At 52.1% G+C, this 47,766-nt stretch carries 46 protein-coding genes; 29 read left to right on the top strand and 17 right to left on the bottom strand.

Translation table 11 applies throughout. The features are described from left to right. Positions 1–277 precede the first annotated feature (277 nt). Positions 278–1,114, bottom strand: a complete 837-nt coding sequence (gene fdhD / locus HV477_RS24695) for a formate dehydrogenase accessory sulfurtransferase FdhD (RefSeq protein ID WP_001059740.1) — start codon at positions 1,112–1,114, stop codon at positions 278–280. Between the two features lie 194 nt (positions 1,115–1,308). Between fdhD and fdnG the strand changes: the two genes are divergently transcribed. Genes fdnG through fdhE form a run of 4 tightly spaced genes read left to right on the top strand, consistent with a single transcriptional unit; the run spans position 1,309 to position 6,832 of the window. Further along, on the top strand, positions 1,309–4,359 hold the full coding sequence (gene fdnG, locus HV477_RS24690; protein WP_077248424.1) for a formate dehydrogenase-N subunit alpha: 3,051 nt from the start codon (positions 1,309–1,311) through the stop codon (positions 4,357–4,359). A gap of 12 nt (positions 4,360–4,371) precedes the next feature. Next, positions 4,372–5,274 carry a formate dehydrogenase subunit beta gene (fdxH, locus tag HV477_RS24685; protein ID WP_079899342.1) on the top strand — a complete coding sequence of 301 codons (903 nt, stop codon included), beginning with the start codon at positions 4,372–4,374 and terminating at the stop codon, positions 5,272–5,274. Then, positions 5,271–5,906 (top strand): formate dehydrogenase cytochrome b556 subunit, encoded by a 636-nt coding sequence (gene fdoI / locus HV477_RS24680; RefSeq protein WP_000829025.1) that lies wholly within the window; start codon positions 5,271–5,273, stop codon positions 5,904–5,906. Before fdxH ends, fdoI begins: the two co-directional genes overlap by 4 nt. Further along, on the top strand, positions 5,903–6,832 hold the full coding sequence (gene fdhE, locus HV477_RS24675; protein WP_000027730.1) for a formate dehydrogenase accessory protein FdhE: 930 nt from the start codon (positions 5,903–5,905) through the stop codon (positions 6,830–6,832). Before fdoI ends, fdhE begins: the two co-directional genes overlap by 4 nt. 37 nt (positions 6,833–6,869) lie before the next feature. On the opposite strand, the gene HV477_RS24670 is transcribed toward fdhE, so the two are convergent. Together HV477_RS24670 and HV477_RS24665 are read right to left on the bottom strand one after the other, a co-directional pair. Further along, a complete protein-coding gene (locus HV477_RS24670) occupies positions 6,870–7,244 on the bottom strand; it encodes a type II toxin-antitoxin system VapC family toxin (protein WP_000238494.1) in 375 nt (124 codons plus the stop codon). After that, positions 7,244–7,486, bottom strand: a complete 243-nt coding sequence (locus tag HV477_RS24665; protein WP_001523745.1) for a CopG family transcriptional regulator — start codon at positions 7,484–7,486, stop codon at positions 7,244–7,246. Before HV477_RS24665 ends, HV477_RS24670 begins: the two co-directional genes overlap by 1 nt. A gap of 204 nt (positions 7,487–7,690) precedes the next feature. On the opposite strand from HV477_RS24665, the gene HV477_RS24660 reads away from it, so the two are divergent. The 3 genes from HV477_RS24660 to HV477_RS24650 all read left to right on the top strand — a co-directional run bounded on the left by HV477_RS24660 (position 7,691) and on the right by HV477_RS24650 (position 9,460). Next, positions 7,691–8,620, top strand: coding sequence for an alpha/beta hydrolase (locus HV477_RS24660; protein WP_001162860.1), 930 nt, complete (start codon positions 7,691–7,693; stop codon positions 8,618–8,620). An 85-nt stretch (positions 8,621–8,705) separates the two neighbouring features. Next, complete coding sequence (locus tag HV477_RS24655; RefSeq protein ID WP_017465947.1) at positions 8,706–9,017, top strand: type II toxin-antitoxin system HigB family toxin; 312 nt, start codon at positions 8,706–8,708, stop codon at positions 9,015–9,017. Then, entirely contained in the window at positions 9,014–9,460 is a 447-nt protein-coding gene (locus tag HV477_RS24650) for a type II toxin-antitoxin system HigA family antitoxin (protein WP_001259009.1), read from the top strand. Before HV477_RS24655 ends, HV477_RS24650 begins: the two co-directional genes overlap by 4 nt. 14 nt (positions 9,461–9,474) lie before the next feature. Here HV477_RS24650 and fabY read toward each other — a convergent pair whose 3' ends face one another. From fabY to HV477_RS24620, 6 genes are all read right to left on the bottom strand, one after another. Continuing rightward, positions 9,475–10,416, bottom strand: a complete 942-nt coding sequence (fabY, locus tag HV477_RS24645) for a fatty acid biosynthesis protein FabY (protein ID WP_001518251.1) — start codon at positions 10,414–10,416, stop codon at positions 9,475–9,477. A gap of 44 nt (positions 10,417–10,460) precedes the next feature. Continuing rightward, positions 10,461–10,898, bottom strand: coding sequence for a D-aminoacyl-tRNA deacylase (gene dtd / locus HV477_RS24640; protein WP_000560974.1), 438 nt, complete (start codon positions 10,896–10,898; stop codon positions 10,461–10,463). After that, positions 10,895–11,767, bottom strand: a complete 873-nt coding sequence (locus HV477_RS24635) for a virulence factor BrkB family protein (protein WP_000921423.1) — start codon at positions 11,765–11,767, stop codon at positions 10,895–10,897. The genes dtd and HV477_RS24635 overlap by 4 nt, the downstream gene beginning before the upstream one ends. After that, positions 11,761–12,360, bottom strand: coding sequence for a glucose-1-phosphatase (gene yihX / locus HV477_RS24630; protein WP_000965695.1), 600 nt, complete (start codon positions 12,358–12,360; stop codon positions 11,761–11,763). The genes HV477_RS24635 and yihX overlap by 7 nt, the downstream gene beginning before the upstream one ends. Before the next feature lie 190 nt (positions 12,361–12,550). Next, positions 12,551–13,354 (bottom strand): DeoR/GlpR family DNA-binding transcription regulator, encoded by an 804-nt coding sequence (locus tag HV477_RS24625; protein ID WP_079899341.1) that lies wholly within the window; start codon positions 13,352–13,354, stop codon positions 12,551–12,553. Positions 13,355–13,387: 33 nt separating this feature from the next. Further along, positions 13,388–14,284: a sugar kinase gene (locus tag HV477_RS24620; RefSeq protein ID WP_001520529.1), complete on the bottom strand. Its 897-nt coding sequence runs from the start codon at positions 14,282–14,284 to the stop codon at positions 13,388–13,390. Positions 14,285–14,448: 164 nt separating this feature from the next. Between HV477_RS24620 and yihU the strand changes: the two genes are divergently transcribed. From yihU to HV477_RS24550, 14 genes are all read left to right on the top strand, one after another. Then, positions 14,449–15,345 (top strand): sulfolactaldehyde 3-reductase, encoded by an 897-nt coding sequence (gene yihU, locus HV477_RS24615; protein ID WP_000268248.1) that lies wholly within the window; start codon positions 14,449–14,451, stop codon positions 15,343–15,345. Positions 15,346–15,367: 22 nt separating this feature from the next. Continuing rightward, complete coding sequence (gene yihT, locus HV477_RS24610; protein WP_001067413.1) at positions 15,368–16,246, top strand: sulfofructosephosphate aldolase; 879 nt, start codon at positions 15,368–15,370, stop codon at positions 16,244–16,246. 15 nt (positions 16,247–16,261) lie between these two features. Then, positions 16,262–17,503 carry a sulfoquinovose isomerase gene (yihS, locus tag HV477_RS24605; protein WP_000870945.1) on the top strand — a complete coding sequence of 414 codons (1,242 nt, stop codon included), beginning with the start codon at positions 16,262–16,264 and terminating at the stop codon, positions 17,501–17,503. A 3-nt stretch (positions 17,504–17,506) separates the two neighbouring features. Then, complete coding sequence (locus tag HV477_RS24600) at positions 17,507–18,364, top strand: aldose-1-epimerase (protein WP_001675468.1); 858 nt, start codon at positions 17,507–17,509, stop codon at positions 18,362–18,364. 43 nt (positions 18,365–18,407) lie between these two features. Continuing rightward, positions 18,408–20,444, top strand: a complete 2,037-nt coding sequence (locus HV477_RS24595; RefSeq protein WP_023210811.1) for an alpha-glucosidase — start codon at positions 18,408–18,410, stop codon at positions 20,442–20,444. A 45-nt stretch (positions 20,445–20,489) separates the two neighbouring features. Continuing rightward, a complete protein-coding gene (locus tag HV477_RS24590) occupies positions 20,490–21,872 on the top strand; it encodes an MFS transporter (RefSeq protein ID WP_000084250.1) in 1,383 nt (460 codons plus the stop codon). Positions 21,873–21,917: 45 nt separating this feature from the next. Continuing rightward, complete coding sequence (locus HV477_RS24585; RefSeq protein ID WP_000064888.1) at positions 21,918–23,339, top strand: MFS transporter; 1,422 nt, start codon at positions 21,918–21,920, stop codon at positions 23,337–23,339. Between the two features lie 67 nt (positions 23,340–23,406). After that, positions 23,407–24,099 carry a porin OmpL gene (ompL, locus tag HV477_RS24580; RefSeq protein WP_000838828.1) on the top strand — a complete coding sequence of 231 codons (693 nt, stop codon included), beginning with the start codon at positions 23,407–23,409 and terminating at the stop codon, positions 24,097–24,099. A 156-nt stretch (positions 24,100–24,255) separates the two neighbouring features. Beyond that, on the top strand, positions 24,256–25,104 hold the full coding sequence (locus tag HV477_RS24575) for an STM4015 family protein (RefSeq protein ID WP_079899340.1): 849 nt from the start codon (positions 24,256–24,258) through the stop codon (positions 25,102–25,104). A 12-nt stretch (positions 25,105–25,116) separates the two neighbouring features. Further along, entirely contained in the window at positions 25,117–26,142 is a 1,026-nt protein-coding gene (locus HV477_RS24570) for an STM4014 family protein (protein ID WP_077909665.1), read from the top strand. Next, positions 26,135–27,010: an STM4013/SEN3800 family hydrolase gene (locus HV477_RS24565; protein ID WP_001728059.1), complete on the top strand. Its 876-nt coding sequence runs from the start codon at positions 26,135–26,137 to the stop codon at positions 27,008–27,010. Before HV477_RS24570 ends, HV477_RS24565 begins: the two co-directional genes overlap by 8 nt. A gap of 1 nt (position 27,011) precedes the next feature. Further along, positions 27,012–28,253: an STM4012 family radical SAM protein gene (locus tag HV477_RS24560; protein WP_001749214.1), complete on the top strand. Its 1,242-nt coding sequence runs from the start codon at positions 27,012–27,014 to the stop codon at positions 28,251–28,253. Continuing rightward, positions 28,250–29,128, top strand: a complete 879-nt coding sequence (locus tag HV477_RS24555) for an STM4011 family radical SAM protein (RefSeq protein WP_001527000.1) — start codon at positions 28,250–28,252, stop codon at positions 29,126–29,128. Before HV477_RS24560 ends, HV477_RS24555 begins: the two co-directional genes overlap by 4 nt. Further along, a complete protein-coding gene (locus tag HV477_RS24550) occupies positions 29,113–29,847 on the top strand; it encodes a Cof-type HAD-IIB family hydrolase (RefSeq protein WP_001270596.1) in 735 nt (244 codons plus the stop codon). The genes HV477_RS24555 and HV477_RS24550 overlap by 16 nt, the downstream gene beginning before the upstream one ends. A 54-nt stretch (positions 29,848–29,901) precedes the next feature. Here HV477_RS24550 and typA read toward each other — a convergent pair whose 3' ends face one another. Beyond that, positions 29,902–31,725 (bottom strand): ribosome-dependent GTPase TypA, encoded by a 1,824-nt coding sequence (gene typA, locus HV477_RS24545; protein ID WP_000572064.1) that lies wholly within the window; start codon positions 31,723–31,725, stop codon positions 29,902–29,904. A gap of 375 nt (positions 31,726–32,100) precedes the next feature. On the opposite strand from typA, the gene glnA reads away from it, so the two are divergent. The 4 genes from glnA to HV477_RS24525 all read left to right on the top strand — a co-directional run bounded on the left by glnA (position 32,101) and on the right by HV477_RS24525 (position 36,475). Next, complete coding sequence (gene glnA / locus HV477_RS24540; protein WP_001271699.1) at positions 32,101–33,510, top strand: glutamate--ammonia ligase; 1,410 nt, start codon at positions 32,101–32,103, stop codon at positions 33,508–33,510. 274 nt (positions 33,511–33,784) lie between these two features. Beyond that, complete coding sequence (glnL, locus tag HV477_RS24535; RefSeq protein WP_000146194.1) at positions 33,785–34,834, top strand: nitrogen regulation protein NR(II); 1,050 nt, start codon at positions 33,785–33,787, stop codon at positions 34,832–34,834. 8 nt (positions 34,835–34,842) lie between these two features. After that, complete coding sequence (gene glnG, locus HV477_RS24530) at positions 34,843–36,252, top strand: nitrogen regulation protein NR(I) (protein WP_001188782.1); 1,410 nt, start codon at positions 34,843–34,845, stop codon at positions 36,250–36,252. Between the two features lie 112 nt (positions 36,253–36,364). Further along, positions 36,365–36,475 (top strand): YshB family small membrane protein, encoded by a 111-nt coding sequence (locus HV477_RS24525; RefSeq protein WP_001578131.1) that lies wholly within the window; start codon positions 36,365–36,367, stop codon positions 36,473–36,475. 89 nt (positions 36,476–36,564) lie between these two features. On the opposite strand, the gene hemN is transcribed toward HV477_RS24525, so the two are convergent. From hemN to HV477_RS24510, 3 genes are all read right to left on the bottom strand, one after another. Then, entirely contained in the window at positions 36,565–37,938 is a 1,374-nt protein-coding gene (hemN, locus tag HV477_RS24520) for an oxygen-independent coproporphyrinogen III oxidase (protein WP_000003520.1), read from the bottom strand. Positions 37,939–38,126: 188 nt separating this feature from the next. Next, complete coding sequence (yihI, locus tag HV477_RS24515; RefSeq protein WP_000743292.1) at positions 38,127–38,642, bottom strand: Der GTPase-activating protein YihI; 516 nt, start codon at positions 38,640–38,642, stop codon at positions 38,127–38,129. A gap of 118 nt (positions 38,643–38,760) precedes the next feature. Beyond that, positions 38,761–38,985, bottom strand: a complete 225-nt coding sequence (locus tag HV477_RS24510; protein ID WP_001541209.1) for a hypothetical protein — start codon at positions 38,983–38,985, stop codon at positions 38,761–38,763. Between the two features lie 239 nt (positions 38,986–39,224). On the opposite strand from HV477_RS24510, the gene yihA reads away from it, so the two are divergent. Next, complete coding sequence (yihA, locus tag HV477_RS24505) at positions 39,225–39,857, top strand: ribosome biogenesis GTP-binding protein YihA/YsxC (protein WP_000183331.1); 633 nt, start codon at positions 39,225–39,227, stop codon at positions 39,855–39,857. A 334-nt stretch (positions 39,858–40,191) separates the two neighbouring features. Here the strand turns inward: yihA and polA are convergent, their stop codons facing one another. After that, on the bottom strand, positions 40,192–42,978 hold the full coding sequence (gene polA / locus HV477_RS24500) for a DNA polymerase I (protein ID WP_000249960.1): 2,787 nt from the start codon (positions 42,976–42,978) through the stop codon (positions 40,192–40,194). 387 nt (positions 42,979–43,365) lie between these two features. Here polA and HV477_RS24495 point away from each other — a divergent pair, with 387 nt between their 5' ends. Beyond that, positions 43,366–44,274, top strand: coding sequence for an acyltransferase (locus tag HV477_RS24495; protein WP_000196894.1), 909 nt, complete (start codon positions 43,366–43,368; stop codon positions 44,272–44,274). Positions 44,275–44,286: 12 nt separating this feature from the next. Here the strand turns inward: HV477_RS24495 and dsbA are convergent, their stop codons facing one another. The 3 genes from dsbA to HV477_RS24480 form a co-directional block, all read right to left on the bottom strand. Then, complete coding sequence (dsbA, locus tag HV477_RS24490; RefSeq protein WP_000725360.1) at positions 44,287–44,910, bottom strand: thiol:disulfide interchange protein DsbA; 624 nt, start codon at positions 44,908–44,910, stop codon at positions 44,287–44,289. Positions 44,911–44,926: 16 nt separating this feature from the next. After that, positions 44,927–45,913: a serine/threonine protein kinase gene (locus HV477_RS24485; RefSeq protein WP_000999264.1), complete on the bottom strand. Its 987-nt coding sequence runs from the start codon at positions 45,911–45,913 to the stop codon at positions 44,927–44,929. A 76-nt stretch (positions 45,914–45,989) separates the two neighbouring features. Continuing rightward, entirely contained in the window at positions 45,990–46,259 is a 270-nt protein-coding gene (locus HV477_RS24480) for a YihD family protein (RefSeq protein ID WP_000649858.1), read from the bottom strand. Between the two features lie 69 nt (positions 46,260–46,328). Between HV477_RS24480 and mobA the strand changes: the two genes are divergently transcribed. Next, positions 46,329–46,913, top strand: a complete 585-nt coding sequence (mobA, locus tag HV477_RS24475; RefSeq protein ID WP_079899339.1) for a molybdenum cofactor guanylyltransferase MobA — start codon at positions 46,329–46,331, stop codon at positions 46,911–46,913. After that, positions 46,910–47,425: a molybdopterin-guanine dinucleotide biosynthesis protein MobB gene (gene mobB / locus HV477_RS24470; protein ID WP_072103234.1), complete on the top strand. Its 516-nt coding sequence runs from the start codon at positions 46,910–46,912 to the stop codon at positions 47,423–47,425. The genes mobA and mobB overlap by 4 nt, the downstream gene beginning before the upstream one ends. The last annotated feature ends 341 nt before the right edge of the window (positions 47,426–47,766 follow it).

The following is a 47,766-nucleotide window of genomic DNA, read 5'->3' as shown; positions in this document are numbered from 1 at the left end:
CAATTTATAACCATGAACGGCCACACCTGGCCCTGAAATACAAAACGCCCGATGATGTTCATCAGGCGTTTTACAGACAAAAAACTGTCAACCTATATCAGGACTAGTCAAAGTATTACCGGGTAGCAAGCGCCTCGTGAATGGCTGGAATAAGCTGCGGTCCAGCATAAAAACGATTAAAACCTGTATGGCCTCGCCACTATACGTGATTCCGTTATCAAGAGAGGCTGTAAAATTGAGAAAATATATATTTTACGCAAATGTAGAGGGTACTATTTTAGTCTGCGATTAACCGCTGCGGATGGGTATAAATCGTCGCCCGACCCGGCTTACAGAACCCCACCAGCGTCAGATTGCAGCGTTCAGCCACCTCGACCGCCAGCGTCGTTGCGGCAGAGACGGCAAACAGAATTTCAACGCCGCACATCGCGGACTTCTGCACCATTTCGTAACTCGCGCGACTGGAAACCAGCGCCGCGCCTTGCCGCCATTCCTCACCTTCCGTAGCGCGGCGGCCGAGCAGTTTATCCAGCGCAACGTGGCGTCCGACATCTTCATGGCCCCCCGCCAGTTCACCCGACGGCATGACCCATGCCGCAGCGTGCGTACAACCCGTCAGCTTACCCGTCGGTTGAAAATCATTCAGATGTTTTAACGCGCGATCAAGGTTACCGAGATTAAACGTTTGGCTAAACGGCAGCGGTTGCACCGGCTTACCGATGTCATTGAGCTGTTCCACGCCACATACGCCGCAACCGGTACGTCCGGCCAGCGCGCGACGACGCGCTTTCAGCCCCATAAATCGACGGCTGGAAAGATCAATCTGCACTTCAAGTCCGTTACAGGACGGCACAACGTCCATACCATAGATTTCACGCGGGCTGTCAATGATCCCTTCCGACAGAGAAAACCCTATTGCGAAATGCGTCAGATCTTTCGGAGAGGCCATCATAACGACATGCGAAATACCGTTATACACCAGTGCCACTGGCACTTCCTCGGCAACATCATCAAGTTGGGGGGACTGCAAATCCTCGCGTTTCCAGAGAGTCAACTGGCGTGAGGTTGTGAAATCAGTCACATTTAGGACTTCTTCAGACAGTATATTGTTCACTTTCTTTTAACCATATAAGAACACACACACCAACATTATGGTATTCTGTTACAACTCCTCCCGGATGGAGGAAAATTTATCCAATTCTGAACCTTTGCGGGCCCGTCCGCAAAGAAAAATAACAACCACTCCCTGAGCGTTTCGGATAGAGAAATGTGAAAGAGAAGTGACAATGTCGAAACAAGGAGCAAACCATGCAGGTCAGCAGAAGGCAGTTCTTTAAGATCTGCGCTGGCGGTATGGCAGGCACCACGGCGGCGGCACTGGGCTTCGCGCCCGGCGTAGCGCTAGCGGAAACACGGCAATATAAACTGCTGCGCACCCGCGAAACCCGTAACACCTGCACCTACTGTTCCGTTGGCTGCGGGCTGTTGATGTACAGCCTCGGCGACGGTGCGAAAAACGCCAAAGCATCTATTTTCCATATCGAAGGGGACCCGGATCATCCGGTAAGCCGTGGCGCGCTGTGCCCGAAAGGGGCCGGTCTGGTGGACTTTATCCACTCTGAAAGCCGCCTGAAATTCCCGCAATACCGCGCGCCGGGTTCAGATAAGTGGCAACAGATCAGTTGGGAAGAAGCGTTTGACCGCATCGCTAAACTGATGAAGGAAGATCGCGACGCCAACTATCAGGCGCAGAACGCCGAAGGCGTTACCGTTAACCGCTGGCTCACCACCGGGATGCTGTGCGCTTCCGCATCCAGTAACGAGACGGGTTATTTAACGCAAAAATTCTCCCGCGCGCTGGGTATGCTCGCGGTCGACAACCAGGCGCGTGTCTGACACGGACCAACGGTAGCAAGTCTTGCTCCAACATTTGGTCGCGGTGCGATGACCAACCACTGGGTCGACATCAAGAACGCCAACCTCGTCGTGGTGATGGGCGGTAACGCCGCAGAAGCTCACCCGGTCGGGTTCCGCTGGGCGATGGAAGCCAAAATTCACAACGGCGCGAAGCTGATTGTGATCGATCCGCGCTTCACGCGTACCGCGTCGGTGGCCGATTTCTATGCGCCAATACGCTCTGGTACTGACATTGCCTTCTTGTCAGGCGTGATGCTGTATCTGCTGACCAACGAAAAATACAACCGTGAATACACCGAGGCCTATACCAATGCCAGCCTGATCGTGCGTGAAGATTTTGGCTTCGATGATGGTCTGTTCACCGGCTATGACGCAGACAAGCGGCAGTACGATAAAACCAGTTGGCACTATGAGCTGGACGAAAACGGTTTTGCCAAACGCGATACGACACTGCAACACCCGCGCTGTGTCTGGAATCTGTTGAAACAGCATGTCTCGCGCTATACGCCGGACGTGGTAGAAAATATCTGCGGTACGCCGAAAGCGGACTTCCTGAAAGTGTGCGAGTACATTGCAGAAACCAGCGCAAAAGATAAAACCGCGTCGTTCCTGTACGCGCTGGGCTGGACGCAGCATTCCATCGGCGCGCAGAACATCCGTACTATGGCAATGATCCAGCTTCTGCTCGGTAACATGGGGATGGCCGGCGGCGGCGTTAACGCCCTGCGCGGTCACTCCAATATTCAGGGACTGACCGACTTAGGACTGCTGTCGCAAAGTCTGCCGGGCTACCTGACGCTGCCGAGCGAAAAACAGACCGACCTGCAAACCTATCTGGCTGCCAATACGCCGAAGCCATTGTTGAAGGATCAGGTCAACTACTGGGGCAACTATCCGAAATTCTTCGTCTCGATGATGAAGGCCTTCTTTGGTGATAAAGCGACAGCGGAAAATAGCTGGGGCTTTGACTGGCTACCGAAGTGGGACAAAGGGTACGATGTACTGCAGTACTTCGAGATGATGAAACAGGGCAAGGTCAACGGCTATATCTGCCAGGGCTTTAACCCGGTGGCCTCATTCCCGAACAAAAACAAAGTGGTCGCGTCGCTTTCCAAACTGAAGTACCTGGTGACTATCGATCCGCTCAACACCGAAACGTCCACCTTCTGGCAAAACCACGGTGAGTCGAACGACGTTGATCCCGCAAAAATCCAGACCGAAGTGTTCCGTCTGCCTTCCACCTGTTTTGCCGAGGAAAATGGTTCCATCGTTAACTCCGGTCGCTGGTTACAGTGGCACTGGAAGGGCGCGGACGCCCCGGGAATTGCCATGACCGACGGCGAAATCCTCGCCGGTATCTTCTTACGCCTGCGTAAGATGTACTCTGAACAGGGCGGCGCCAACCCGGAACAGGTGCTGAATATGACCTGGAACTACACCAAACCATACGAACCCGCCTCTGAAGAAGTGGCGATGGAAAGTAACGGTAAAGCGCTGGCCGATCTTATCGACCCGGCAACCGGCGCGGTGGTGGTGAAGAAAGGTCAACAGCTCAGTTCGTTCGCGCAACTGCGCGATGACGGTACGACGTCCAGCGGCTGCTGGATTTTCGCCGGTAGCTGGACGCCGGAAGGCAACATGATGGCGCGTCGTGATAACGCCGACCCGTCTGGTCTCGGCAACACGCTGGGCTGGGCATGGGCATGGCCGCTTAACCGCCGCATCCTCTATAACCGCGCCTCCGCCGATCCGCAGGGTAATCCCTGGGACCCGAAACGTCAGCTACTGAAATGGGAAGGCGGAAAATGGGCCGGATGGGATATTCCGGACTACAGCGCCGCCGCGCCCGGCAGCGACGTCGGACCGTTTATCATGCAGCCGGAAGGGATGGGCCGCCTGTTTGCTATCGATAAGATGGCGGAAGGGCCGTTCCCGGAACACTACGAACCGTTTGAAACGCCGCTGGGCACTAACCCGCTGCACCCGAACGTTATCTCTAACCCTGCCGCCCGTATCTTTAAAGACGATGCCGACGCGCTGGGTAAAGCGGATAAGTTCCCGTATGTCGGAACCACTTACCGTCTGACCGAGCACTTCCACTACTGGACCAAGCACGCGTTGCTTAACGCTATCGCCCAGCCGGAACAGTTTGTGGAAATTGGCGAGAAGCTGGCGAATAAGCTCGGTATCGCGCATGGCGATACCGTGAAGGTCTCCTCGAACCGCGGCTATATCAAAGCCAAAGCAGTGGTGACCAAGCGTATTCGCACGCTGAAAGCGGACGGCAAGGATATCGATACCATCGGTATTCCTATTCACTGGGGCTACGAAGGTGTAGCGAAAAAAGGCTTTATCGCCAATACGTTAACGCCTTTCGTCGGTGATGCGAACACGCAAACGCCGGAGTTTAAATCCTTCCTTGTGAACGTGGAAAAGGTGTAACGGAGACGACCTATGGCTTATCAATCGCAAGACATCATTCGTCGTTCCGCCACTAACGGTTTCACCCCCTCGCCCCAGGCGCGGGACCACCAGGAAGAGGTGGCGAAACTCATCGACGTCACCACCTGTATCGGCTGTAAAGCGTGTCAGGTGGCGTGCTCCGAGTGGAACGACATCCGTGATGAAGTGGGCAATAACGTCGGGGTGTATGACAACCCGGCTGATTTGACCGCGAAATCCTGGACGGTGATGCGCTTCTCGGAAGTGGAACAGAACGACAAACTGGAGTGGCTGATCCGTAAGGATGGCTGTATGCACTGCGCCGATCCAGGCTGCCTGAAGGCCTGTCCGGCGGAAGGGGCGATCATTCAGTACGCTAACGGTATTGTCGACTTCCAGTCCGAGCAGTGTATCGGCTGCGGCTACTGTATCGCTGGCTGCCCGTTCAACGTGCCGCGCCTCAACCCGGAAGACAACCGCGTCTATAAATGTACGCTGTGCGTTGACCGTGTGGTGGTCGGCCAGGAACCGGCCTGCGTGAAGACCTGTCCAACCGGCGCCATTCATTTTGGCTCGAAAGAGGATATGAAAACGCTGGCGGGCGAGCGGGTGGCGGAACTCAAAACCCGTGGTTATGACAACGCGGGTCTGTACGATCCGGCGGGCGTAGGCGGTACGCATGTCATGTACGTGCTGCATCATGCCGACAAGCCGAATCTGTATCACGGTCTGCCGGAGAACCCGGAAATCAGCGAAACCGTTAAGTTCTGGAAAGGCGTCTGGAAACCGCTCGCCGCGTTCGGTTTTGCCGCGACCTTTGCCGCCAGCGTCTTCCACTATGTCGGCGTCGGCCCGAACCGCGCGGAAGAGGAAGATGACAACCTGCATGAAGAGAAAGACGAGGTGCGCAAATGAAACGACGTGACACCATCGTGCGCTATACGGCGCCGGAACGCATCAACCACTGGATCGTCGCCTTCTGCTTCGTGCTGGCGGCGGTGAGCGGGCTGGGCTTTTTATTCCCATCCTTCAACTGGTTGATGCATATCCTGGGTACCCCACAACTGGCGCGAATTCTGCACCCGTTTGTGGGCGTGGTTATGTTTGCCTCGTTCATCATCATGTTTTTCCGTTATTGGCACCACAATCTAATCAATCGGGATGATATCTTTTGGGCGAAGAATATTCGTAAGATCGTCGTCAACGAGGAAGTGGGTGACACCGGGCGTTATAACTTCGGTCAGAAATGCGTATTCTGGGCGGCGATTATCTTCCTGGTGCTGCTGCTGGTAAGCGGGGTAATTATCTGGCGTCCGTACTTTGCGCCTGCTTTCTCAATCCCGGTGATCCGATTCGCGTTAATGTTGCATTCTTTTGCCGCAGTAGCGTTAATTGTGGTTATCATGGTGCATATCTACGCCGCCCTTTGGGTGAAAGGCACCATTACCGCGATGGTGGAAGGCTGGGTAACCCGGTCGTGGGCGAAGAAACATCACCCACGCTGGTACCGAGAAGTCCGCAAGACAACGGAAAAAGAAACTGAATGAGTATTCGCATAATCCCGCAAGATGAGCTGGGGTCGAGCGAGAAACGTACGGCGGATATGATTCCGCCGTTATTGTTCCCTCGACTCAAAAACGTCTACAACCGCCGCGCCGAACGTCTGCGCGAGCTGGCTGAAAATAACCCGCTGGGCGATTACCTGCGCTTTGCCGCGCTTATCGCGCACGCGCAGGAAGTGGTGCTGTACGACCATCCGCTGGAGATGGATCTGACCGCACGCATTAAAGAAGCGAACGACCAGGGCAAGCCGCCGCTGGATATCCACGTGCTGCCGCGTGATAAGCACTGGCAAAAACTGCTGCATTCGTTAATTGCCGAGCTAAAACCCGAGATGAGCGGCCCCGCGCTGGCGGTGATTGAGAACCTGGAGAAAGCCTCAGAGCAGGAGCTGGAGCAGATGGCCAGCGCGCTGTTTGCCTCGGATTTTGCCTCCGTCAGCAGCGATAAAGCCCCCTTTATCTGGGCCGCGCTCTCCCTTTACTGGGCGCAAATGGCCAGCTTGATTCCAGGCAAAGCCCGCGCGGAATACGGTGAAGCGCGCCAGTATTGCCCGGTGTGCGGTTCGATGCCGGTCTCCAGCATGGTGCAGATCGGCACCACGCAGGGGCTGCGTTATCTGCACTGTAACCTGTGCGAAACCGAATGGCACGTCGTGCGCGTAAAATGCAGTAACTGCGAACAGAGCCGCGACTTACACTACTGGTCGCTGGAAAATGAGCAGGCTGCGGTGAAAGCCGAAAGCTGCGGCGATTGCGGGACTTACCTGAAGATTCTCTATCAGGAAAAAGACCCGAAAGTGGAAGCAGTGGCCGACGACCTCGCCTCGCTGGTGCTGGACGCGCGCATGGAACAGGAAGGGTTCGCCCGCAGTTCCATCAACCCGTTCCTGTTCCCGGGGGAAGGGGAATAGGTTTTTTACTCAGACCGGGCGAAGTTTGCCGTCCGGTCTACAAGTGATACGGCGTGATCACTCCCGGAATATCGGCAAAGTCTTTTGTATTACGCGTCACAAGCTCACAACGATGGACTTGTGCAGTGGCCAGAATGATCGCATCCGGGAGTTTCATGCCATACTCCTGCCTGACAATGACGCTTCGCTCCGCGATTTCCTGTGTTACGCCAATAATATTGAACGCACTTAATGCAATGCGCGTGCGGTTTTCCTGATGATATTTCTTAGCACCCACCATCACTTCCATCCATGTGATAAGGCTAATCGCATTTTGTGGCGGATACGCTTCCAGCGCATGTTTCGCTTCAATTCGACCGCTAAACAGGTCGATGAGGATATTGGTATCAAAAAGCGCAGACCCTTTGACCATTACCATTCCTCACGAAGTTTACGTTGGTATTCAACGCCATCTTCCTCACAGCCTTGCCAGAGCCCCAATGCTTTCGAAATTGTGGTCTCAGCCCGATCCTGTCTTTCCAGATACTGCTCAACGGCCTCCCGCAAGAGTTCTGCACGAGGTAGGTTGCGTTGCACCTTGAGATCGTCAAGCCGTTTAATCACATCGTCTGATAAATCGAGTAAAATTCTGCCCATATCCATCCCAGCCATCATACTCACATATACCTCCAGTATATCATTCGCGCTTATTTTTCAAACAACATACACCTGAGACTGACGAGAAAATAGTTATTACGCGAACGATTTTTATTTTTGCGAGCCGCTTTCCAGAATCGTACGCAGCCCAATTTTCCCATTTTCATTCGTACCAAATCGAGTTATAAAACTGTATATCCATACAGATAAAGGCAATGAAAAATGGCACTGGAAAGCGGGATTGCGCAGTTAGTGGAGGAATTTATCGCGGCGGGACGCCCCTCTTCTCGCGAACAGAATATTGATGACCGGAGGGCGGGCTACATCGCCAGCACGACGCTGGCAGGAGAAACAGAAACCCGCGTCCAGGTTGAAGATATTGAACTCGATGCCATGACGTTTCGCGTGGTTTCGCCGCTCAATGCCACAGGGAAATTACCCTGCATCATTTATTATCATGGTGGCTGCTTTGTCAGCGGCGGTTTTGCCACTCACGATAACCAGTTAAGGCAGTTAGCTTTTTACAGCCGTTGTCGCGTGATTGCGGCACAGTACCGACTTGCACCAGAGCACACCTTCCCGGCCGCACATAACGATGCCGAAACCGGAGCCAATACTATCTGGAAATATGCCCAGAAACTGGGGATAGATCGCGAGAACATTACGCTTGCCGGTGACAGCGCGGGTGGGCATCTGGCGCTGGTCACCGCGCTACGCCTGAAAGCCGCCCGTCAATGGCAACCTGCACAGCTGATTCTGATCTACCCCATGCTGGACGCAACCGCCAGGTTTGCGAGCTACACCTGTAATGGGCTGGATTACATTATCACGCGTGACACGCTGCTTTCAGGCTACGAGATGTATATGCCGCGAACCGATCCACTGCATCCTGAAGCCAGTCCGCTCTGGCGTGAGGACTTCGCCGGACTGCCATCCACGCACATCATTACTGCCGAATTCGACCCACTGCGCGATGAGGGCGAGGCCCTGTATCAACGGTTCCAGGAACAGGGTGTGGAATGTACTTGCCAGCGCTATCTCGGTGTCATCCATGGCTTTTTCCAGCTCGGAGGCGTGAGCCAGGCGGCACGAAGCGCCATGCGAGATGTGGCCTGGCGTGTTGTAAGCCCATCAACAGGCAAAATGACCTAAAATTCAATTTTGTTTTCAACTTGAAAACTGGATAACGTTGCGCTAAATTATTTTCAGGTTGAAAACTTTGTAATGGAACGACATTGTGCATGTTATCAGCCGAAAACCGTTCAATGAAGCGATGCTCATGTATCCAAACCATGAGCTTGCTCTCACTGAGTTGCTGAATGTTCTGGAGAAAAAAACATTCACTCAGCCTGAAGAGATGAAGCGGTATATTCCTTCACTGGATAATTTTAAGTACAGAGATAAATGGTGGGTGATTGATGTTTCTGGTAACAGCCTGAGACTCATTTCCTACATAGATTTCAGGTTACATAAGATATTTGTGAAACATATCGTTTCCCATGCCGAATATGACAAACTGACCGCATATGATCGGGGTAATAAAGAATGAGAACTCATCGTCAGATGGATGCAACCAGCGCAAAAAAGATCGTTGATACCTTCAGCGATGCGGTAAAAAGCGTCCCACTGATGGGGGAAGACCGAAATGACAATGAGTATCGCAGGGCACTAGCGCTAGTGGAGTTTCTGGTCGACCACGACGATCTTGAAAACCCACTATTTGAATTGCTCTGTGCCCGAATCAGTGAATACGAAAAACATGCGCCGGAATTCAAAGCACTCAACCAACACCTGGAGAAAACGCCCCCTGGCGTTTCAGTATTGCGAACGCTCATGGATCAATACGGTCTCAAAGCAGCAGATCTTGCCAACGAACTTGGTTCTAAATCGAACGTCAGCAACATCTTAAATGGCCGCAGAGCACTAACGGTTAATCATATTAAAGCGCTTACACAACGCTTCAAACTACCAGCAGATGCCTTCATCGAGTAGTTGGAGATGTCCAGCTACTCCTCCTCATTCCCGCCCTCTTCATACGGGCCGAACGGTTTCGCAGGTAGTACGATATAAATGCCTTCGAAAATTGCCCCAGCGGTCTCGCCGCCCAACAGTTCAACCTGCAACTGGACACGCGCTTTTTTACCCCGCGCCAGCCTGTCCAAATCACCGCTTAGCGACCCCAAATCAGCCACGGCGTTTGGCTTTCCGCTAATGGGTTTACTGTAGCGAATATGGGCGTCAGCAAGAATAATCGTCCCGCCCAGGTGGCGTTCACGGAGCATCAGCCAGATAAGTCCCCATCCGGTCAACGTCGCCAGGGAGAACAGGCTGCCGGCAAACACCGTGTGATGCGGATTTTGATTACCGGTTTCCGGCATCGTGGTGATAAATTTTTGCCCGGTGTACTGCTGAATGCGCACCCCCATCTTTTCACTCAATGGAATGTGCTCATACCAGGCCTGCTGAAGCTGCCCGCACCAGTCGCCGCGATGCAGGATATCATCCAGCGATGCTACCGGTTTAATCATCAGAAAATGGCGGATTGGCGTGGTTGTGGGCGTAGTAATCTCCCCCTGATTGACAAACCCGAGTTTGGCAAAGAACTCAACCGCATCTTCGCGCGCGCTGCAGGTGACGCGCTTAACGCCTTCCTGGCGGGCGACAGACTCCAGGGTCATCGCCATTAATGTCCCCAGCCCTTTATCCTGTACCGAGGGATGTACAGCCATAAAACGGATAGACGCCTCGTTATCTGCATTGATATACAGGCGGCCCACTGCAACTAAATTTCCTTCTTCGTCCACCACCATTTGATGGTGCGCCAACGCATCCCAGCCATCCCGCTCCGACCCTTTCGGCTGGTGCAGCGGTTTACGCAGCATCTCCCAGCGAAACTGGTAGTAACGTTCTAATTCTTCTTCTGTTTGCGGAACTCGAAGGTGATACATAGCCGTACTCTCTCTTGTTATCCGCGGCCACGCCGGAAGCTGACTCATACCTGGAGCCAGAATGTCACGGGGCCGTCATTAACCAGCTCAACCTGCATATCGGCAGCGAAGCGTCCGGTTTGCGTGTTTATCGCCTGCTGGCGGCAGCGCTCGACAAAATATTCATAAAGCGCCTGCGCGCGATCCGGCGCAGCCCCGCCGGAAAAGCTTGGTCGCATACCACGCTCGGTATCTGCCGCCAGCGTAAACTGCGACACCACCAGCACGCTGCCGCCAGCCTGTTGTACATTCAGATTCATCTTGCCGTCAGCATCGCTGAAGATACGGTATCCCAGCACGCGCTCGCACAGACGATTCGCTTTTTGTTCGTCATCTTCTTTTTCGACACCCAATAACACCAAAAGTCCTGGGCCGATTTTACCCGTCACCTCGTCCTCCACGGTGACGCTGGCACGGGTTACGCGTTGAATTAATGCAATCATGGTTGGTCAGCTTCTTCTTGTTCTGCGGCTTGTTTGAGTTTTCGGTATTCCCCGAGAGTGACAGTTATTTCTGCGCCAAGCAAGACTATACACCAGGTCCAGTATACCCAGACAAACAGGATAGGGATCACTGCCAGTACGCCATAAATGAGCTGATATGACGGGAACATGGTGATATAAAGCGCGAAACCTTTCTTTCCGGCCTCGAACAGCAACGCTGCGACAAACGCGCCGACAAGGGCGTCACGGTTCGGTACGCGAGTTGTTGGGACAATACTGTAAAGTAACCAGAATGAGATCCACGAGAGCAGCAGCGGAAGGATGCGCAATACATTGTCGATGACCGTATTCAGATCGCTGGCCCAGCGTAAAGAAAGCAGGTAGGAGCTGATCGCCAGGCTGGCGCCAGCGAGAAGCGGGCCGAGCGTGAGGATCATCCAGTACACCGCAAAAGAGTACACTTTTGGCCGTGTGCGTTTGCTGCGCCAGATAGTGTTTAAGGCGCTATCAATGGCGTACATCAACAGCAATGCCGTCACAATCAGTCCACAGGCGCCCACCGCCGTCATTTTGTTGGAGTTAGCGACAAACTGCTCAATATAGCGCTGAATCACGTCTCCGGTGGCTGGCATAAAGTTAGCAAAAATAAAATGGCGTAACTGAATGCTGACATCAGAAAACATCGGAAAAGCAGCGAAAAGGGCAAAAACGACGGCAATAAGCGGTACTAAGGAGAGTAATGAGACATAAGCGAGATTTCCCGCCAGAGTCGTCATATTATCCTCATCGATACGCTGCCATAATAGCTTGAGCCAGGCCCGAACAGGGCGCGTATGGCGTCCAGCTTTTTGGTGAACGGTTTTTAGCATAACAGCTTCGCGAAATAGTCAGGGATGGTGGCTTTATCCTTCACCAGAATGCTGGTGATCCCCAACTGGTTGGCCCCTTCTATATTATCGGCATTGTCGTCGAAAAAGACCGCATCGGCAGCGGAAAAACCTTCTTTCTGCAGGACGTGCTGATAAATACGCGCTTCCGGCTTACGCATTCCCAAATCCTGCGATAAATAGATATGGTCGGCGGCAGCGCGCACCTCCGGGTATTCCTCCGGCCAGAAGTGGGTATGCAGTCGGTTAGTATTGGATAGCACCACCACGCGATGCCCCTGCTCGCGCAGTTTATGCATGATAGCAATCACTTCGGGCCGTAATCCGACAAATACCGCCTGCCAGCCGTGCGCAAATTGTTCATAACTGAGCGATAACGCCATTTCATGACAGAAAGCTTCAGCAAACGCTTCGTCCGTTATCTCACCGCGTTCATGTTGGTGAAAAGTCTCGCCCATCGTAAATTTTTGCTTCAGCGAAGCCAGCGGTACTCGACTCAGATCGCTCCACACACCTAATACGCGGTTAAAGTCGATGTCGACAATCACATTACCTAAATCAAAGATGTAGAGCATGTCATTCTCCTTGCTAACCGGGGATGAATAACTGTAGCGGGAAAGGAGAAGTTTGACTATGTATCCCTTTATAAATCAATTAACAAAAAGACAATAGAAACGCAGACGATGTTCAATATCGCCTGCATCACAGCGCCGTTTTATTGGCTGGATAAAGCGCTGACGCGACCATCCGGCGCAAGGGCGCTTGTCACGCTGAAACGGCGTCGTCCAGCGAAGGACTCACCTGAACCACTTCGATTTGCTGGGATTGAAGTAAATTCTGTAATGCCGGACCGGGATACTCGTCCGTAAACAGAGCGGTAATCTGTGACACATTGCCGATCTCAACCGCCGCAGAAGCATGGTATTTCGTATGATCGGCGGCCAGCAGAATATGTCGCGAGTGGGCCATCATGGTTTTCACTACGCTGGCTTCGTTGACATCAAACTCCAGTAACGCGCCATCGCTCTCTATCGCGCCTACGCTGGTGACGAGATAGTCAGCCCGGAACCCCGCCACAAACGCCGCCGCGGATGGCCCGATAATGCCGCTATTATGCGGGCGCAGCGTGCCGCCAGGCACCATCACTTCAAAACGAGGGTTATTATAAAGAATGTGCGCGACGCGCAGGCTATTGGTGATAATGCGCAGATGATTATGGTTGAGCAGCGCGCGCGCCACCTGCTCAACCGTCGTTCCAATCGTGATAAATATCGTGGAGCCATCCGGAATATAGTCAGCCACGGCTTCCGCAATGGCTTTTTTCTCTTTCGTCCAGGAGACCTCTCGCTGCTCAAAGGCGGTATTGACCACACTGGACGCTCTGCCAGCGCCGCCGTGATGACGCGTAATCAGCCCCTGCTCGCTTAATTTACGAATATCGCGGCGAACCGTCTGGGTAGAGACCTCCAACAAACTGGCTAACTCATCGATATTCATATAGCCGCGCTCATCAATTAGCATTAACAGCCGATCGTGTCGCGGATTACCGGTCAGTTCGGTAAGACTCATGAGCATTCCTCTAAAAGCTTCCTACTGCTCATATTATACAAAAAGTGACAAGAAAGATCGGGTTTGCTCACAATCAGGGATACCCGCCCGGCCACCCGGGCGCGTACACTTCAGCGCGGCAACGCCGCTGGCGAATCTGACAGCCTCTTCGATGGCGTATCCGCTTGCCAGGCCAAATGCCAGTGCGCCATGAAAAACATCGCCCGCGCCAGTAGTATCCACCACCTCCACGGTAAAACCCGGTTGGTGGCGTACCGCCGCTTTTTCCAACCAGTTGCAGCCTTCGCTGCCTCGCGTGACATAGACATGTCCATTTGTGAGCATTTGTGCTTTTTTTAGCGCATCAATGGCTTCGCTCATCCCCGTCAGGCGTGCCAGCCCTGGCTCGGAGAAGGCGGCGTGGTCGCTTAACGCCACCAGCTCGCTAATATCCTGCGGCGTAATATCGCCATCAAGAACAGTCATGACGCCAGCCTGACGCGCCAGCGTAAACGCCTGTTTTGCGCCGTCATGCCAGCGCACATCCGCCAACACCACATCCCACTGCGAAAAATCGATGTCGTTAAGCCAGTCGGCGTCAGGTAATAAATCCGGGCTGGGATAATTAACGATAATCCGCTCTCCTTTGGCATCCACCATAATCGCTGACTGCGAGGACATGGCCTGCGTGTAGCGGCGGGTATAGCGGGTATTTACCCCCAGGGATTCCAGTTCCGCCAGCAGGCTGTTTCCGGTGTCGTCATCGCCCACACGGCCAATAAAGTCCACCTGCGCGCCCAATTTCGCCGCAGCCACGGCAGCGGTCGCCGCAGGCCCGCCGCCCACTTCCGTATAGCGCTTCGCCACATATTTACCCCCTTCTGTCGGTAATCCTTCCACGTAATAGATGCGATCCATCACGGTAATACCTACACAAGCAATACGAACCATGGTCATTCCTCAAGCATTTTCGATGTGATCATTTTAATTTCACGAAATGTTTAAAAAGTGACGGCTGTCAATTTTTTGACTATAAATTACAAATACGATCACAAACAGACAGAAAAAGGCTCATTAATGACAAAAAATGACACCACCGTGTTCAGGAGAACGATATGGCAGTTATAGCATTTATCGGGTTGGGACAGATGGGCTCCCCTATGGCGAGCAATCTGCTAAAGCAGGGCCATCAACTCAGCGTCTTCGATGTTAATCCCGACGCCGTACAGCGTCTGGTAGACAAAGGCGCGCAACCTGCAAGCAGCCCGGCTCAGGCAACCATCGGCGCTGAATTTGTTATCACCATGCTCCCGAACGGCGATCTGGTTCGTTCCGTTTTGTTTGGCGAGCAAGGCGTTTGTGAAACTCTTTCCCGTGAAGCGCTGGTCATTGATATGTCCACTATTCATCCGTTGCAAACCGATAAGCTGATTGCCGACATGCAGAGCAAAGGGTTCAGCATGATGGATGTGCCGGTAGGCCGGACATCCGACAACGCGATTACCGGCACATTGTTGCTGCTGGCAGGCGGTACGGCGGAGCAAGTAGAGCGCGCGACCCCTGTTCTGATGGCGATGGGTAATGAGCTGGTCAACACCGGCGGCCCGGGAATGGGTATTCGCGTAAAACTGATCAACAACTACATGAGTATTGCGCTAAATGCGCTCTCCGCCGAAGCCGCCGTGCTGTGTGAAGCGCTGGGGCTTTCCTTCGACGTGGCTTTAAAAGTGATGAGCGGCACTGCCGCAGGCAAAGGGCATTTCACCACCACCTGGCCGAATAAAGTGATGAAAGGGGATCTGTCTCCCGCCTTCATGATCGATCTGGCGCACAAAGATCTTGGCATCGCGTTGGATGTCGCCAATCAACTGCACGTCCCGATGCCGCTCGGCGCCGCCTCCCGTGAAGTTTATAACCTGGCGCGGGCCGCAGGCCGCGGTCGGGAAGACTGGAGCGCCATCCTGGAACAGGTGCGCATCAGCGCCGGGCTGACCGCCAACGTAAAAAAGTAACGACTGTATAAAGGAAAATTGAATGAACAACTACACCATCAAAGACATTACGCGAGCGTCCGGCGGGTTTGCCATGCTGGCTGTCGATCAGCGCGAGGCGATGCGTTTAATGTTTGCTGCTGCTGGTGCGAAAACACCCGTTGCCGATAGCGTGCTGACGGATTTCAAAGTGAATGCGGCGAAAATTCTTTCCCCGTATGCCTCTGCCGTTCTGCTGGATCAGCAGTTCTGTTATCGCCAGGCCGTAGAACAAAACGCGGTCGCTAAAAGCTGCGCCATGATCGTCGCGGCGGATGATTTCATCCCGGGCAACGGTATTCCCGTTGATAACGTGGTCATTGATAAAAAAATTAATGCGCAGGCGGTAAAACGGGATGGCGCGAAAGCCTTAAAACTGTTGGTGCTGTGGCGCAGCGACGAAGACGCGCAGCAGCGTCTGGATATGGTCAAAGAATTCAATGAATTATGTCACTCCAATGGTTTGCTGAGCATTATCGAACCGGTTGTACGTCCGCCGCGCTGCGGCGACAAGTTCGATCGCGAGCAGGCGATTATCGATGCGGCCAAAGAGCTGGGCGACAGCGGCGCCGATCTTTACAAAGTTGAAATGCCGCTCTACGGCAAAGGCGCGCGTTCCGATCTTCTTACCGCCTCACAACGCCTGAATGGGCATATCAATATGCCGTGGGTCATCCTCTCTTCCGGTGTGGACGAAAAACTGTTCCCTCGCGCAGTCAGGGTCGCCATGGAAGCTGGCGCATCCGGGTTCCTGGCGGGACGCGCGGTCTGGTCATCAGTGATTGGTCTACCGGATACCGAGCTGATGCTACGTGATGTTTCCGCGCCTAAATTGCAACGTCTGGGCGAGATCGTCGATGAAATGATGGCGAAACGTCGTTAATACGAGGATGAAAGAATGAAATGGTTTAACACGTTGAGCCACAACCGCTGGCTGGAGCAGGAAACCGACCGCATCTTTAATTTCGGTAAAAACGCCGTGGTGCCGACAGGCTTCGGCTGGCTGGGAAATAAAGGGCAAATTAAAGAAGAGATGGGCACCCATCTTTGGATCACGGCGCGTATGTTGCACGTTTATTCCGTGGCGGCGTCGATGGGCCGACCGGGCGCTTATGATCTGGTCGATCATGGCATCAAAGCCATGAACGGCGCGCTGCGCGATAAAAAATACGGCGGCTGGTATGCCTGCGTTAACGATCAGGGCGTGGTGGATGCCTCTAAACAGGGTTATCAACACTTCTTCGCCTTGCTGGGCGCGGCCAGCGCCGTCACGACCGGGCATCCTGAAGCCAGGAAATTGCTGGATTACACCATAGAAGTGATTGAGAAATACTTCTGGAGTGAAGAAGAGCAGATGTGCCTGGAGTCCTGGGACGAAGCCTTCAGCCAGACGGAAGATTACCGTGGCGGTAACGCCAATATGCACGCCGTCGAAGCGTTCCTGATTGTTTATGACGTTACCCATGACAAAAAATGGCTGGATCGCGCGCTGCGTATCGCGTCGGTAATTATTCATGATGTGGCGCGCAACGGTGATTACCGCGTCAATGAGCACTTCGATTCACAGTGGAACCCTATCCGCGACTACAACAAAGATAATCCTGCCCACCGTTTCCGCGCCTACGGCGGTACGCCAGGTCACTGGATTGAGTGGGGCCGTCTGATGCTCCATCTCCATGCTGCGCTGGAGGCCCGCTTCGAAACGCCACCCGCCTGGCTGCTGGAAGACGCGAAAGGTCTGTTCCATGCCACTATCCGCGACGCCTGGGCGCCAGATGGCGCAGACGGTTTTGTCTACTCAGTCGACTGGGACGGTAAACCTATCGTACGTGAACGCGTGCGCTGGCCGATTGTGGAAGCGATGGGTACGGCCTACGCCCTCCACACCCTGACGGGCGATAGCCAGTATGAAGAGTGGTATCAGAAATGGTGGGACTACTGCATTAAGTACCTGATGGACTATGAAAATGGTTCCTGGTGGCAAGAGCTGGACGCCGATAACAAAGTGACCACCAAAGTGTGGGACGGCAAGCAAGATATTTACCATCTGCTGCACTGTCTGGTCATTCCTCGTCTGCCACTGGCGCCGGGCCTGGCTCCAGCGGTCGCGGCGGGTCTCCTGGATATCAACGCGAAATAGGTCATGAGGATGGCAGCCATGCACAGCGGTGGAAAAACTATTCAGCTTAATGCGGGCCATTACCAGGCGAAAATCGTCACGGTTGGCGCAGGTCTGGCGGAACTGACCCATCATGGACGCCATGTGGTCATCCCGCATAAACCGGAAGAAATACCCATGGCGCATCTGGGGAAGGTATTGATTCCCTGGCCAAATCGCGTGACAAATGGCTGCTACTCCTATAACGGCAAAGTTTTCCAGCTTGCCGTTAACGACCCGGTTTCGCAGACCGCCATTCACGGTCTGTTAGCCTGGCGAGACTGGCAGATTAATTATCAGTCGGCGACGGAAGCGTCGCTAACGATTTTTCTGCCGCCCTCTTACGGCTATCCCTTTGCGTTGATATCGGAAGTGATTTATCGGTTAGATGCCGCCAGTGGGCTGCACGTATTGATTCGTACGCAAAACATTGGCGATGAATCAGCCCCTTATGGCGCGGGCGCACATCCTTATTTGACTTGTAACCTGCAAAGCATCGATAGCTGTGTATTAACACTGCCGGCAAGCGAAGAATTGCCCGCAGGCAGAGATTTTTCCGCATCATGCCTGCTCGGCGAAACGCGCCTTGATCATGCGGTTAAGACCGCGACTACCCCGGCTGAGTGGGAGGTCAGACTTACCAGCCCAACGCAGAACATGTCCACATTTTTACGCAGCACCCAGCCCTGGCTACAGATCTATACCGGCGAAAAACTCAGCCGAAAAGGTCTCGCGGTAGAGCCTATGAGCTGCCCGCCCGATGCATTTAATTCCGGGATCGCGCTGATTCATCTTGCCCCAAAAGCGATCCATCAACTGCATTTTTCCATCGGCTGTGACTAGCCCAAATGGATTACCGAATTACCCTACATTCACGGAGATTACAATGAATTCTCTACCACAACGGTCAACCGATTTTGAACTGACAACATCACAGGATGGTTTTGCGCTTAGCTGGCAGCAGCGCCTGATTTTACGTCACAGCGCCGAAAATCCCTGTCTGTGGATTGGCGCGGGCGTTGCCGACATTGATATGTTCCGCGGCAACTTCAGCATCAAAGACAAACTTAACGAGAAGATTGCATTAACGGAGGCCACGGTCAGCGAGCTACCCGACGGCTGGCTGGTACAATTCAGCCGTGGCGCAACAATTAGCGCCACCCTTCGCATCTCCGCCGATGAGGCGGGACGCCTGAAGCTGGATCTGCAAAACGACGACCTGCACCATAACCGTATCTGGTTACGCCTTGCGGCTAATCCAGACGACCATATCTACGGCTGCGGCGAACAGTTCTCTTATTTCGATTTGCGCGGCAAGCCGTTCCCGCTGTGGACCAGCGAACAGGGCGTTGGCCGTAATAAAACCAGCTATGTCACCTGGCAGGCAGACTGTAAAGAGAACGCCGGCGGCGACTATTACTGGACCTTCTTCCCGCAACCGACCTTTGTCAGCACGCAGAAGTATTACTGCCACGTCGATAATAGCTGCTATATGAATTTCGACTTCAGCGCGCCGGAGTATCACGAGCTGGCGCTGTGGGAAGATAAAACTACGCTGCGTTTTGAGTGTGCCGACACCTACATCGCCCTGCTGGAAAAGCTGACTGCGCTGTTAGGCCGCCAGCCGGAGCTGCCGGACTGGGTTTATGACGGCGTCACGCTAGGCATTCAGGGCGGTACGGAAGTTTGCCAGCAAAAACTGGATACCATGCGCAACGCAGGCGTAAAAGTGAACGGTATTTGGGCGCAGGACTGGTCCGGTATCCGCATGACCTCCTTTGGCAAGCGCGTGATGTGGAACTGGAAGTGGAATAGCGACAACTATCCACAGCTGGATAGCCGTATCAAACAGTGGAAAGAAGAAGGCGTCCAGTTCCTCTCTTATATCAACCCATACGTCGCCAGTGATAAAGACCTCTGCGCTGAGGCGGCGAAACACGGCTATCTGGCGAAAGACGCCACGGGCGGCGACTATCTGGTCGAGTTTGGCGAATTCTATGGCGGCGTGGTCGATCTGACCAATCCTGAAGCTTACGACTGGTTCAAAGACGTCATCAAAAAGAACATGATCGCGCTCGGCTGCAGCGGCTGGATGGCGGATTTCGGCGAATATCTGCCGACCGACACGTATCTGCACAACGGCGTCAGCGCCGAGATCATGCATAACGCCTGGCCCGCACTGTGGGCGAAGTGTAACTACGAAGCGCTACAGGAGACCGGCAAGCTCGGCGAGATCCTGTTCTTTATGCGTGCGGGTTACACCGGCAGTCAGAAATATTCCACCATGATGTGGGCAGGTGACCAGAACGTTGACTGGAGCCTTGATGATGGTCTGGCCTCTGTCGTGCCTGCGGCATTGTCGCTGGCAATGACCGGCCATGGTCTGCATCACAGCGATATCGGCGGCTACACCACCCTGTTTGACATGAAACGCAGCAAAGAGTTGCTGCTGCGCTGGTGCGATTTCAGCGCCTTTACGCCGATGATGCGCACCCATGAAGGCAACCGCCCCGGCGATAACTGGCAGTTCGACGGCGACGCGGAAACTATTGCCCACTTTGCCCGCATGACCACCGTCTTTACCACGCTGAAACCGTATCTCAAGCAGGCGGTGGCGCAAAACGCGGCTACCGGTCTGCCGGTCATGCGTCCGCTATTCCTGCACTACGAGAACGATGCCACAACCTACACCCTGAAATATCAATATCTGCTCGGTCAGGATCTGCTGGTCGCGCCGGTTCACGAGCAGGGGCGTTGCGACTGGACGCTGTACCTGCCGGAAGATCACTGGGTGAATATCTGGACCGGCGAAGCTCACCACGGCGGTGAAATTACCGTGAATGCGCCGATTGGCAAGCCGCCGGTCTTCTATCGCGCGAAGAGCGAGTGGGCTTCACTTTTTGCTTCTTTACGGAATATCTAATACGGCTCGCCCGCAGGGAAAACTGCGGGCAGATGGAGAAGAATAATGAGTCAAACATCATCGAATCCGGCAACCCTACGCTTGCCGTTTAAAGAAAAACTTGCCTATGGATTGGGGGATTTAGGTTCTAATATCCTGTTAGATATCGGAACCCTCTATTTACTCAAATTTTATACCGATGTGCTGGGTTTACCAGGGACTTACGGCGGGATCATTTTCCTGATCGCCAAATTTTTTACCGCATTTACCGATATGGGTACCGGCATTATGCTCGACTCGCGGCGTAAAATTGGTCCGAAGGGCAAATTCCGCCCGTTCGTGCTTTACGCGGCATTTCCGGTAACGCTACTGGCGATTGCTAACTTTGTCGGCACACCGTTTGAGGTGACGGGAAAAACCGTCGTCGCAACGATGCTGTTTATGCTGTACGGGCTGGTTTTCAGCATGATGAACTGCTCGTATGGCGCGATGGTACCCGCGATTACCAAGAACCCGGATGAACGCGCCTCGCTTGCCGCCTGGCGTCAGGGTGGCGCCACTCTCGGCCTGCTGCTGTGTACCGTTGGCTTTGTGCCGGTCATGAACCTGATCGAAGGCAATGCCCAACTCAGCTATATTTTCGCCGCCACGCTATTTTCATTGTTTGGCCTGCTATTTATGTGGCTGTGCTACGCCGGCGTTAAAGAGCGCTACGTCGAAGTGAAACCTGTCGATAACGCGCAAAAGCCCGGATTATTGCAGTCGTTCCGCGCCATCGCCGGTAACCGTCCGCTGTTTATTCTGTGTATCGCCAACCTTTGTACTCTCGGCGCCTTCAACGTCAAACTGGCGATTCAGGTTTATTACACACAGTACGTTCTTAACGACCCGATCCTCCTCTCCTGGATGGGCTTCTTTAGCATGGGCTGTATTTTTATCGGCGTCTTTTTGATGCCCGGCGCAGTCAGGCGTTTTGGCAAGAAGAAAGTCTATATCGGCGGGCTGTTAATATGGGTGGCAGGCGATCTGCTCAACTACTTCTTTGGCGGCGGCTCGGTCAGTTTTGTCGCCTTCTCCTGCCTGGCGTTCTTCGGTTCCGCCTTCGTCAACAGCCTGAACTGGGCGCTGGTTTCCGACACGGTGGAGTACGGTGAATGGCGCACCGGCGTCCGCTCGGAAGGGACGGTTTACACCGGCTTCACGTTCTTCCGTAAGGTCTCCCAGGCGCTGGCAGGGTTCTTCCCCGGCTGGATGCTGACACAAATCGGTTATATCCCGAATGTGGTGCAATCGGCAGGCACCGTCGAAGGCCTACGCCAGTTGATCTTTATTTATCCTTGCGTGCTGGCGGTCATCACCATTATTGCGATGGGCTGTTTCTACAACCTCAACGAGAAGATGTACGTGCGAATTGTGGAAGAGATTGAGGCCCGGAAACATACGGTTTAACAACAATAAAATATAACGCCCTGCGGGGCGTTTTGAGAGGCGATTATGTCTAATCATGATCCGCTAACGCTAAAGTTGAGCCTGCGGGAAAAATGCGCCTATGGCGTGGGCGATTTCGGCTCAAATCTGATGCTGTGTATCGGTACGCTGTATCTACTGAAGTTTTATACCGATGAACTCGGGATGCCTGCATATTACGGTGGAATTATCTTTCTGGTGGCGAAATTCTTCACTGCTTTTACCGATATGCTCACCGGCGTATTGCTGGATTCACGCCGTAATATTGGCGCAAAAGGAAAGTTTCGGCCTTTTATTCTGTATGCGTCATTTCCGGTGGCTCTGGTTGCTACTGCGCAATTCTTTGCCACTCACTTTACTTTACCCGTTAAAACAGCCTTCGCGACGGTGCTGTTTATGTTGTTCGGTCTGTTCTACAGCCTGATGAACTGCTCATACGGCGCGATGGTACCCGCTATTACCAAAAATCCGCATGAGCGCGCCCAGCTCGCCGCATGGCGACAAGGCGGCGCTACCATTGGCCTTCTTCTTTGTACCGTAGGTTTTATGCCCATTCAGGCGCTGTTTACCCGTTCCCCTTCGCTGGGTTATCTGATTGCAGCAGTCATCTTTTCGGTCTGCGGGCTGTTCAGCATGTGGTGGTGCTTTAGCGGGGTGAAAGAACGGTATATCGAAACCGTACCTGACACGCATAAACCCAGCATATTGAAGTCCTTCTGCGCGATTTTTCGTAATCCGCCGCTGCTGGTGCTCTGCGTTGCCAATTTGTGCACGCTGGCCGCCTTTAATATCAAGCTGGCCATTCAGGTTTATTACACTCAGTACGTGCTGAACGATATTCATTTGTTGTCATGGATGGGTTTTTTCAGCATGGGCTGTATCCTGATTGGTGTTTTATTAGTACCTGCTGCGGTAAAACGCTTCGGGAAAAAACAGGTTTATCTTGGTGGTCTGATATTGTGGGCCGTTGGCGATATCCTGAATTTTATCTGGGGTGGAACGTCATTCCTGTTTGTTATTTTCTCTTGTATCGCCTTCTTCGGTACCGCTTTCGTCAACAGCCTGAACTGGGCGCTGGTTCCGGATACGGTTGACTATGGTGAATGGAAAACGGGTATTCGCGCTGAAGGCTCGGTGTATACGGGTTATACCTTTTCCCGAAAAATTTCCGCTGCGCTTGCTGGCTTTTTGCCAGGTATTATGCTGACGCAAATCGGTTATATCCCCAACATAGCTCAAAGTGACACCACGTTGCTTGGTTTGCGTCAGCTCATTTTTTTATGGCCTTGCGGTCTTGCCATTATCGCAGCACTAACGATGGGCTTTTTTTATAAGCTCAATGAACAACGTTTCGCTTTTATTATCGAGGAAATTGCCCAACGAAAGAAAACAGGTAATCAAATTGTCGCGACTAATAATAAACAAAGTATTTCTACTGTAAATAATTAAACGACGCTTGCCGCTTTATCCATCCCGATGGATGGCGGCTTCCCTATATTTGAAAAATGGATTTATTATGAAATCTCTGAATACTCTAGTGATATTAACTTCTGTAATATCCACCTCTGTTTTTGCTGGCGCTTATGTAGAAAACCGTGAGGCCTATAACCTGGCGTCTGACCAAATGGAGTTTATGCTGCGCGTCGGCTATAACTCCGATATGGGGGCCGGAATTATGTTGACCAATACCTATACGCTACAGCGTGATGATGAATTAAAGCACGGTTATAATGAGATTGAGGGCTGGTATCCGTTATTTAAACCTACAGATAAATTAACCATCCAGCCTGGCGGGTTAATAAACGACAAAAGCATTGGTTCCGGCGGCGCCGTCTATCTGGATGTTAACTATAAATTTACCCCGTGGTTTAATCTTACGGTACGTAACCGATATAATCACAATAATTATAGTTCAACCGATTTGAATGGCGAACTGGATAATAATGACAGCTATGAAATCGGTAACTATTGGAATTTTATCATTACCGATAAATTTTCTTATACCTTTGAACCACACTATTTTTATAACGTTAATGATTTTAATAGTAGTAATGGTACGAAGCATCATTGGGAAATCACTAATACCTTCCGTTATCGTATCAATGAACACTGGTTGCCCTATTTTGAATTACGCTGGTTAGATCGTAACGTGGGCCCCTACCATAGAGAGCAAAACCAGATTCGTATCGGGGCGAAGTATTTCTTCTGATATTATCGCCTCTATTTTCCGAATCTGCATCACAGCGGGTAGTTGTTCTGCCCGCTCATTCATCCTGAATCAGACTCCCGATATCCCGCCTCTAAGCGCCATGATAATATTCGCAAAGCGTTTTACCATATTCATGCTTATAGAGAAGGGAAACAAATGAATAAGCGATTTAATATTGATTGGGACAATGAATTAACCCAGGAACAGCTCATTAATTTGATTTTAACCGATGAAGATCTGCCAAAGCTTCGCTCACTGACCATTGGTAACTGGGGTGATTGTTGGGAAGACGAAACCTGCCAGCCTATTATTGATATGATTGTGGAGAACGCCCCCCGTTTTTCTCACCTGGAATCACTGTTTATCGGTGATATGGAGAGCGAAGACTGCGAGATCTCCTGGATTAAACAAGGTGACTATTCCAGGCTCTATGCGGCGTTACCCAATCTGAAGGAACTGATTATTAAAGGCGCGTCGGATCTGCGACTGGGCGCTATACATCATGAGAAACTGGAGCACCTGGAAATCATTTCCGGCGGCATCCCTTCTAACGTACTTGCCGAACTACAAAATGCGCAGCTCCCTGCATTAAAAATGCTGAAGCTCTTCCTGGGCGTAGAGGAATATGGTTTTGACGGTTCGCTGGATGACGTGATGGCGCTGGCATCGAAAGATCTTTTCCCTCAGCTCACCCATCTGGGGTTGATGAACAGCGAAGAGCAGGATGATATCGCCCGCCGGGTGCTGGAAAGTAATATCCTGCCGCAGCTTAACGTGCTGGAACTCTCATGCGGTACCTTAACGGACAACGGCGCAGAGGCGCTGCTGGAGCATAAAGACCGAATTGCGCATCTGGAAACACTCGATCTCCACCACCACTATTTGACGCCGGAGATGCAGGAAAAGCTAAAAGCCGCGCTGCCGATACCGCTGAATCTTTCAGAAGCGCTGGAGCCTGATGATTACGATGGCGATATTTATATGAATGCGATGTACACCGAGTGATTGTGTAGGGGAATGTGCACATTCCCCTACACACCGATAAAGGGATTTATTGTGATTACGCTCATTGGCCCCCGTCAGAGCAAGCGCACGCATTATTTTATGCAGGCTGCCGCCGTACTTGGGGAACCCGTCACGGCGCTGACTCATCCGCACGCGCTGGACGCTTCGCTGACCTCTGGCATCGTTAAAATCGACCCGCCAGTACACAGTGAAACTGACATCCGCAAAATAAACGCGATCGGTCTGGACTATATCCATTTTTTGCAGAACATGGCGGCGCGTCCTGGCGTCACCTGGCTTAACCATCCGGCGGGCCTCATTCACCTGCTGGATAAAAAACGCTGCAAGCGGCGCTTACTGGAACACGGCATCCCCACGCCGCCGTTGGTAGCGGAAGACGTAAAAAGCTTTGCACAGCTCACCGCCATCATGCAGGAAAAAAAGGTCGCCAGCGTGTTCATCAAGCCCTCGCTGGGTTCTGGCGCGGCGGGCGTTATCGCTTTGCGCCGCCACCCTGATGGCATAAAGCAGGTGCTTTACAGCGCGATTGCCATATCAGGACAACAGCTATTTAACAGCAAAAAAATCCAACAGTATCGTCAGAAAGAAGATATCCAGCTCATTATTGATGGCGTTCTTCAGCAGGAAAACCTCGTCGAACAGTGGCTGCCCAAAGCCAGCGTAAAGCATAAAACCTATGATTTACGCATCGTCTGCCTGGATGGCGAAATTATCTGGCGAGTGGTCAGAACCTCCTCGCAGCCCATTACTAACTTACATCTGCAAAACCAGGCTTACTGCTTCGAAAGTCTGGAGTTATCTGCCGCAAAAGCGACTGAGATCGATACGCTCTGTCAAAATGCCATGCGGCTTTTTCCTGGCATTCGCTTAGCGGGTATTGATGTTTTACTTACTACCAGCCTGACGCCGTATATTATTGAAATTAATGGCCAGGGTGATTTGATTTATCAGGATGCGCAGCAGAATAATCTAATTTATCAGGCGCAAATCCGGGCCATGAGGAAGCAAAATGTATAATTCAATGGATGAAGTCCCCGTCTCGCTACACGCGTCGATTGACACAGGCGATGGCGAATTCGATATGAATACGCTAATTAGTAATAACGCTCATATTCTTTTTATTGTGCTGGACTCGTTACGCTACGATATTGCGCTTCAGGAACAAACCGCCGGAAATACGCCCAACCTTAATCATTATGGACAATGGACGAAATGCGAGGCGGCCGGTAATTTTACCTGGCCTTCGCATCACGCCATGTTTTCAGGTTTTATGCCAAAACCTATTGATGATACCGTTAATCAGACCATGCTGTTTTTCCCAAAAGATATCGGACTTGGTCGTAAAGGGCCGAAAAATGCATTTGCCTTTGATGACGCAACATGGATAAAAAGTCTGGAAAATAAAGGCTACCAGACCATCTGTATTGGCGGCGTCTCTTTCTTTAATAACCGCTCCGGCATGGGAAAAGTGTTCCCGTCGATGTTTAAAGAGAGTTACTGGCATCCACGCTTTGCCTGTACGGTTAAAGAGAGTATGGATAACCAGATCCATTATATCCAGAAAATCATGGCCGAACGTGCTGGCAGCCAACCGGTCATGATGTATATCAATATCGACACGATTCATTACCCTAACCATTTTTACGTTGAGGGCGCGGCCCCTGGCGATACCGTTGAGACCCATGCCGCCGCGCTACGCTATATCGACGCCCGCATCGACGGATTACTGAACATTTTCCGCCAAACCGGCGGCGAAACGTTCGTTATTATCTGTTCCGATCACGGTACCTGCTATGGCGAAGACGGGAAATATTTCCATAGTTTTAATCATCCGATCGTTAATACCGTTCCCTATATGCATTTCTTGCTGAGCTGTAATCATTAATATGAATAACAATGATATTTATCGTCAGTATATGTACAGTTATCCGCATAAGACGGCTTATCGGGAGCTGGAGAACGTCAGCTTTAGCGAAGTAAAACCGCGGATTTACGAGCACGACACACATCTGTATGTTCATATGCCGTTTTGTCAAAGTCGCTGCGGGTTCTGTAATTTATTTACCTGCACTGGCGCAGAGAATACGTTCATTGATAGCTATATCGACGCGATTATTACCCAGGGCCAACAAATGGCGCTGGCGCCCGTCCACTGGGCAAGCTTTACCGTAGGCGGCGGCACACCTCTGCTATTAAACATTGCGCAATTAGAGAAGTTATTTTTTTCCGTCTTTGATGTGCTCAATGTTGACTGGAATATTTATAAAACAATTGAAACTTCCCCTACGGATACCACGGCAGAAAAAGTAGCGCTATTAAACGCCTTTTCCGTTAATCGCGTCAGTATTGGCGTACAAAGTTTTCATGATAGCGAGTTACATACGCTGCATCGCCGCCACAATGCCGCCAGCGCGCACCAGGCGCTGGAATGGCTAAAGGCGGGTCATTTTCCATCACTCAATATTGATATTATTTACGGCATTCCCGGCCAGACTCACGCAAGCCTGACGGAATCGTTACATCAGGCGCTCGTTTATCAACCGGAAGAGCTGTTTCTTTATCCGCTTTATAATATGCCTCGCCAGGAAAATATGCATGGCTACTACGTTTTAGCCCGCGATCTTTTACGCAACGCGGGCTACACCCAAACGTCCATGCGCCGTTTCGTCCTTAATCCAGCGCCATCCGCCGCGGCGGAAAGCTGCGGATTTGAAAACTCACTGGCGCTCGGCGCGGGCGGCAGAAGTTATCTTGGCAATCTGCATTACTGTTCACCGTGGTCGTCGAACCTGCAAACATCACGAAAAATCATTCAGGCGTTTATCGACAGCCCGGATAAAACCGTCATTAATCACGGTTATCTGCTCCCCCCTGATGAAATGAAACGCCGCTTTATCATTAAAAATCTATTTTTCTGGCAGGGACTTTCTCTTAGCGATTATCAGCAATATTTTGCCAGCGATGCGCTAAGGGATTTCCCCAACCTGGAACGCTTTATACAGCAGGGCTACTGTTACCAGAATGGCAGTCGCCTCCGGCTAACGGAGACCGGTATGGCATTATCCGATTGCCTTGCTCCTGTGTTCGTTTCGCCTGAGGTGATGCTACGGGAGAATCGGCAGAGATGAGCGCCCCCGCCCTGCGCGATATTCACACGCTGTTTTATCGCGGCTATCTTAAATCGTGTAATTATCATTGCGGCTATTGCCCGTTCCATAAACACGCCCGCAACGATAAAAAACGCGACGAAGCCGCGCTATGGCGCATGGTTGACCATTTGCCTCTTTTAGGTACGCCGTTGAATGTGATGATTACGCCTTATGGCGAGGCGCTACGCTTGCGTTATTACATGGCGGCGTTGGCAGAAATTAGCCGCTATCCTCATGTTCAGGCGGTCGGCATACAAACTAACGCCTCTTTTTCGTTAATGTCATTGCTGGAATCATTTCGTGCTGGCGGCGGAGATATCTCAAAGCTTCGGTTATGGTGTTCTTTTCATCCCTCACAAATTACCGCTGAGCGCTTTCTCCAGCAGTGTTTAGCGCTCTCTGCCGCCGGAATAACCTGGTGCGCGGGGGCTGTCGCCAGTATGAAAGATATCGACCAGTTTCGTTGGCTACGCCAGCAGTTGCCTGACCAGAATTATTTTTGGTTTAACGCCAACGAGTGTGCCAATACCCGGCATACCGTTGAGGAAACCATCGCCTTCGGCGAACTCGATCCGCTGTATGTGATTGAAACACAGCAGTGGCCAGCGCAGCTGGATATCTGTACCGCAGGAAGAAAAAGTATTTTTATGAATGCAGAAGGCGATCTTTTTGCTTGTCATATCAGCAAAATTAAAATGGGTAATTTATATCAGCAACGGCTTAATTCTCCCGCCTGCCAGGCAAAACAATGCCACTGTTTTCTCGCTTATCAGCACCGTCTCGATATTCCATTGCTGAATCACCTGGATGCCTCACGCTGTTTTAGGATCGGACGCTCATGCGATATCGTTTAATCGCTTTTGATCTTGATGGAACGCTGCTAAACCGTAATAAACAAATTCTGCCAGAGTCGCTAACCGCTATCCGTCAGATGCAGGACATGGGCTGCCGAATAATGCTTGTCACCGGTCGCTCTCATCGTGAAGCCTATGCGTATTATCAAACGCTGGCGCTCACCGAACCGATGATCTGTTGTAACGGAAGTTATATTTATCAACCGGCTCAACAGCAGATCCTTCATCCACTGCCGCTGACGCACTTACAAACGGAAAAAATACTGGCGCGGGTATATCCGCTTAAACCGACAATTCGTGCTGATGATAAAATAATCTTTCAGGCTGATGAGCTAAGCAGTAGGGAGAATATTTGGCAAATCAGCGTCGTTCATCGGCACATAAAACAACTACAAAATATTGCTGAGTTTATACAGCATGAATTACAGCTAAGCTGTACCTGGTCCTGGCATCATCAACTGGATATTCTCCAGAAGGGGGGCAGCAAAGGGCAAAGCCTCGCCAGATATGCACAGCAACAGCATATCGCAATGCGCGAAGTGATGGCGTTTGGCGATAATGATAACGATGCGGAAATGCTACGTTTAGCCGGATTGGGCGTCGCGATGGGGAATGCCAGCGCTCGGGCAAAGGTGTATGCGGATAGCGTCATTGGTCGGCATAATACGCCAGCGATTGCTGATTTTTTGGTAACCTTATCCCTTTCTCAACGTGAATAAAAAAACCCCGCCGAGCTTTCATTTCGGCAGGGTTTTTATCCGTAAGAGCGTTAATTACTCTTCTTTCTGACCACGGTTCGCACGGCGGCGATCGTTTTCCGTCAGGTGACGTTTACGGATACGGATAGAGGTTGGGGTGACTTCTACCAGTTCGTCGTCATCAATGAACTCCAGCGCTTGCTCAAGGCTCATTTTAATTGGCGGAACCAGAATCACCGCTTCATCCGTACCGGACGCACGCATGTTGGTCAGTTTCTTACCGGTCAGGCAGTTTACCGTCAGGTCGTTGGAGCGACTGTGAATACCAATAATCTGGCCTTCATAAACTTCCGCGCCGTGACCCAGGAACAGCTTACCGCGATCCTGCAAACCGAACAGCGCAAACGCCACCGCTTTACCCTGACCGTTGGAGATCAGTACGCCGTTCTGACGCTGGCCCACTTCACCCGGACGAATATCGTCGTAATGGCTGAAGGTGGAGTACAGCAGACCCGTGCCGGAAGTCATGGTCATGAATTCTGAACGGAAACCAATCAGCCCACGGCTTGGGATCACGTAGTCGAGACGTACGCGGCCTTTACCGTCCGGATTCATGTTTTTCAGGTCGCCTTTACGCTCGCCCAGCGCCTGCATGACAGACCCCTGGTGCTGCTCTTCGACGTCCAGCGTCACGTTTTCGTACGGCTCTTGTTTACGACCGTCGATTTCACGGAAGATAACTTTCGGACGGGAAACCGCCAGTTCGAAACCTTCACGACGCATATTTTCAATCAGCACGGACAGGTGCAGTTCGCCACGACCGGATACACGGAACGCATCCGCATCTTCGGTTTCTTCAACGCGCAGCGCCACGTTATGCACCAGCTCTTTGTTCAGACGGTCAAGAATCTGACGAGAAGTCACAAACTTACCTTCTTTACCGCAGAACGGCGAGGTGTTAACGCAGAAGAACATAGACACGGTCGGCTCATCAACGGACAGCGCCGGCAGCGCTTCAACGTTCTGCGGGTCGCAGATGGTGTCGGAAATGTTCAGCTCGCCCAGACCGGTGATCGCAATGATATCGCCCGCTTCGGCGATATCGCTGTCGATACGCTCCAGACCCAGATGCGTCAGCACTTTACCTACTTTCGCGTTACGGGTTTTCCCTTCACTATCGATGATAGTGACCTGCTGGTTCGGCTTCACTTTGCCGCGTTTGATACGGCCGATGCCGATAACGCCAACATAGTTGTTGTAGTCCAGCTGGGAGATCTGCATCTGCAACGGACCATCGAGGTCAACGTCCGGCGCCGGAACATGATCAACAATCGCCTGATATAGCGGGGTCATGTCTTCCGCCATATCTTCGTGGTCCAGACCCGCGATACCGTTCAGCGCCGAAGCGTAGATGATCGGGAAGTCCAGCTGTTCGTCGGTCGCGTCGAGGTTAACAAACAGGTCGAATACCTGGTCAACAACCCAGTCAGGGCGCGCGCCAGGACGGTCAACCTTGTTGATAACCACAATAGGTTTCAGGCCATGAGCAAAGGCTTTTTTGGTCACGAAGCGCGTTTGCGGCATCGGGCCGTCAAATGCGTCAACCACCAGCAGCACAGAGTCAACCATGGACATGACGCGCTCTACTTCACCACCGAAGTCAGCGTGCCCGGGAGTATCAACGATGTTGATACGGTAATCATTCCATTTAATAGCGGTGTTTTTAGCGAGGATAGTAATACCACGCTCTTTCTCCAAATCGTTGGAGTCCATCACTCGCTCTTGAGTTTCGGCACGCGCGTCGAACGTACCGGATTGCTGGAGCAGCTTATCAACCAGGGTAGTTTTACCATGGTCAACGTGCGCGATGATGGCGATGTTACGCAAATTTTCGATCACAACTTTGCCTCAGGCATTAGAAATAGCGCGTTATTGTACACGGATTAATCGCACTACAAAACAGGATCACAAACATCCTCCGCAAACAAGTATTGCAGAGTCTCTTTGTGATCGCTTTCACGGAGCGTTAAAAGGGTGGCTTGCGTTCTATTGCACCAATGCGGTGCTTAATGTTCACATTAAAGCACTATTTTGGTGCAACATAGTCACCGTGGTGCAGCCCTTTTGCACGATGGTGCGCATGATAACGCCTTTTGGGGGCAATGTGAAAGTTGGCACAGATTTCGCTTTATATTTTTACGGCGACACGGCCAGCAGAATTGAAGATCTCGTTACCACGACGACCGACCATGACCAATCCGGGAGAGTACAAGTATGTCCGCTGAACACGTTTTGACGATGCTGAACGAGCACGAAGTGAAGTTTGTCGATCTGCGCTTCACCGATACCAAAGGCAAAGAACAGCACGTCACGATTCCTGCTCATCAGGTAAATGCCGAATTCTTTGAAGAAGGCAAAATGTTTGACGGCTCCTCTATCGGCGGCTGGAAAGGCATTAACGAATCCGACATGGTGCTGATGCCAGACGCATCCACCGCAGTGATTGACCCGTTCTTCGCGGACTCTACCCTGATTATCCGTTGCGACATCCTGGAGCCTGGCACTCTGCAAGGTTATGACCGTGACCCACGTTCCATCGCAAAACGTGCGGAAGACTACCTGCGCGCGACCGGTATCGCCGATACCGTCCTGTTTGGGCCGGAACCTGAATTCTTCCTGTTCGACGACATCCGCTTCGGCGCATCTATCTCCGGCTCACATGTGGCGATTGACGATATTGAAGGCGCCTGGAACTCCTCTACCAAATATGAAGGCGGCAACAAAGGCCATCGTCCGGGCGTGAAAGGCGGTTATTTCCCGGTTCCGCCAGTTGACTCCGCGCAGGATATCCGTTCTGAAATGTGTCTGGTCATGGAGCAGATGGGCCTGGTCGTTGAAGCGCACCACCACGAAGTAGCGACCGCAGGTCAGAACGAAGTGGCGACCCGCTTTAACACCATGACCAAAAAAGCCGACGAAATTCAGATTTACAAATATGTCGTGCATAACGTGGCTCACCGCTTCGGTAAGACCGCGACCTTTATGCCAAAACCGATGTTTGGCGATAACGGTTCCGGTATGCACTGCCACATGTCGCTGGCGAAGAACGGCACCAACCTGTTCTCTGGCGACAAATATGCCGGTCTGTCTGAGCAGGCGCTGTACTACATCGGCGGCGTCATCAAACACGCCAAAGCCATCAACGCCCTGGCGAACCCGACCACCAACTCCTACAAGCGTCTGGTCCCGGGTTACGAAGCGCCGGTGATGCTGGCCTACTCCGCCCGTAACCGTTCCGCCTCCATCCGTATTCCGGTGGTGGCGTCTCCGAAAGCGCGCCGTATCGAAGTTCGCTTCCCGGACCCGGCGGCTAACCCGTATCTGTGCTTTGCCGCCCTGCTGATGGCCGGTCTGGACGGGATTAAGAATAAGATTCACCCGGGCGAAGCCATGGACAAAAACCTGTATGACCTGCCGCCGGAAGAAGCGAAAGAGATCCCACAGGTAGCGGGTTCTCTGGAAGAAGCGCTGAACGCGCTGGACCTGGACCGCGAGTTCCTGAAAGCAGGCGGCGTGTTCACGGATGAAGCGATCGATGCGTATATTGCGCTGCGTCGCGAAGAAGATGACCGCGTGCGTATGACCCCGCACCCGGTAGAGTTTGAGCTGTACTACAGCGTTTAATCGTATATTAAAAATCCGACGAATTTCGCGTTGCTGCAAGGCGGCAACTGAGCACATCCCCAGGAGCATAGATAGCGATGTGACTGGGGTAAGCGAAGGCAGCCAACGCAGCAGCAGCGTGAAAGGCGTCAGGAGTTTTTGAGTTGCCGTGGAAACTTTCAGCCCATCCCAGGATGGGCTTTTTTCTCCACCAACAATCTGATCTCACGCGCTTTTTAGTAGTAAAAAGCTATAATGCACTAAAATGGTGCAACCTTTTCCAGGAGACTGCTGAATGGCAAGCGGCATACAGCCCGATGCTGGGCAGATCCTCAATTCGTTAATCAACAGCGTGCTGGTGGTCGACGACGCGCTGGCAATCCATTACGCCAATCCTGCCGCGCAGCAGTTGCTCGCGCAAAGCTCACGCAAACTGTTCGGGACGCCGTTACCTGAACTGTTGAGCTATTTTTCGTTAAACATTGACCTGATGCGCGAAAGTTTAGCGGCAGGGCAAGGCTTTACCGATAACGAAGTGACGCTGGTGATTGATAGTCGCTCGCACATTCTCTCTTTGACCGCCCAACGTCTGCCCGACGATTTTATACTGCTCGAAATGGCGCCGATGGATAACCAGCGTCGTCTGAGTCAGGAGCAGTTGCAGCACGCGCAGCAAATCGCCGCCCGCGATCTGGTGCGCGGTCTGGCGCACGAAATCAAAAATCCGCTCGGCGGCCTGCGCGGCGCGGCGCAGCTACTCAGCAAGGCGCTGCCCGACCCGGCGCTAACGGAATATACCAAAGTCATCATTGAACAGGCCGACAGGCTACGCAACCTTGTCGATCGTTTACTGGGGCCGCAGCACCCGGGAATGCACATTACCGAGAGCATACATAAAGTCGCGGAGCGCGTGGTGGCGCTGGTGTCGATGGAACTGCCGGATAATGTCCGGCTTATCCGCGATTACGACCCCAGTCTGCCAGAACTGCCGCATGACCCGGAACAAATTGAGCAAGTACTGCTGAATATTGTCCGCAATGCCTTGCAGGCGCTGGGGCCGGAAGGCGGCGAAATTACGCTGCGTACCCGTACCGCCTTCCAGTTAACGCTGCATGGCGAACGCTATCGCCTGGCGGCGCGTATAGACGTTGAAGACAATGGGCCGGGCATTCCTCCCCATTTACAGGATACGCTGTTCTACCCGATGGTCAGTGGTCGCGAAGGCGGCACCGGGCTTGGGTTATCTATCGCCCGCAATCTTATCGATCAACACGCCGGCAAAATTGAATTTACCAGTTGGCCGGGGCATACCGAGTTTTCGGTTTACCTGCCGATTCGGAAATAGAGGTGTTTATGCAACGAGGAATAGTCTGGGTCGTCGATGATGATAGTTCCATCCGTTGGGTGCTTGAACGTGCTCTCGCCGGGGCAGGGTTGACCTGTACCACCTTTGAGAATGGTAATGAAGTACTGGCTGCGCTGGCCAGTAAAACGCCGGACGTCTTGCTGTCGGATATCCGAATGCCGGGAATGGACGGGCTGGCGCTATTAAAGCAGATTAAACAGCGTCACCCGATGCTTCCGGTCATCATTATGACCGCGCATTCCGATTTAGATGCCGCCGTGAGCGCCTATCAGCAGGGGGCGTTTGATTATCTGCCTAAACCGTTTGATATTGATGAAGCCGTCGCTCTGGTCGAGCGCGCGATTAGCCACTATCAGGAGCAGCAGCAGCCGCGTAATATCGAGGTTAACGGCCCGACAACAGACATGATAGGCGAAGCGCCCGCCATGCAGGATGTGTTTCGCATTATTGGTCGGCTGTCGCGTTCTTCGATTAGCGTGCTGATTAACGGCGAATCAGGGACCGGTAAAGAACTGGTCGCCCATGCGCTTCACCGCCATAGCCCACGCGCCAAAGCGCCGTTTATCGCGCTCAATATGGCGGCCATCCCGAAAGATTTGATTGAATCCGAACTGTTTGGCCATGAGAAAGGCGCTTTTACCGGGGCGAATACCATCCGGCAGGGCCGTTTCGAGCAGGCTGACGGCGGCACGCTGTTTCTGGACGAAATTGGCGATATGCCGCTGGATGTCCAGACTCGTCTGTTACGCGTGCTGGCTGACGGACAGTTCTACCGTGTGGGCGGGTACGCGCCGGTAAAAGTGGATGTGCGCATTATCGCCGCCACCCACCAGAACCTCGAACGACGCGTTCAGGAAGGGAAATTCCGCGAAGACCTGTTCCACCGCCTGAACGTGATTCGTATCCATCTTCCGCCGTTGCGTGAACGCCGTGAGGATATTCCGCGCCTGGCGCGCCATTTTTTGCAGGTCGCCGCCCGTGAATTAGGCGTGGAAGCCAAATTATTACATCCAGAAACCGAAACGGCGTTAACACGCCTGGCATGGCCTGGTAACGTGCGTCAGTTAGAAAATACCTGCCGCTGGCTCACCGTCATGGCCGCCGGACAGGAGGTATTGATCCAGGATTTACCAGGCGAACTGTTTGAAGCCTCGGCGCCGGATAGCCCGTCCCACCTGCCGCCGGATAGCTGGGCGACATTACTGGCGCAATGGGCGGACCGCGCCTTGCGATCCGGTCATCAAAACCTGCTTTCTGAAGCGCAGCCAGAACTGGAGAGAACGCTACTGACCACGGCGTTACGCCATACGCAGGGTCATAAACAGGAAGCCGCCAGGCTGCTCGGTTGGGGGCGAAACACCCTAACGCGGAAGTTGAAAGAGCTGGGAATGGAGTAAACATTACCCGCGAGTGTAAAGATTAATAATTGAGCGCAAAACGCTGCTATTTTGCGCTTTACTGTTCCGATGAGTTCAGTATGATCATGCCCGGCAAACGGGGGGATTCATTATGTTAGAATCTATTATTAATCTGGTATCGAGTGGAGCGGTCGACAGCCACACGCCACAAACTGCGCTAGCCGCCGTGTTGTGTGCCGCGCTGGTAGGACTGTTCAGCTGACAATGTGCCGGATGGCGCTAATGCTTATCCGGCCTACAGGTTGTCGCAACGTGTAGGCCTGGTAAGCGCAGCGCCACCGGGCAACCCGGCTAAATGACGCGTGAGAACTGCTGCATCCGCGCTTTCTGGCGCAGATACGCGTCAAAGCACATGCAGATATTGCGGATCAGCAAACGACCTTTCGCCGTCACCTGAATTCCCTTCTCGCTAATATCCACCAGCCCATCTTTCGCCAGCGGCGACAGTAACTGCAAATCTTCGGCAAAATACTCAGCGAAATGCAAACCCCACTGCTGTTCGACAGCGTTAAAATCCAGGCGGAAGTTACAAATCAGCGCCTTGATAACATCGCGACGAATGCAATCATCACGGGTCAGCGTAATACCACGCCATAGCGCATTGCCCCGCTCATCCACTTGCTGGTAATAACGCTTCAGCTCTTTCTGGTTCTGCATGTAGCCATCGCCAATCATGCTGATAGCAGAAACCCCCATCCCCAGCAGATCGGTATCGCCCTGGGTCGTATAGCCCTGAAAATTACGGTGCAACACGCCTTCGCGCTGCGCGACGGCCAGTTCGTCGTCCGGACGGGCAAAATGGTCCATCCCGATAAACTGATAACCGGCCTGAGTAAGCGATACGATGGTCTCCTGCAAAATATCCAGTTTCTGCTGCGCGCTGGGTAAATCGGCATCTTTAATTTTACGCTGGGCGGCAAAAAGCGTTGGCAGATGCGCATAGTTAAAGACGCTCAAACGATCGGGGTTCAGCTCCGTCACACGCTTCAACGTGAAAGCGAAGCTTTCCGGCGTCTGTTTCGGTAGACCGTAGATCAAATCGATATTGGTCGAGGTAAAGCCAATATCGCGAGCGTGATTAAGCAGCGCAAAGATGAATTCTTCATCCTGCTCGCGGTTAACCAGGCGCTGCACCTCTTTATTAAAGTCCTGCACGCCCATACTCAGGCGGTTAAAACCTTCCGCACGTAAATGATCGAGCACATCCAGCTCAATTTCACGGGGATCGACTTCGATCGAGATTTCCGCGTCGGTATTAAAGTGGAAATTTTCACGCAACAGCGTCATTAAGCGGCTGATTTGCGCTTTATTCAGGTAAGTAGGCGTACCGCCGCCCCAGTGAAGCTGGCTGACATGACGGTCTGCAAACAGCGGCGCGCGATGGCGAATTTCCTGCTCAAGCGCGTCAAGATACTGGTCAGCTTTATGCTGTTGGCGGGTGACAATCTTGTTGCAGCCGCAGAAATAACACAACTTGTGACAAAACGGGATATGCACATACAGCGAGAGCGGACGTTCAGGATAACGCGCCACAGCCTGCAAGAATGCGGCGTCCTCGAAGTCTTCAGAAAACTCCAGCGCGGTTGGGTACGAGGTATATCGTGGCCCGGAATAGTTATATTTCTGGATCAGGGCCAGATCCCAGTCTATTTGCTGTTCAGACATGCTCACTCCTTCCGATGGCGTCTCTGGCGGGTACGGCGTACCGGCTTCACGCCATGACGGGCGGCAAGCCGGCTGCGCAGCCATTTCTGACGCCGCGACAATCGCTGTAGTTTAACGAATAACCACACCAGATAACATATAACCGGAAGGGTTATAAGCAGGACGGGCAAGCCCACGGTGTAAACCCGTTAGTTGCCGCCTCTTAGCAGGCGCATCATATCTTCCTGCTTCTCGTCCTCTTCGTCGTCTTCTTCGTCGTCATCGTAAGACAGACCAAGCTTCTGCATCAGTTCATCAATACGATCCAGTTTGGCATCTACCCAGGCTTGATCTTCCGCACTCAGGGTTTCGCCCGCTTCCAGACGTTCTAACAGCGCATCCAGGCGCTCATCCGTTTCCAGTAAATCCAACTCCGCCTGCGGTGAAAGCATAGGTTTCTCACTTTTCGGTTTATGCTGTTGGGTCACTTTTTCAGTCACGCCCAATGGAACAGGTGTTTTACTGCCAATACGTGGATCTTTTTGTTGATTCTGATTGCCGCCGCCCGAAGCGGAATTGCCGCCCGCCGCGCGACTTCCCGGCGCATGACCGCGATGTTTTTTCAGGCGTTTACGGTCGCGCGCCTCCTGGTTTAACTCTTCACGCGTTTTACGACGCTGTTTGCCAAAGGCTTTACTGCGCGGTGCAGAGGTTGGTTTTTTCATGATGTCAGATCTTTAAGCCGTTTTATTCAGTATAGAATTGAGGCGGAATCTAGCAGAAAGCAAGCAAAGAAAAAAGGCGACAGAGTAATCTGCCGCCTTTTTTCTTGACTCACGACCCTTAACGGGTTCCACCATCCCTGTTGGCTATCAACACGCCCTGTTTTTCCCTTAGCCTGGAACATTCCATGTTGTTTCCATTTCCTTTTACTAACGTCTCCGGACGTTTGTCTTCCTGACAATCCTGTGTCTTCGCCTCCTGGCGCTCCTGACCCTCATCCTGAGTCGTTGATCCTGTTAGCGTCCTCGCTATGTGCATTACTTTACTCTTTTGGGGTAAACTCACAAGATACCGACACGGCAAATCCCTTTTTTTCAGACAATTACCTTTCTATAAATTCATGATTTAACTATATTAACTGGCTTTTAGCGTGACAACGACTCTGTCATGTCGCATAAGTGCAATGGACAATGTCTCACAAAGCGTATGGCTTTTGCTTACAGCACCGACGCGCCGAAAAATCCGTCTTTTGCTGGCGTTCAGGTATAATCGCCACAATGCTTTGACTGACGGAGACGACCGCTTTGACTAACCTGAATTATCAACAGACGCATTTTGTGATGAGTGCGCCTGATATTCGCCATTTACCTTCCGATTGCGGAATTGAAGTGGCTTTTGCTGGCCGTTCCAATGCAGGCAAATCCAGCGCCCTGAACACGTTGACCAACCAAAAAAGCCTGGCGCGCACCTCTAAAACGCCGGGCCGTACCCAATTGATTAACCTGTTTGAAGTCGTAGAGGGCAAACGGTTGGTCGACCTGCCGGGCTATGGGTATGCGGAAGTCCCGGAAGAGATGAAACGCAAGTGGCAACGCGCGCTGGGGGAATATCTGGAGAAACGTCAAAGCCTACAGGGCTTAGTCGTTTTAATGGATATCCGCCATCCGTTGAAAGACCTCGACCAACAGATGATCCAGTGGGCTGTAGAGAGCAATATCCAGGTTCTGGTTCTGCTGACCAAAGCGGACAAACTGGCCAGCGGCGCGCGCAAGGCGCAGTTGAATATGGTACGTGAAGCCGTGCTGGCTTTTAATGGCGATGTGCAGGTAGAAGCGTTTTCCTCGCTGAAAAAGCAGGGCGTGGATAAGTTACGTCAGAAGCTGGATAGCTGGTTTAGTGAACTGGCACCGGTCGAAGAGATTCAGGACGGGGAATAATCACCCGCTATGCCGGATGGCGCCGCTGCGCGTCTTATCCGGCCTACGGTGTGAGCGAAACTTTTCTTGCGCACAATAAAAAACGCCCCAGTCATAAACTGACTGGGGCGGCTAAAATATTCAGCCAAATCCGATTACGTGAAGTAAAAGGTCTGAAAGATAGAACATCTTACCTCTGTACCCTACGTGAATAACTTTACTCTTTTTTGAGCAACACAGAAAGACCTTTTCGTAATTTTTTTTCATTCTTTACATAGGGAATTCTAATACCCATCACAAAACCCCCGTGCTTATGTTGCTTAATTACGAAAAAAGCGCGTTATTCCTTAAATGCTTAGTGCGCTTGATCCCAATTTTCCCCGCTACCGACTTCTACCAGCAACGGCACATCAATACGCGTGCAGTTTTCCATCAACTGATGGATACGTTTTGCTACCGCATCTAAGTCGTCTTTATGCACCTCGAACACTAATTCATCGTGTACCTGCATAATCATCCGCACGCGTGGCTGCTCGGCCTGTAGCCAGGCATCGACGGCAATCATGGCGCGCTTGATGATATCGGCAGCCGTTCCTTGCATGGGAGCATTGATCGCCGCGCGTTCCGCCCCCGCGCGCCGCGCCGCGTTGCTGGATTTAATATCCGGCAGGTAAAGGCGGCGTCCCTCCAGCGTTTCCACATAGCCTTGTTCTTTTGCCTGAGCGCGGGTGCGCTCCATATATTCCAGCACGCCAGGGTAGCGTTCGAAGTAGAGATCCATATACTTCTGCGCCTCTTTACGCGGAATATTAAGCTGGCGAGAAAGACCGAAGGCGCTCATCCCGTAAATCAGGCCAAAGTTAATGGCTTTCGCACTTCGGCGCTGTTCCCCGGTCACGCTATCCAGCGGCAAGCCAAAGACTTCCGCCGCCGTTGCGCGGTGAATATCCTTCCCTTCGGCGAATGCCGTGAGCAGTCCTTTATCACGGGAAAGATGCGCCATAATACGCAGCTCAATCTGTGAATAGTCCGCAGACACGATGAGATAATCCTCAGGCGCAATAAATGCCTGACGAATGCGGCGGCCTTCTTCATTGCGCACCGGAATATTTTGCAGGTTCGGATCGGTGGACGATAAACGTCCCGTCGCCGTTACCGCCTGATGATAGGACGTATGGACGCGCCCGGTTTTCGGGTTAATCATCAGCGGCAGCTTATCGGTATAGGTGGATTTTAGCTTCGCCAGACCACGATACTCCAGAATCACTTTCGGCAGCGGATAGTCCAGCGCCAGCTCTTCCAGCACCTCTTCCGACGTTGACGGCGCGCCGCCAGGCGTTTTCTTCAACGGCTTAATACCCTGCTTTTCAAACAGGATAGTCTGCAACTGCTTCGTCGAGGACAGGTTGAACGCCTCGCCCGCAATGTCATGCGCTTTCTTTTCCAGTTCCGCCAGACGTAGTGTGATTTCTTCCGAATGTTTGTGCAGGACGGCAGGATCGATTTTTACGCCATTGCGCTCAACGCGTGACAGTACCGGCACCAGCGGCATTTCGATGTTTTCGAAAACATTCAGCGGGCCTTTGTGCTGCTGGAGCTCTGGCCACATTTTGAGATGCAACTGTAACGTGACATCCGCATCTTCTGCCGCATAGCGCCCCGCTTCCTCCAGTGCGATCTGGTTAAAGGTGAGCTGGTTTTTACCTTTACCGGCAATGTCTTCAAAGGTGATAGTTTTGTGCTTCAGCCAACGATCGGACAAGCTGTCCATATCATGGCGTCCGGCGACGCTGTTCAGAATGTAAGACTCAAGCATGGTATCGAAGGCGATACCGCGCAGCTCAATACCGTAATTTTGCAAGACGCCGCGATCGTACTTGAGGTTTTGCCCCACTTTGCGCACTTTTTCATCTTCCAGCAGCGGCTTCAGCAGTTCCAGAGCACGCTGGCGGGAGATTTGATCCGGAGCGTCCAGATAATCATGTGCGACAGGTACATACGCGGCAACGCCAGGTTCGATGGCAAACGAGAGGCCCACCAGGTTGGCGGCGATATTATCCAGACTGTCGGTCTCCGTGTCGAAAGCAAAAACTGGCGCTTTTTTCAGCTTTTCAATCCAGCTTTCCAGCGTAACGTCGTCCAGAATAGTGACATAATTTTCATAAGAGAGCGCCGCTGCCGGTTCGCTGGGCGATTCATCAATAACGACCGTTTCCTGCGGTTTGGCCGCCGGTTTCGCGCCCTTTGCCTGTAGCCACTTGCCTGACTCGACGTCCGCCGTCCAGCGCTTGAACTCATATTTTTTAAACAGGCCCAGCAGTTCATCCGCAATCGGCTGCTGCACTTCAAGCTGTTCGCAGGTCAGCTCCAGCTCAACATCCGTTTTAATGGTGGCGAGTTTATAAGACAGGTACGCTACGTCTTTATTCTGCGCTAATTTAGCGGCCATCGTTTTGGCGCCGCGGAAAGTGAGACCGGCAATTTTTTCCGGCTCGGCGTACAGCGTATCCAGGCCGCCCAATCCCTGAAGCAAGGCTTGCGCCGTCTTCTCACCCACGCCTGGTACGCCCGGAATATTATCCGAGGAGTCCCCCATCAGCGCCAGAAAGTCGATAATCAGCTCAGGCGGCACACCGTACTTATTAACGACTTCATCCGGGCCGAGGATGGTGTTAGTCATGGTGTTGATCAGCGTAATATTCGGCGTCACCAACTGTGCCATATCTTTATCGCCGGTGCTGATTAATACCGGACGCCCCACCTTCTCCGCTTCCCGCGCCAGTGTACCGATAACGTCATCCGCTTCTACGCCAGAGACCGCCAGCAGAGGTAACCCCATGGCTTTAACCATGGCATGTAACGGCTCTATTTGCGCACGAAGATCATCCGGCATCGGAGGACGATGCGATTTGTAATGTTCAAAGAGCTCATCACGGAAGGTTTTTCCTTTGGCGTCAAACACCACCGCAGCATGCGTCGGCTGATACTGCATGATCAGGCTGCGCAACATGTTGAGGACACCATACATTGCGCCCGTAGGTTCTCCCGCGCTGTTGGTTAACGGCGGAAACGCATGATAGGCGCGATAGAGATAGGATGAGCCATCTACGAGAATAAGTGGGTTTTCTGGGATCTGAACCATAATGTCCGTGCCTGTTTAACAGATTATGGTTAAAGGATGCCACATACAGGAGGAAAACTTGAGTTTTTCGCCGCATTTGCGGAAAAGTTTTGTCGATCTTCAGGATCGCTCGCAAAATAACCTGTGGATAACTTTGTGTGTAAATTCTTACCATTACTTTAAAATCAGCGCGATAGCCTTCTCGTCTTAATAATTACCCATTATTTTCAATGAGTTGTTAACATCACGTTTTTCTGATTATCTGATTCATGCCGTTATCATAATGTGGATAGTTGTTACGAGTGTTTCTATTTCACTCAGCGCCATCATTAGCATCGTTTTCTGATAGAATCAGCCCCTTGCGCCCTTTTCGCGCACCGTTTATGGCTAACTTTTGAATAATTTATTATGACGAGAATACTCGCGGCTATCACGCTCCCATTAAGTATCGTATTGACCATCCTGGTCACTATTGTTTGCTCAGTACCGATCATCGTTGCCGGTATGGTAAAGCTCCTTTTGCCTGTTCCCTGTATCTGGCGCAAGGTCTCCATTTTCTGCAATTTCATGATGTATTGCTGGTGTGCTGGTCTTGCAGCGCTGTTACGCCTTAATCCGCACTTGCAATGGGATGTAGAAGGGTTAGAAGGGCTGAGCAAGAAAAATTGGTATTTACTGATTTGTAATCATCGCAGCTGGGCCGATATCGTTGTGCTTTGCGTTCTGTTCCGCAAGCATATCCCAATGAATAAGTACTTTCTTAAACAGCAATTGGCCTGGGTACCGTTCATTGGCTTGGCGTGCTGGGCATTAGATATGCCGTTTATGAAGCGCTACTCCCGTAGCTACCTGCTCCGCCACCCCGATAGACGCGGCAAAGATGTTGAAACAACTCGTCGCTCTTGCGAAAAGTTTCGTCGGTATCCCACCACTATCGTTAACTTTGTTGAAGGCTCGCGATTTACGCATGAGAAACGTCAGCAAACGCATTCACCTTATCAACATCTGTTGCCGCCAAAAGCAGCCGGTATTGCAATGGCGATTAACGTTTTAGGCTCACAGTTCGATAAGCTGCTTAATATTACGTTGTGTTACCCAAACAACGATCGCCACCCTTTCTACGATATGCTAAGCGGTAGGCTGACGCGTATTGTTGTTCGGGTGCAACTGGAACCCATAAATGAAGAACTGCACGGCGATTACGTGAACGACAAAACATTCAAACGCCGTTTTCAACGTTGGCTTAATACGCTGTGGGATAAGAAAGATATACAGATAGAAGAGATTAAAACATCTTATAAAAACGCCGGTCAGTGACCGGCGTTCTTTTTATTTTTTATCAACCAAATATTTCACGGTATCAGCATACTGCTGAACAAAAACATCCATGCTGCTGGTATCCATGCCTTGTGGGTTAATCTGGTATTTGCCATTGACGAACATCGCCGGAACGCCCTGCAGTTGCAGGTCAGCCGCGGCTTTCTCCTGTTGCGCAACCAGTGATTTCACCACGAAGCTGTTCCATGCCGCATCGTAATCTTCGCCTTTGACGCCCGCATCAACGAACACTTTACGGATATCCGCGGCAGATTGTATTGTCTGGGTTTTCTGTACGGCTTCAAACAGCGGGACCGTGACTTTATCTTCTACACCCAACGCCATCGCCACCGCCCATGCCTGGGTGAGCTCCTTGCCCAACGGCCCCAGGAACTCAACGTGGTACTTGGTCATTTTGGTGCCTTCCGGCAGCTTTTTCTTCACATTGTCAGACACATGAAGCACTTCTTCAAACTGATAACAATGTGGGCAGTAGAAGGAGAAAAACTCCAGTACCTGGGGTTCGCCAGCGACCGGTTTATCCAGCGTGATATACTGTTTACCGTCGCTGATCTGTGCTGCCGAGGCGCTAAAAGCTAAAACCATACCAGCCAGCGCCAGCCAAATCTTTTTCATGATCAACTCTCTCCGATTAATACATTGGCGTTAATTGTAAAGGGGGTTCGTGCAAAATTTTAGTCTGCTCAATAAAAGTCGTTGTCTGTCGCTGCCAGTAATCTTCCCCTGTTAACCAGGGAAAGTTTTTTGGAAACGCAGGATCGCCCCAACGACGAATCAACCAGGCAAGATAATAAACTAAACGCATGGCGCGTAAAGGTTCAATGAGACCAATTTCAGCCGTATCGAACTCACTAACTTCTTCATAAGCTTCAATAATGGTTTCAAGCTGCATTCGCTGTTCGGCTTTGTCGCCGTTCAGCAGCATCCATAAATCCTGTATCGCCGGGCCGTTACGGGCATCATCTAAATCGACAAACAGCGGTCCATCACGCCATAGAATGTTGCCGGCATGACAATCGCCGTGCAATCGCAGCGTGGCGAAATCGGTGCGCCAGCATTCGGTAACTGCAGACAGTAGAGTATCAGTGGCTTTCAGGAAAGCCGCTTTTTGCCCGGAGGGAATCAGTGCGGCATCTTCGAATACCTGGCGAGGTTCAAAAAGATACTCTGCAAGCCCAATGTCAGGCCGGAAAGTGAAAGGACGTTTTCGCCCCGTCTGATGCAATCGGCCAAGATAACGCCCTACCGCCTCCATCTGATCGATATTGTCTGCTTCAAACTGACGACCGCCTACGCTGGGGAAAATGGCATAATGATAGCCCTGATGCGCTAACAGTGTCTGGCCATTAAACGCGAGCGGAGCAGCAACCGGAACCTCATCCTTCACCAGTTCAAGCGCGAATTGGTGTTCTTCCCGAATTTGATCAACAGACCAGCGTTCAGGACGATAAAACTTAACGACAAAACGTCGACGGTCTTCATCCTGAAACTGATAGACGCGGTTTTCATAACTGTTTAGTGGAGTCAGCCCGGAATCCACCCTGATCCCCTGTTCAAACAGCGCATCCATGATGGTTTCCGGGTGTAGCGTCTGGAAAGTAAAAGCGTTGTCGTTCATCCCATCATCCGGAAAATACTACGAATGATTCAGGATATCATTTCGTGGCGATTTCGGTGGCGCCGCTTACAAGGTTTTACTCTTTAATAACGCCGCGGGCGCGTAAAAGCGCCGTTTTAAAGTCCTCTTCATAGTCTTTTTGAATCCCTGGAATGGCGGCGTCTTTGGCGGAATCGCGCATTTTCAGATGGTAGATCAGGATATCATCAGTTAAATCTTCCAGTTTGCCGTCAAAACCTGACTCTTTCGCCAGTTTCTGCAAAAATTGCGTCAGATTAAGATCAGGCTCTTTCTGCCAGGCTGGCTGGAGGAGTTCAATGACTTCATTCAGGCGTTTACATTTCATAGCTGTGCTCCTTATTCTTGATACAGACACGGTAGCAGGGTCAATCCCACAATAAAAGAGGCGATATCGGTGAATCTGGATGAAGTAATAACCGGCGTGGTGCTGGCAGGCGGTAAAGCCCGGCGGATGGGAGGTGCGGATAAAGGTCTGCTTGAACTGGGCGGGAAACCGCTCTGGCGACACGTTGCCGACGCGCTCGCGCCACAACTTGCTACGGTCGTCATTAGTGCTAATCGCCATCTGGATATCTACCAGGCCAGCGGCCTGAAAGTCATTCCGGATTCAATCGCTGACTTTCCCGGTCCGCTGGCGGGTATGCTTTCCGTTTTTCAGCAGTTAGCAGGCGACTGGTTTCTGTTTTGTCCCTGTGACAATCCCTGTATCCCCCCCAACCTGGTCGATCGTTTAGCAACGCAGCGTCATGGCGCACCCGTGGTTTGGGTTCATGATGGAGAGCGCGATCATCCAACGATCGCGTTGATTAATCGTGCCGTTGAGCCCCAGTTGACAGCTTATTTGCAAGCAGGCGAGCGGCGGGTAATGATTTTTATGCGCCAGGTAGGCGGACACGCCGTTGATTTCAGCGATTGTAAAGAGGCATTTGTGAACGTCAACACGCCGGAGGAACTCGCGCAATGGCAAAAGAGACCATGATACCGCTACTCGCCATTGCCGCGTGGAGCGGCACGGGAAAAACAACACTGCTGAAAAAACTGATCCCAGCACTTTGTGCGCACGGTATTCGGCCAGGGCTGATTAAGCATACCCATCATGATATGGATGTTGATAAACCGGGTAAAGATAGCTACGAATTACGTAAAGCCGGGGCGGCACAGACGCTGGTTGCCAGTCAGCAGCGCTGGGCGTTAATGACTGAAACGCCGGGGCAAGAAGAGTTGGATCTGGCATGGCTGGTGAGCCGGATGGATGCATCAAAGCTAGATATGGTGCTGGTAGAAGGGTTTAAACACGAGGCAGTTGCGAAGATCTTACTTTTTCGTCAGGGATGTGGGCACAGCGAGGAAGAATTAATTCTTGACGAGCATGTTATTGCGGTTGCCAGTGATATTCCACTTGCCGTAGCGGTACCCGTTTTGGATCTTAATGATGTATCGCAGATTTCTGCCTTCATTTTGCGGTGGTTAGAGAAAGCACGTACCTTGTAGGCCGAATAAGGCGGAGCCGCCATCCGGCGGTGCCGGTTGCCTGATGGCGCTGCGCTTATCAGGCCTACGGTTTTACAGTTACCGCACACGCAAAAAAGCCCGTCCAGACGGACGGGCTTCTTCACTTGTCTGATGCCTGGCAGTTTATGGCGGGCGTCCTGCCCGCCACCCTACGGGCCGTTGCTGCGCAACGTTCAAATCCGCTCCCGGCGGATTTCTCCTCCTCAGGAGAGTGCTCACCGACAGACCACAGATAAAACAAAAGGCCCTGTCTTCCGACAGGGCCCTTCGTTTTATTTGATGCCTGGCAGTTCCCTACTCTCGCATGGGGAGACCCCACA

This window comes from Salmonella sp. SG203 (genome assembly GCF_013350575.1).
Classification (GTDB): Bacteria; Pseudomonadota; Gammaproteobacteria; order Enterobacterales; family Enterobacteriaceae; genus Salmonella; species Salmonella enterica.
The sequence above is the reverse complement of the archived record's forward strand: the minus strand, read 5'-3'. Positions and strand labels throughout refer to the sequence as shown.

Excerpts from the sequence above, each read along its gene's own strand:
- HV477_RS24485 (WP_000999264.1), bottom strand. The coding sequence starts at position 45,913 with ATGAACGACAACGCTTTTACTTTCCAGACGCTACACCCGGAAACCATC.
- HV477_RS24595 (WP_023210811.1), top strand. The coding sequence starts at position 18,408 with ATGAATTCTCTACCACAACGGTCAACCGATTTTGAACTGACAACATCA.
- HV477_RS24625 (WP_079899341.1), bottom strand. The coding sequence starts at position 13,354 with ATGAGTCTTACCGAACTGACCGGTAATCCGCGACACGATCGGCTGTTA.
- fdhE (WP_000027730.1), top strand. The coding sequence starts at position 5,903 with ATGAGTATTCGCATAATCCCGCAAGATGAGCTGGGGTCGAGCGAGAAA.
- glnA (WP_001271699.1), top strand. The coding sequence starts at position 32,101 with ATGTCCGCTGAACACGTTTTGACGATGCTGAACGAGCACGAAGTGAAG.
- ompL (WP_000838828.1), top strand. The coding sequence starts at position 23,407 with ATGAAATCTCTGAATACTCTAGTGATATTAACTTCTGTAATATCCACC.
- dtd (WP_000560974.1), bottom strand. The coding sequence starts at position 10,898 with ATGATTGCATTAATTCAACGCGTAACCCGTGCCAGCGTCACCGTGGAG.
- HV477_RS24590 (WP_000084250.1), top strand. The coding sequence starts at position 20,490 with ATGAGTCAAACATCATCGAATCCGGCAACCCTACGCTTGCCGTTTAAA.
- fdoI (WP_000829025.1), top strand. The coding sequence starts at position 5,271 with ATGAAACGACGTGACACCATCGTGCGCTATACGGCGCCGGAACGCATC.
- yihU (WP_000268248.1), top strand. The coding sequence starts at position 14,449 with ATGGCAGTTATAGCATTTATCGGGTTGGGACAGATGGGCTCCCCTATG.
- dsbA (WP_000725360.1), bottom strand. The coding sequence starts at position 44,910 with ATGAAAAAGATTTGGCTGGCGCTGGCTGGTATGGTTTTAGCTTTTAGC.
- HV477_RS24660 (WP_001162860.1), top strand. The coding sequence starts at position 7,691 with ATGGCACTGGAAAGCGGGATTGCGCAGTTAGTGGAGGAATTTATCGCG.
- yihT (WP_001067413.1), top strand. The coding sequence starts at position 15,368 with ATGAACAACTACACCATCAAAGACATTACGCGAGCGTCCGGCGGGTTT.
- mobB (WP_072103234.1), top strand. The coding sequence starts at position 46,910 with ATGATACCGCTACTCGCCATTGCCGCGTGGAGCGGCACGGGAAAAACA.
- HV477_RS24620 (WP_001520529.1), bottom strand. The coding sequence starts at position 14,284 with ATGGTTCGTATTGCTTGTGTAGGTATTACCGTGATGGATCGCATCTAT.
- HV477_RS24525 (WP_001578131.1), top strand. The coding sequence starts at position 36,365 with ATGTTAGAATCTATTATTAATCTGGTATCGAGTGGAGCGGTCGACAGC.
- glnL (WP_000146194.1), top strand. The coding sequence starts at position 33,785 with ATGGCAAGCGGCATACAGCCCGATGCTGGGCAGATCCTCAATTCGTTA.
- HV477_RS24560 (WP_001749214.1), top strand. The coding sequence starts at position 27,012 with ATGAATAACAATGATATTTATCGTCAGTATATGTACAGTTATCCGCAT.
- HV477_RS24670 (WP_000238494.1), bottom strand. The coding sequence starts at position 7,244 with ATGGTCAAAGGGTCTGCGCTTTTTGATACCAATATCCTCATCGACCTG.
- HV477_RS24480 (WP_000649858.1), bottom strand. The coding sequence starts at position 46,259 with ATGAAATGTAAACGCCTGAATGAAGTCATTGAACTCCTCCAGCCAGCC.
- HV477_RS24555 (WP_001527000.1), top strand. The coding sequence starts at position 28,250 with ATGAGCGCCCCCGCCCTGCGCGATATTCACACGCTGTTTTATCGCGGC.
- HV477_RS24565 (WP_001728059.1), top strand. The coding sequence starts at position 26,135 with ATGTATAATTCAATGGATGAAGTCCCCGTCTCGCTACACGCGTCGATT.
- hemN (WP_000003520.1), bottom strand. The coding sequence starts at position 37,938 with ATGTCTGAACAGCAAATAGACTGGGATCTGGCCCTGATCCAGAAATAT.
- yihX (WP_000965695.1), bottom strand. The coding sequence starts at position 12,360 with ATGCTCTACATCTTTGATTTAGGTAATGTGATTGTCGACATCGACTTT.
- fdxH (WP_079899342.1), top strand. The coding sequence starts at position 4,372 with ATGGCTTATCAATCGCAAGACATCATTCGTCGTTCCGCCACTAACGGT.
- HV477_RS24570 (WP_077909665.1), top strand. The coding sequence starts at position 25,117 with ATGTGCACATTCCCCTACACACCGATAAAGGGATTTATTGTGATTACG.
- yihI (WP_000743292.1), bottom strand. The coding sequence starts at position 38,642 with ATGAAAAAACCAACCTCTGCACCGCGCAGTAAAGCCTTTGGCAAACAG.
- fabY (WP_001518251.1), bottom strand. The coding sequence starts at position 10,416 with ATGTATCACCTTCGAGTTCCGCAAACAGAAGAAGAATTAGAACGTTAC.
- HV477_RS24495 (WP_000196894.1), top strand. The coding sequence starts at position 43,366 with ATGACGAGAATACTCGCGGCTATCACGCTCCCATTAAGTATCGTATTG.
- HV477_RS24650 (WP_001259009.1), top strand. The coding sequence starts at position 9,014 with ATGAGAACTCATCGTCAGATGGATGCAACCAGCGCAAAAAAGATCGTT.
- HV477_RS24665 (WP_001523745.1), bottom strand. The coding sequence starts at position 7,486 with ATGATGGCTGGGATGGATATGGGCAGAATTTTACTCGATTTATCAGAC.
- yihS (WP_000870945.1), top strand. The coding sequence starts at position 16,262 with ATGAAATGGTTTAACACGTTGAGCCACAACCGCTGGCTGGAGCAGGAA.
- HV477_RS24575 (WP_079899340.1), top strand. The coding sequence starts at position 24,256 with ATGAATAAGCGATTTAATATTGATTGGGACAATGAATTAACCCAGGAA.
- polA (WP_000249960.1), bottom strand. The coding sequence starts at position 42,978 with ATGGTTCAGATCCCAGAAAACCCACTTATTCTCGTAGATGGCTCATCC.
- HV477_RS24600 (WP_001675468.1), top strand. The coding sequence starts at position 17,507 with ATGAGGATGGCAGCCATGCACAGCGGTGGAAAAACTATTCAGCTTAAT.
- HV477_RS24585 (WP_000064888.1), top strand. The coding sequence starts at position 21,918 with ATGTCTAATCATGATCCGCTAACGCTAAAGTTGAGCCTGCGGGAAAAA.
- HV477_RS24550 (WP_001270596.1), top strand. The coding sequence starts at position 29,113 with ATGCGATATCGTTTAATCGCTTTTGATCTTGATGGAACGCTGCTAAAC.
- HV477_RS24635 (WP_000921423.1), bottom strand. The coding sequence starts at position 11,767 with ATGCTAAAAACCGTTCACCAAAAAGCTGGACGCCATACGCGCCCTGTT.
- glnG (WP_001188782.1), top strand. The coding sequence starts at position 34,843 with ATGCAACGAGGAATAGTCTGGGTCGTCGATGATGATAGTTCCATCCGT.